Source organism: Hyphomonas sp. NPDC076881, assembly GCF_050269995.1.
Taxonomy (GTDB): domain Bacteria; phylum Pseudomonadota; class Alphaproteobacteria; order Caulobacterales; family Hyphomonadaceae; genus Hyphomonas.
Genome location: NZ_JBNNJJ010000008.1, coordinates 140,346 through 193,404 on the forward strand (window position 1 = coordinate 140,346; position 53,059 = coordinate 193,404).

Below are 53,059 nucleotides of genomic sequence, written 5' to 3' on the forward strand. Positions count from 1 at the left end.
AGCCGTAATGCGAGTGTTCGCCGGACGCCCCCTGCCCCTGACCCGGGCTCCGGCCTCAGCCTCCCGGCGCTGCAAACCTCCCCGGCTTGAGATCAGGCCTTGGTGACGAAGGTGGCGATCACCTTCTTGCGGCCGGTCTTGTCGAAATCCACCGTCAGCTTGTTGCCCTCGGTGAAGGCGACGCGGCCATAGCCGAACTTGTCATGGAAGACGCGGGCGCCGGTGGTGAAGCCGGAGGTGCCCGACGCCGTGGCGGTGAGTCCGGCGGCGTCGCGTGGGGGCGTGCCTGTGGGTTTGCCGGCGTTTTCCTTCAGGCGTTTCCAGCCGGGGCTCTGATAGTCTGAGCGTTCGCCCAGATCCTCAATCGTGCCGGTGAAGGCGTCTGCGCCCGCCGGGAGGCCGGAATAGCCGGTTTCGGAGACGGCATCGACATGTTCGGGCGGCAGCTCGTCAATGAACCGGCTGGGCATGACGGCCTGCCAGCGGCCATAGATCTGCCGGTTGGCGACGAAGGAGATGTAGCAGCGCTGCCGGGCGCGCGTGATGCCGACATAGGCGAGGCGGCGCTCCTCCTCGAGGCCTTTCAGGCCGCTTTCATCCAGGCTGCGGCGGGAGGGGAAGACCTCCTCCTCCCAGCCGGGCAGGAACACCATCGGCCATTCGAGGCCCTTGGCGCCGTGGAGGGTGAGGATCTGCACCTGATCTTCGCCGCTGCCGCCGGCGGCAGCATCCATCACCAGTTCGATGTGTTCGAGAAAGCCTGCGAGCGAGTCGAACTCGCCCATGGCGCGGACGAGTTCCTTGAGGTTGTCGAGCCTGCCTTGCGCCTGCGGGCTGCGGTCTTTCTGCAGCATGTCGGTATAGCCGGACTCTTCCAGGATCATCTCGGCGAGCTCGGTATGAGGCATGCCGCCGGCGAGCTTGCCGCGCCACATGTTGATCTGGTCGATGAACTGGGTGAGGCCGCGCTTGGCGGCGCCTTTGATCTCGTCGGTCTGCAGGACCATGGGCGTCAGAACGAAGAGGCTGCGGCCGTCGGCGCGGGCATAGGATTGCAGCTTGGCGAGGCTGGCGTCCCCCACCCCGCGCTTGGGCTCATTCACCACGCGCTCGAAGGCAAGGTCGTCATCGGGCGAGCGGATGAGGCGCAGATAGGCGAGCGCGTCGCGGATCTCGGCGCGCTCGAAGAAGCGCGGGCCGCCGATCACGCGGTAAGGAATGCCCAGAAGGATGAAGCGTTCCTCGAAGGCGCGCATCTGCCAGGAGGCGCGCACCAGCACGGCGCAGTCATCATGCTTGCCGCCAGCGCGGACCCAGCTTTCGATATCGTCGGCGATCAGGCGGCTTTCCGCCTCCCCGTCCCAGAGGCCGCGCACCTTAACCTTGGGCGCGTCGGCGTCCTCGTTCACCGCGCTGTCATTGCCGACATAGAGCGCCTTGCCGAGGCGGCCCTTGTTATGGGCGATGATGCTGGAGGCGGCGGCCAGGATATGCCGGGTGGAGCGGTAGTTACGTTCCAGCCGGACCACCTTGGCGCCGGGAAAATCCTTCTCGAAGCGCAGGATGTTATCCACCTCCGCCCCGCGCCAGCCATAGATCGACTGGTCGTCATCGCCCACGCAGCAGATGTTGCGGGAGCCCTGCGCCAAGAGGCGCAGCCAGAGATACTGGGCGACGTTGGTATCCTGATACTCGTCCACCAGAATGTAGCGGAAGCGCTGGTGGTATTCCCGCAGGATGTCCGGATTTTGCTGGAAGATCGTGATGTTGTGGATCAGCAGGTCGCCGAAATCGCAGGCGTTCAGCACTTTCAGACGCGCCTGGTAGATCTCGTAGCATTTGATGGCCTTGCCATTGCCAAACAGCTCCGCCTCTTCGGGCGGCACACGGTCCGGTGTCAGCGCGCGGTTTTTCCAGCCATCGATGAGGCCAGCCAGATAGCGCGGTGTCCAGCGTTTTGGATCGAGGTTTTCGGCCTGGACGATCTGTTTGCAGAGGCGGATCTGATCGTCGGTATCGAGGATGGTGAAGCTGGATTTGAGGCCCACCAGCTCGGCATGTTTGCGCAGGATCTGCGCGGAGATGGAGTGGAACGTTCCGAGCCATCTCAGCCCCTCGCCGGCGTCTCCCAGGAGGTGCAGCGCCCGCTCGCGCATTTCGCGGGCGGCCTTGTTGGTGAAGGTCACCGTCAGCGTCTGCGAGGGAAAGGCAAGCCGGGTGGCGATGATATGGGCCAGGCGGGTGGTCAGCACGCGCGTCTTGCCAGTGCCCGCGCCCGCCAGCACGAGCAGGGGGCCATCGGTGTGCAGCACGGCCTCGCGCTGCTCCGGGTTCAGCCCTTTCAGATAGGGGGCGCCCTCCCCCGCTGCGGCAGGCGGACGGGCGGCGGCCATCTGGCTGATCGAAAGACGATTCGGATTGGAACTCATCAGGAACATATAGCAGGCCCTGACATAATGGGCAGGCCGGACTGCATTTTGTGAACCCGATTGTATGTAATGCGTTAGGTGAGAATGCCGGACCTGAAGCTCCCCCGCGCCGTGACCGCAGCGTTTTCCGTGATCGTTACCCTGATGGGGGCGCTGGTGCTGCTGCTGGTCTTGATGACCTTTCCGGCCATCGGAACGCCGGTGACCAATCTGGCGCTGGGCATGACCGGGCCGGACGGCGCCTCAGTCAGCCGCGCCCATACGCGGTTTCCGGCGCTTAATACGGTTGTCTTTCAGGGGCTTGAGGCGGACCGGGCCGAGATTTCTTCGGGGTCTGTACGCCTGAATTTCTTCGGGTTTCTGCCCGCTGTGGCGTGGATTTCCCGCGCCGAAGCGCGCGAGGGGTTCATTGCGATCGAGCGGGGACAGGACCGCGATGAAGGCATCACAATCCCGCAGGTACGGCGGCTGATCGACGAGGTGGCGCTGACTGATATTGACGTGCGCTATACCCGGCGCGGCGAAACCAGCGTGATCGGCATCAGCGAGGCGGCAGGCTCCCTTCGCGCGGGCTCTGTGCAGCTGAAAGCGGCCGGGGGGCGCTCGGAGCTTGAATTTGCAGGCAGCGCCGAAGCCTCCACCCTGAACGCCCTGGCTGGCCGGTTGCGGCTGCGGGGCGAGAATTTTGCCGACTTCGCCTGGGTGGCCGGCTTTGCCGCGCCGAACACGCCGCCCTATGACGCGGTGGCCGATATCCGCATCGCGCCGAACCTCTGGACCATCGATTTCCTGCCCGACACCCGGATCGGGGATAGCGACCTTGCCGGGCCGCTGACCCTGCGAACGGGCCGGGACACGCCGGTGATCGAGGCGAACCTGCGCTCTGCCAATCTCGACTTTGACGATCTGGGCATCCTCTTCGGCATCCCGATCGGCGTGGGCGCCGGCGAGACCGTGAATGAAGAGCAGGCCGAAGCCCGCGCGGCGCTGGATGCGAGTGGGCGGCTGATCCCCAACGCGACCATCGATTTCACACGGCTGGATGCCGTAGATGGCACGATCCGTTTCACGGCCGATGAGGTGAGCGATGCGATCTTTGATATCCGGGGCCTGAAGCTGGAATTCGAGATCGAAGGCCGGGTGGTGCGCGCGCCGGTGCTGGAGCTGAGCTTCGCGGAAGGGCAACTGGCCGCCTATGTGACGCTGGACGGGTCGCAATCGCCGGCCATGACAACCGCCGAGGGCGAGCTTACCGGTGTGCCGTTCAGCAATCTTGCCGCCGATCCCTATGTGCGCGGCACCGCCTATGGGGAGTTCAAGCTGGAGGGGCGCGGCGATGGCTTCCGCGATACGGCGGCCAGCCTGGACGGACGCATATCGCTCTGGTCGCAGAACGCGGAGCTGCTGGCGCTGGTGGCCGAGGCTTCCGCGCTCGACATTCCCAACACGCTTGCGCTGCTGGATGAAAACGAGGGCGAGAAGACCTATGCGCCGACAAGCTGCGCAGTGGCCTCCCTTGCCCTTCAGGAGGGTGTCGGGCGGGCCGATCCCGTTCTCTTTGATACCGAGAAGCGGCTGGTGGTGGTGACGGGGGACGTCAATCTCGGCAATGAAACCATTGATCTCAGCGTGCAGTCTGACTCCAAGAATCCGTCCTTCGCGACCCTTGCGGTGGATGTGAAGGTGGGGGGCACGTTCCGGTCGCCGGAGCTGTCTGCCCTCGGCCCGGAAACGGTTCTGCAGATCGGGGCGGCGGCTGTGCTTGGCAGTATCACCGGCGGCCTGGCTGCCCTGCCCTTCATCGAACTGGGCGAGGCCTCCGATGCGCCGTGCGCGGATATTGTCGCCCGCGCGGAACAGACGCGGGAATAAGTGTTCCGCGTGCCGGTCCACCCCCTCGTTCGGGGGAATTGACCTGTTTGCGGCAATTGTGACGCCTGTAGAGGTAACAGACCCAGGCGGCGCCATGCACTCTTCCCCTTCCAGGACAGACTTCCGCTTCAGCCTGGCCGGCCGGCTGGGCATTGCCGTTGCCACGGCGCTGATCTGGCTGATGCTGGCGGGAATGGCGTGGGCCGCAACGATCCTCCTGCTCAGCGGCGAAGGGGTGGGCGCGCTCAGCCTGGGCGCGGCGGCGATCCTGTTCGTGCTGCTCGGCAATATCATTCTGCGGGACTGCCGGATGCGGTGGCGCTGGCGGATCCTGCTGGGCGAGGCGCAGGCGACGCTGTTTCTGCCGGCTGGACGCCTGCTGTTCGGCCCGGCCCCGCCCGTGGCGGAGACGCTGAGCTATGCCGCCATCCGCCGGATCGAATGGCGCGAGGAAATTACCTCCAGCCTGGGGCTGACGACGATCAACCGCGTCTACGGTGTACGGATGAAGGAGGGCGGTGTGATCCTGCTGGGCGAAGACCGGCCCATCCCGAAGACCACCCGCTATACGGCCCTGACGGGAGACGCCGCCCGCGCGCTGGCCAAGGCGGCGGGCGTGCCGGTGCGCCAGCTGGAGACTGCCCAGGGAGCGGGCGGCTTCCTGACGCTGTGGGGCACGCGCCGGCCGGACTGGCCAGCCGGGAAAATCTCAATGTAGATCAGAGAGAATGCAATTTAGGGCCGCAGCCAGCTAAGAACATTCTCAGTTGAACCGCGCTTGGGAGCTATCTGTTAGAATCTCAAGGAGACTGCGAGCGATCCGTATTCTGAACCCACTCGTCCCTGGAGTGCCCATCGGTTGCTAAAGTTATATCTCAAGGAGCCAAACCCGGCCTCCTGATCACCAAAGAGATACCCGCCTCCGGCGCTCACGTTTGGACCGAGATTTAATTCGCCCGTGACTAAGCCCCGCCAGGCAACGTCTGGCGCGCAACGAGCATCATCTGCAAACTGTCCATTTGTAGTATCGCGGCAGACCTCTCCTCCATTCGAAAATGTTTCCCGCTGATAGTGATCATCTTCATTTTCATAGAAGATCAAATTCGCAGGAGACGCACCAAACTCAATCCAAGAAACAGGCCGGTATTTAACACCAGCTTCAATTTCTACGCCGGTTCGTCCTTCAAATGAGTACCCAAGGTTGCCATAGGCGTCCCATTTATCCTCAGACCGTTCGGCGGATCCAGGTTGGGCGAAGGCGTTCTCTGCGCTAAACAACACCATAGAAAGCAAGGCAATTTCGAAATTTTTCATGTCAACCCCTCGAAAAGTCGACATGATTCTTTGATTCACCCAAAAATTGAACTGTGAAAATCTAAATCCCACAAGAAGCGGTTGAAGACTTCAGCCCTTCCTGAACGCGATGGTTACCTGGCCGATCTCGATGCCGTAACGGGTGACATAGGCGCGGTTGAGAAGCACGTCGTCCTGCATCAGGAACATCCAGTCATTGAAGCCGACATTCCAGATGCTGCCGCCGACCTTCAGATCGACCTTGTATTTCCAGTTGAAGGCGTTGCCGGAGACCTGCCCTTCGGCGATGCCGGTGACGTCGCCGGCCGTGCCGCGATAGCGGCCGTTGCCGAGGACATCGATTTCCCAGACGCGGGTTTCCCGCGCGCCATCATCATAGAAAAACTCTTCAGTGAGCGTCAGGCGGTCGCCTTCCAGCTCGCCTACGATGTCTACCTTGAACTGGCGGCGGACCTTACCGAACCTGTCCTCGAACAGGCCATAGGCGGTCGTCTCGCCGAGGAAATATTCCTCCAGCACGAGCTGGCGCGGGGCCGCCTGGAATTGTTCGAGGGAGGAAGAAGACGCGCAGGCTGTGGCCGTTGCCGAAGCAACGCCGGCAGCCAGCACATTCGCAACGCGGCGGGCATTTGGCATGGGTCAGGTCCGGTCTGCGGGGTTGAACTCGTTCCCCGTTACGCAGGCCGGACCTGATTGGATTTCACGACAGAGGCATCGCCTCAGTAAAGCGTGGCGAGCGCCTTGCCGTTATAGTCGGCAATCTCGGTGAAGCGGCCTTCCTTGATCTTCTTGGCCCATTCGGGGTCTTGAAGGATGGCGCGGCCGACGGCGACGAGATCGAATTCGCCCCGGTCGAGGCGTTCTTCGAGGTCGCCCAGCGAACGCTGTGACGCGCCCTCGCCGGCGAAGGCCTTCTCGAAATCGCCATTGAGGCCGACCGAGCCGACCGTGATTGTGGGCAGGCCGGTCAGCTTCTTCGCCCAGCCGGCGCCATTGAGGCCGTTTTCGCCGTCAACGTCCGGGAATTCCGGTTCCCAGTAGCGGCGCTGGGACACGTGGAGACAGTCAACGCCCGCGTCCACGAACACTTTCAGGAAGGCTTCCAGCTCCTGCGGCGTGGGGGCGAGGCGCGCGGTGTAATCCTGCTGCTTCCATTGCGAATAGCGCAGGATGATCGGGTAATCCGGGCCGACCTTCTTGCGGATCTCACGGATGATGTCGCCGCCAAAGCTCGCGCGGTCGGCCAGGCTGCCGCCGTATTTGTCGGAGCGCTTGTTCATCGCATCCCAGAAGAACTGGTCGATCAGATAGCCGTGGGCGCCGTGGATTTCGAGCGTGTCAAAGCCCAGACGCTTGGCGTCTGCTGCGGCATCGGCATAGGCCATCACCATGTCTTCGACTTCGGCGGTCGTCGGCTCGGGCAGGATCTGCTTACCGGTATGGGTGATGCCGGAGGGGCTGTCGGTCGGCGCGTCCGGCTCCGGCCCTGTGCCGGCCTTGCGCACCATGCCCTGGTGCCAGATCTGGGGGGCGATCTTGCCGCCTTCGGCATGCACCCTGGAGACGACGCGGGCCCAGCCATCAAGGGCGTCGGCCTTGTAAAAGTTGGGAACATTGGGGTCGTTGGAGGAGCCGCCGCGGCGCACAGTGGTACCCTCGGTGACGATCAGTCCGACATCGGCCGCCGCCCGGCGCGCATAATAATCCGCCACATTTTCCCCCGGCACACCGCCCGGCGAGAAGGAGCGCGTCATCGGCGCCATCACAATACGGTTGGGCAGTTCCAGGTTTTTCAGCCGGAAGGGCGTGAACAGGGTGCGGGTCATCAGCTATTTCCTTGCGCTTTTGCAGGCGATGAGTTGGGCAAGTGTCCGGTCGGCGTCAACCATTGACGTTAAGGGAATGCAGGGGCACCCCTGAAGGGACGCTTTAGTGGGGATAATAATGCGCCATCTGTTTGTTCTGCTCGGCGTTCTGAGCGCTGCGGCCGCCTGTCAGACGCCGGGATATGATTATGCCGCCCGCGCCGCGCCAAACTATGCCGAAGCGCTGAACTATACCGATGTCGGCGTGGGCCGGTTCCGGGGGCCGGCGGGCGATGTGGCCGAGGCCGAGTTCCAGGCGCTGATCGACAATACCCGGCTGGAGGGCGCGCCCTGGTTTGCCGTGATCGACCCCGGCCGCCCCCAGGGCATCTATGAAGGCGAAGTGCTGATCGCCGGCTTCAACCGCGAGACCAGCTTCAAGCGGGAGCGGCGCTGCGACAAATACAAGGGCCTGTTCGACTGCGAACGGCATGTCGTGATCGAAATGCGCTGCCCGAAAGACATCGTGGATGTGACCGTGAGCGCCACGCTGGTTGATTTCGGCACGGGCCGGGCCGTTTTCACCTCAACCCAGGGCGGCGCCTCCGAGCGGGAAGACTGTTATGACGTGGCCGAATATCCCGATACGGATCAATCCACAGGCCCGTTCGGAGAGATCATTCGGGAAACCCTGCCCCAATGGGACGCGCCGATCGGCATGATCGCCGACGCTGTGGCCGCGGCCATCCCCGGCTTCCGCCCGGACATTGCCCCTTACATGACAACATTGCGGGCAGAGATCGTGGAGAAGCCGCTGGTGCCTGAGGAGGCCGGCGATCCGCGCTTTGCCGCTGCCGTGAAGGCCACGCGCCGCGGCGAATATATCGGCGCCTGCGCGCAGTGGCAGGAACTGGCCAGGGCTTATCCCAAGGCACCCGGTATCCTGCATAACCTTGCCGCCTGCACCGAAGCGCGCGGCGATCTGGCCGAGGCGCACCTGCTTTACGCGCAGGCCGCCGAAATCGCGCGCGGCATTCCCCTGCTCAAGGACAAGGATGCCCAGCCGATCTTCGACGCGCTCGGACGCATCTCTCAGGGACGGTATGAAAACAGCCTGATTGATCAGGTTCAGAACCCGCGCAGGTATTGATTTGTCCCGGAGGGGATCAGCCCTGGAAGAGGCCGATCAGAGGGATGCCAGCGGCGCTTGCTTCAGCCGCGATGCCCCAGACGATGCCTGAGCCGAAAGCGGTAAGGGCAAAGACCGTCTTGAGCATGACACGCTTGAACATGGACGGCCCTCCCGCACTGATACAGCCGGTGATTTCAGTGCAAGTTCCGGGCCTGTCAACGCTTTTTTAACCTTCCTTGCCAGGATCTTGACGGCGGTGCGCGTCCGTTAACTTTTTGAGCTTCTCGGCGCGGGCCTGGTCCAGCGTTTTCTCAGCCTTGGTGCGGCCGAATTTGGCGCGGTTTTCCTTCGCGCGCTGTTCCTTGCCGGCCTTTTCTTTCGCCTTGCGGAACTTGTTGAGATTGACCGGATCGCTCATGCGCGCGCCGCCTCGGCGGCGAGGAGGCGCGCGTCCAGCCTGGCTTTCACCTCTGGCCATTCCGTATCCAGAATGGAGAAGAAAGCCGTATCGCGCACAAATCCGTCGGGCAGCGTCTTGTGCTTGCGCAGTACGCCTTCCAGCTTTGCGCCAAGTTTCAGCACAGCCGCCTTGGAGCGCTCATTCCGGTTATCGACCTGATACTGAACCCGCCGCGCGCCCCAATCCTCGAAGGCATGGGCCATCAACAGCCGCTTGCAGGCGGGGTTGATCACCGTACCCTGAGCTTCCGGAGCATAGCAGGTCATGCCGACCTCGAGGCTCTTGTTCCCCTCGCTGGGGTCCAGAAAGCTGGTGATGCCGAGGAAGGCGCCGTCTTCTGGCCGCGTCACGGTGAAGGGGATCATGGTGCCCGATTCCGTCCGCCTGCGGATTACCTCAATCCACGCGCCCACCCAGTCCCCAGGGCCCCGGTGCGACCACAGCCGGAAGATTTCGGGCGCGCGTTCAGCCAGCGCGTAAAGTTCCGGCCCATCCGGCCCGGCCGCAAAAGGCCGCAGGCGGACAAAGCGGTTTTCCAGCGTCAGCGCGCCAAGATTCATTCCTTGTGGCTTTCCCGCCATTGTTCCATCGCCAGCGAGATGGCGAAGGTTTCCCGGTACTTCGGGCTGGAGGCCGGGCGCGGCGGGCGCACCGCTGTCATCGCCATGATTTCGGCCAGCTTGTTGTGCGCCGCGCCGGACTGCCCTGCCCCGATATAGGCGTGCAGTTCCACCAGCGCGGACGAGAGGGGGTCATGCGCGCGGATGACGAAATAGGGCTCATCCTCTGCCAGCTTGCCCAGCACATCGAACTGAGAGGGATTGGACTTCGAGCCGACGGGCGACTTGGACATGGGGCCTGACCTTTCTGGACGCAGGTGATTCTCTTGCTGCATCCTACTCCCGGCCCGGCGCCCCGTCAGCCCGGACATACCGCCGCCTCAGCGGCCAGACCGGTCCACGTGCACGACGGCGCCCGTCATGCCGTCCACTTCGACAGTCATTTTCTGTCCCTCGGCGGTGCGGCCTTCAACGCGCCAGACGCCCCGGCGGGCTTCCACGCGCAGCACCTCCTGAACGCCCTGTGCCCGGGCGATGTCCACCGCCGTCGCGCGGGAGACCTGAAATCCGGCAAAGGAGCGGTCATCCCCTCCCCGCTGGGCAATCGCCGGCGCGGCCGAACCGGACGCAATGAGAAGGGCTGCGAGAAGTATCCGGAGCCTGGACATGACAAAGTCCTCCCGAGTTTCACCCCCCTCTTATCATCACGGGCCCAAACGGCGGATGAACAAAGGGCAGCAGGGCTGCAAGAAGTCAGATGCCGAAGAAGAGGCGATTGATGGCGTTGGCGATGGGGTATTCATGCGCCTCAAGCGAGGTGACCTGCTGGCCCAGCTCCTTCAAGGGAATTGCCGCGAGTTGCTCGGTCGCCAGCGCGACCTGCCTGCTGCCGAAGTCGAAGACGGGATTCAGCGTCGACGCAACCGCGAACTTGGCCGTATCCAGCAAGGGCGCGGCGACGACAGAGCCGGCCTTCCGCGATCAGGGGATGGCTCAGGACCAGCACCAACTGCTCGGGCCGGTTCTTAAGGGTGAACACCGCCAGGTAATCCATGCGTCAGAACAGCCGGAGGCCATCTGACCAGAGGCCCTCTTCTTCCACCAAACGGGCTTTCGCCTGCAGCGCAGCCCTGTTCTCCTCGGCCCAGCGCCGCATTTCCTCGGCGCGCGTCTCGAAGCGGATGGCTTCTTCGGCCACAGCCGACAGGTTTATGCCCGCCGCCTTGGCCTTGGCGACGAGCGCTTCATCAATGGTCACACTGACGCGGGTTTTACGGGTCATGGTGGGCCTCTGCGCAAAGCTATGCGCATAATATACGCGCATTTCCCATGCGCAGATAGCCCGCCCGTCTCCGCCCCCTTATGCCGGGTCGGGCCCGATCATTTTTTCCGGGCGCACGATGGCGTCAAAGTCTTCTTCCGAGATGCCGAGGGCGAGGGCTTCGATTTTCAGGGTGGTGCCGTTCTTGTGCGCTGTCTTGGCGACCTTGGCGGCCAGATCGTAGCCGTATTTCTCCTTCAGCGGGGTCACCAGCATCAGCGAGTTTTCAAGGCCGCGCTGGATATTGTCGAGGCGCGGTTCGATGCCGACGACGCAGTTCTCGGTGAAGGACACCGCCGCATCGGCCAAGAGGCGGACGGATTGGAGGAAGTTGTAGGCCATCATCGGGTTGAACACGTTGAGTTCGAAATGGCCCTGGCTGCCGGCGAAGGCGATGGCGGTGTTGTTGCCGGCGATATGCGCGGCCACCTGGGTGATCGCTTCGCACTGGGTTGGGTTCACCTTGCCCGGCATGATCGAGGAGCCCGGCTCATTCTCCGGCAGCGCCAGCTCGCCAAGGCCCGAGCGCGGGCCCGAGCCGAGGAAGCGGATGTCGTTGGCGATCTTGAAGCAGCTCATCGCAACCGTCGTGATCGCGCCATGGGTGAACACCATCGCGTCATGGGCGGCCAGCGCCTCAAACTTGTTGGGCGCGGAGGTGAATTTCAGGCCCGTGATCTGCGCGATCTTCTGCGCAACTGCTTCGGCAAAGCCGGCGGGCGAGGCAAGGCCCGTGCCGACCGCCGTGCCGCCCTGGGCGAGTTCCATCAGCATCGGCAGCGTCATCTCAATGCGCTTGATGCCATTCTCGATCTGCTGGGCGTAGCCGGAGAATTCCTGGCCGAGGGTGACCGGGGTGGCGTCCTGCGTATGCGTGCGGCCGATCTTGATGATGTCTTTCCAGGCGTTTGCCTTGTCGTTCAGCGCATTGCGCAGCACCTGCAGCGCCGGGATCAGCCGGTGGACGACCTCTTCGGCGCAGGCGATGTGCATCGCCGTCGGGAAGGTGTCGTTGGACGACTGGGACATGTTCACATGGTCGTTCGGGTGAACCGGCTTTTTCGAGCCCATCTCTCCGCCCAGCATCTCGATGGCGCGGTTGGAGATCACCTCATTGGCGTTCATGTTCGACTGCGTGCCCGAGCCCGTCTGCCAGACGACGAGGGGGAAATGCGCGTCGAGCTTGCCCTCGATCACTTCCTCTGCGGCCTTGATGATGACCTTGCCCAGTTCGGGGTCCATCTTGCCGAGCGCCATGTTGGCCTCGGCGGCGGCCTTCTTGACGATGCCGAGGGCGCGGATGATCGGGGCGGGCTGCTTCTCCCAGCCGATCTTGAAGTTCCCCAGCGACCGCTGCGCCTGCGCGCCCCAATACTTGTCCGCCTCGACCTCGATGGGGCCGAAAGTGTCTGTCTCGGTGCGGGTATTGGTCATGGGGTGGCTCCTGAAGCTCAGCTGAAGCAATGTCGCCGGGCGGTTTAGCCCCCCAATCTCCTGCCATCAAGCGGTGAGCCCGCCTCTTTCCCCTCGGAGAACGGACGAGGCACGGCAGGTCTAGGCATAGCCGCCGTTCAAAGCTATCTTTGGCATATGGCCGACACCGCTTCTCCGTCGAATGATCCACTGGATGCCTTCCGGGCGCTGGAAGCAGATTTCACCGTCACGCCCGAGCATGATGCCTGGATGCAGGCCGAGATCCGCAAGACATTGAAGGCCAAGGCAGATGGCCAGATGACGTACCGGCCTCTGGAAGCGGTGGCGCGCAGGTTCCTCCCCGATGCACATTAGGTTTTCGGCTGATGCCGAAGCCGATCTGGAACAACTTGCTGAATGGCTCCAACCCCGCAGCGCGCAAGGCCTGGACCGCCTTTTAACCGCCGTCTTTACAACAATTGCGCAACTGGAGGGGTTTCCGCTGCTTGGCAAAGAAGGGCGCGTTGAAGGTACTCGCGAACTTGTGGTGCCGCGAACCTCGCTGATCGTGATCTATACCCTGCCTGACGCCTACCACCTGGACATCGAGCGCATTCCGACGCCCGCCGGAAATATCCTCCGGAAGAGGATGGTTCTTTAAAATGATCTCAGACTGGATTTCCTCCGGCAAAGTCCGCGCGCGCATCACTGAGGATGGAGCGCTCGAAGTTTCCTGTACGGGGCTCACCACCCAGACGAAATACTACAAGACCCTGCTCAAGGAGTTCTTCCGCAAGGACTTCCCGCGCCTGCGGCCGGGGTATGGCGATTACAGCGTGCATATCGTGATGGAATATGCCGGCACGGCGCCCTGGATGGACCTCGACAATCTGGCCAAGGCCCTGCTCGACAGCCTCTGCGGCAATGTGTTCGAGGACGACCATCAGGTTGCCCGCCTGCTGGTCGAGCGGCGGCAGGCGGAGCGCGACGGGATCTGGATGCTGGCCGAAGCGATGGACGGCTAGAGCGCCCTCACGCCTCCACGATCAGCGTCTCCAGACCCCGGAAGAAGGGCAGCGGCCGCCACACCAGATCCTGCTCCGGCAGGCGCAGGTTAGGATACCGCGTCAGCAGTTTCAAATACACCTGCCTTGCCTCGATCCGCGCCAGCGGCGCCCCGATGCAGATATGCGACCCGCCACCGAAGGCGACATGGCCCGTGCGCTTGACGGCAATGTCAAACACTTCCGGCGCCTCGAAGATTTCCGGATCGCGATTGGCCGCCGGCAGCATCATCCAGACCGGCTGCCCCTGGCTCATCGGGCAGCCGCCCACCGTGCGTGCATCCGGCACAATGCGGGACGACATGGTGACCGGCGCCTCATAGCGCAGCACCTCTTCCACCGCCTGCGAGGCAAGCTGGGGCTGCGCCCGCAGCAGAGCCGCCTGTTCCGGATGGGTGAGGAACAGCCAGATGCCATTGCCGATCAGGTCTGTGGTCGTCAGGTTTCCGCCAACGAGCAGCCCCAACAGATTGGAGCGGAGTTCCTCGTCGCGCAGGTCTGCTTCGCCGCTCGCCTGCATCTGGACAAGATCCGTAACCAGATCATCCTTCGGCGCGGCGCGGCGGGCTTCCATCAATTCGGTGAAGTAAGCCATCAGTGCCATGCCGCCGGAGAACAGGTGCATGTCTTCTTCCGGTGTGCGCGCCGGTTTCAGGCCGAGGATCACCTGTTCAGACCATTTGCGGAATTCAACCAGCCGGTCTTCATCCACGCCCAGAATGCGCGCAATGACGAGAATGGGGATCGGCACCGCGATCAGCTCCATCAGATCAAACCGGCCGGACAAAGGCGCCGCATCGATCACCGAATCGATCATCGCCTCGATGTCCGGACGCATGCGGTGAATGCGGGCATAAAACGCTTTGGCAATCGGCAGGCGGACGCGGGAATGATCTGGATCGTCCAGGAACAACATGCTCAACGGGGCTTCCTGGGGAGGTTCCTGATCCTCGCGGGCGGCGCCCCCACCCGCCAGCGTGCCCCGCTCCGCCTTTGAGGGATGGCGCACAAAACTACGATCGTTCGATGTCTCGCGGATGTCGCGATACCGCGTCAGCAACCAGGTCTTGATCGTCTCATCCCGCATCACGGGGCAGCTTTCCCGCAGCGCCTTCAGCAGAAGGTGCGGATTGTCCCGCGCTGCCGGATTATCCGGCATCAGTTCCAGAATGGTTTGTGTCACGCCTTCCGGCGGCCGGTTCCCGTCAGCCATGGCCGGTTTCCTCCCAATGACTCTATGGGACTAGTGTAACCGATATCTGGAAGGTTGGCGCCCCATCACGCGGGGGCAGGCCCTATGGCTGCTGTTTCCCGGCGTCTGCATCGGCCAGCGGCACCGCGCGCGGGATACAGCTGGCGGTGGCCTGAGCCAGCAGCGTGCCATCCTCAAAACGCAACCAGCCTTCGGTGAAGATCGCCTGACGCCCGCGGCGGATGACCTCTCCCCGGCCGAGAATGCGCCGCCCGACGGGAACCGGGCGGATGAAGCTGATCGTCATCTGCAGCGTCGGCGCCATGGCTGGTCCATCCTGCACCATGGAGCCGGCAAGGCTCATCACCTCATCCAGCGCGGCGGCGACCATACCGCCCTGCGCGTCGCCTGCCGGATTGGAGGCTTCACGCGGCAGGAGGAAGGCGGCCTCACACCATCCGGCATCACCATCCCAGCCAATCGGCTCAAAGCCGAGAAACTGCGTTGCCGGCGGCATGTGGGCGGGATTGGAAAAAATCGCCTGCCAGTAGGCTGCCTTGTCGAAAGTCATGGACACTCAGAGCCGCTTGAAGGCCATCGGGATGGCCGTTGCCGTGGCGCGCGCCACCAGTTCGCCGTCTGCATCGAAACAGTCCGCTTCCAGGAAGGCGGCGGATTTGCCGAGCTTCAGGATACGCGCCTCGACGCTCGCCTTGCCGGGCATCAGGCGCTTCAGATAGCTGGTTTTCATCTCCAGCGTCGGCGCTGTCATGGTGACGTTGGAGGCGATGATCACCGCCGTGCTCATGGCTTCGTCCAGCATTGCCGCGATGAAGCCGCCCTGTACCGCGCCGGTGGGATTGGCAAAGCCCGGCGAAACGTCAAACTCCATCTTCACCCACTGCCTGTCCTGGTTCAGGTCTGCCAGGCGCATGCCGAGGGTTTCCGAACAGGGCGGGCGTTTTTTGGAGTTCTGGAACCGCGCCAGCATTTCGGCGTCGGTGACGCGGGGTTTCTCTTCCGGGCTCAATGTGCCTGTCCGGGCTTACTTGCGCCGGAACGCATCGAGGCTGACCACCGTTTCGCCGGCGGCCTTCGGAGTTGGCGGCAGCTCTTCCGCCGGCGCGGCGGTGGCCGGGGCAATGACGCCGGCATCCTTGGCCTGGGCTTCAAACGCGATGCCGAAATTCACGGAAGGGTCCACAAAGCGCGTGATCGCCGCCAGCGGGATCGACAGGTGCTGGGGCACGCCGGAGAATTTCAGAACGACTTCGAAATGCCCGTCATGCACTTCCAGATCCCAATACTGGTGCTGGATCACGATGGTCATCTCTTCCGGGAAACGCTGCACGAGCTGGGGCGGAATTTTCACGCCGGGCGCCCGCGTGCGGAAGGAAATGTAGAAATGGTGCTCGCCCGGCAGGCCGCCATTGGTTTTCCCGCGGCGCAGCGCTTCGCGCACGACGCCGCGCATGGCTGCCTGGGAAAGCGCTTCGTAACCGATATAGTCCGTCATGCTGGCGCTCTGCATCCCCGTTAATTTTTCGTTTCAGGTACAAACTAAGGCGGTGGCTTTAGCCTCGCAACGGGCTTCGCACAACGGGCGAGGTTTTTCTTTTCCCCAGCGCTTTTCGGGTGACAAGAACAGGTAACCTGCAGCGGGTGGCCAGTTGGGGAGTTCGCCTCTACTCTCCTGCGCAAACAGAGCCTGAAAATGGAGGAGGACCGCCATGCAGATGCCCACAGAGGGCCGCCTCTGGGACGAGGTGCGCGCAGAGATGCTGAGCCGCGGCGCAGGCGATGTGGCCTGGCGGGAAGGCAAGACGGCGGTTTATGTCTTCAATGCGGGGGAGGATGTGCACGCCCTCCAGCATGAGGCTTATGGCCTGTTCATGGCGGAGAATGGCCTTGGCCCCCTCGCCTTCCCCTCGCTGGCGCAGATGGAGAAGGACGTGATCTCCATGGCGCTCGGGCTGCTGCACGGCCCGGAGGGAGCGGCGGGCGCCATCACCTCCGGCGGCACCGATTCGATCACCATGGCGATCAAGACCGCGCGGGATTATGCCCGCGCCAACGGCAAGCCCAAGGACCGCGCCAATATCGTCATTCCCCGTTCCGGCCACCTGGCCTTCCACAAGGCCGCGCTGCTGATGGACATCGAAATCCGCAGCGTGCCCCTGAAAACCGATGGCAGCTATGAAGCCGACCCTGCCGCGATGGCCGAGGCCATCGACGAGGCCACGATCATGATGGCCGGCTCGGCCCCGAACTTTCCCCATGGCATCATCGACCCCATCACAGAGCTGGGCAAAGTGGCCGAGGAGAAAGGCGTGTGGCTGCATGTGGATGCCTGCGTGGGCGGATACTTTGCCCCCTTCGCGCGGATGAACGGCGTGCCTGTGCCGGACTTCGACTTTGCCGTTCCGGCCGTGAAATCGATGAGCGCGGACCTGCACAAATATGGCTACTGCGCCAAGGGCGCCTCCACGGTCCTCTTCCGGTCAGCCGACCTCTACAAGCACATGCCGTTCACCCTGCATGACTGGTCCGGCGCGCCGATGAAGACGCCCACGCTGGCAGGCACGCGGCCGGGCGGCGCCATCTCGGCGGCCTGGGCGGTGATGAATGTGCTCGGCATTTCCGGATACCAGGAGAAACAGGGCCTCGTCTGCCAGACGCGGGAGCGAATCGAAGACGGCGTGCGCGCGCTTGGCTTTGAAGTGCTCGGGCGCCCGCTGCTCGGCCTTGTCGCCTTCCGCCATCCGGAAGCGGACACGCTCGCCCTCTACAGCGCCATGCGCCAGCGCGGCTGGTTCACCTCTTTCACCGTGGAGCCGCCAAGCCTGCACCTGATGCTCTCGCCCAAACATGCCGAAGTGGCCGATGATTACCTCACCGACCTCGGCGCGTGTCTGGAAGCGGTAAAGGCCGGCAATACGGCGCCGAAAGTGGAAGCGCGGTATTCCTGACCCTGCAAATGTCCGGATTTGGCCGGGAAACGGGTTAGAGAGGGTGCAAGCGGAATTCTGGCTTGCGGGCTTCTTGAGGGATACAAGGCCATGACACGCACCTTCCTAGCTGCCGCTCTTTTCGCGGCCACGCTTTCACTCCCTGGCTGTGGCGGAAAGACAGGCGAGACTGACGGCCAGAGCATCACCCGGGCGTCGTCAGGCAAGGATATGGCCTCTGCCTATGTCACGGAGATGACCCGCGTGGCCGACGCGCTGGACGGGGTGACTGATGAAGCCAGCGCGCGCGCCGCAGCCACAGAGATTCGCACCGCGGCGCTGGGCATAAAAAACCTGACGGAGGCCCTGGAAGGATCGGGCATGAAACAGGTGGAAGCCGCTGCGGCCCTCAGCGCCCGCGCGCAGGATATCGGCGCCGCGCAGATGCGGATCATGGCGCGGATGAATGAGCTGCAGCAGAACCATCCTGAACTGGCAGGCCTCGTTGGCGAGGAAATCGACCGCCTGTCGGACTGATACGCCCCTATCGCGCCGCCGGGCAGCGCCCGCCGGTTACCTGCTCCACCACCGCCGGGTCACCATCGGTCTCTGCCGGCTCGATACCGAGCGCGCAGGCGATCATCAGATAGACGTTCACATTCTCGAACGGGGCGGCCATCTCCCCTTCCGGGAAGATCGGGCCGGCGGCGATGAAAGTGGCCGCCATGGTGGGATGGAGGTTGTCATAGCCGTGCTGGCCGGGGATCGGAGCGCGCCAGCCGCCGAGATTCGCATTGCGCACCGACCAGCCCGGATCGGCCACGAGGAAGAGGTCCGGCCCGCGCGTCGGGTGGTCGAAATGATAGTGCGCGGGCATCTCGCCGCGCTTGTAGACATGGATATGCTCGTCAAAATTCCTGAGGCCCTGATAGGCTTTCTCCAGCGCTTCGCCCTCGCCATAGATGTGCAGGAAGGGATGGTTGGAGCCGCCATAGGGGCCGTTGAACTGCGGCACGTTCAGCGCGGTGAGGTCCAGGAACTGGCCGATATCCAGCACCTTGGCCGGATCCACCCACACCATGCCATGGTCTGACACCACGATCACGGTCGTGCGTTCCAGCAGGCCGCGCGCGCTCAGCCCCTCGACAAGCTGGCCAACATAGCCATCCACCTCGGCAACCGCTTCCTTTGCCTTGTCAGACCCCGGCCCGAAATAATGCGCCGCTGTGTCCACCCGGTCGAAATAGATCGCGGCGAAGCGGGGCAGCTCAGCTTCGGGCGCGTCATACCAGCCGAGTACTTCGTCCACCCGGTCCTGATAGGGCTTGTTGTGTTCGTAGGGTGTCCAGCGCGTGGGGCGCACGCCATCATGGGCCACTTCAGAACCCAGCCAGAACATGATGGAGGTGGGCAGGCCCTGCTTTTCGGCGGTGATCCAGATCGGCTCGCCCTGCCACCAGCGTTCTTCCTGCGGGCCGGTGGCGCGGTCGAACTGCTCATCGGCGGCTTTGTCATAGGGATAGTTCTCCACCATCCCGTGATGCTTGGGGTAAAGACCGGTCGCGAGCGAATAGAAGTTCACGAAGGTCACGCTCGGCATTACCGGGCGCATGGCTTCGGCCCGCACGCCGCGCGCGGCCAGCGCCTTGAGATTTGGCGCGTCCCACCGGTCGATCATCGGCGGGTTGAGCCCGTCCAGCCCGATCATCAGCACCAGAGGCGCCTCGGCCACGGGCAGCGCCGCCGTTTCTGCCTCGGTGATCTGCGGTGAGAGGAGCGATGCGGGCGGGGGCACGTCATTCTGCGCCGACTGGCATGCCGCCAACAAGGCCGCTGCCACTGCCGAAATCACCCTTGCCCCGAACCGTCCCATACCTTGCCCCTCCGTGCCATCGGCAAACATGTTTGCGCCCTTAGACCCCGAATGTAGCGGCGATGTGAAGCCCGGGAACTGAAAAAGGCGTGACGTTCGGGCTGAACGCACTAAACAAAACGTCATGAAAAACTTCTGATGGGGAAACCGCCATGAAACGACACAGCCTTCGCCTCGTGTCTATTGCAGCGCTTGCCGCTGCCCTTGCCGCCTGCGCCCAGACCGCTACGGCGCCTGCCGCCACACTGACTGAAGCTACCGCCCCCCCGGCCGCCGCCGAGCGCGTGACCCGGGGCAATCTCGTCCTCGAATCGATCCCGGAAATTCCCGCTGCCGTCTCCGAACGGCTCTCCGCCTATGAGAATGTCCGCAGCCATGGCTTCCTCGACTGGACCGGCGATGGCAGCATCCTGATCACCACCCGGTTTGGAGATACCAACCAGGTCCATGAGGTGAAGGCCCCCGGCGGGGCGCGCCGGCAGCTCACCTTCTTCAGCGAGACGGTCAGCAATGCCGCGATGAGCCCGAAAGGCGGCGCCTTCCTCTTCGCCCGCGACAAGGGCGGAGATGAATATTATCAGGGCTACCGCTTCGACCTGCAGACCGGCACAATCCTCAGTTTCACCGAACCGGGCACGCGCAACGGCTCTCCCCTCTGGGCCGATGACGGCCAGCTTGCCGCCTGGGCCCGCACCAATCCGGGCGACCCGAACAATGACATCATCATCGGCAACCCGGCCGACCCCGCCAGTGTGCGCGTGGCGCTGGAAGGCGAAGGCGCCATCGGCCCGGTCGACTGGTCCGATGACGGATCAAAGTTGCTGCTGCAACGCTATATCTCCATCGCCGAAAGCCGTCTCTTCGTTCTGGATTTGACGTCCGGCGGGCTGACGCAGATCAATCCCGGCGAAACGGTCTCCTATTCCGGCGGCGCGCTGCTGGCCGATGGCTCGATCCTCACGGCCACTGACAAGGACAGCGAGTTCACCAATCTCGTTCGTATCGCGCCCGATGGCACTTTCACCAATTATACCGGCGATATCGACTGGGGCGTGTCCGACTGGACGCTGTCGCCCGATGGCAACACGGTGGCCTTCACGCTGAATGAAGGCGGCCTTGGCACGATCCATCTGCTGGAGGTCGAAAGCGGCCATGTGCGTCCCGGCCCTACCCTGCCTGTAGGCATCGCTTCGGGCCTCGTCTTCTCCCGCAGCGGCAGCCATGTCGGCTTCACCTTCAACGCCGCCACCAGCCCGTCCGATGCCTGGTCGTTCGATGTGGCGACGCTGAACCTCACCCGCTGGACCGAAGCGGAAACCGGTGGCCTGAACCCCGAAACCTTCATTGAACCGGTTCTCTTCGATTATCCGAATGCGGACGGCATGGATATTCCCGCCTTCATCTACCGGCCGAAAGGCGAAGGCCCGCATCCGGTGATCATCTCCATCCATGGCGGGCCGGAAGGCCAGTCGCGCCCCGGCTTTGCCTCCTCCTACCAATATTGGGCCAATGAGCTTGGCATCGCGGTCGTTGTCCCCAATGTCCGCGGGTCCTCCGGCTATGGCAAAACCTATGTCTCGCTCGATAACGGCCTCAACCGGAAAAAATCTGTCGAAGACATCGGCGCTCTGCTGGACTGGATCGCGGCACAGCCTGACCTCAACAGTGACAAGGTGATCGTCCATGGAGGCTCCTATGGCGGCTACATGGTTCTCGCCTCGATGATCGACTATGCAGACCGGCTTGCCGGGGGCATCGACATTGTCGGCATTTCGGACTTCAAGACCTTCCTAGAGAACACCGAAGGCTACCGCGCAGACCTGCGCCGGGCCGAATATGGCGATGAGCGGGATCCTGTGATTGCGGCCTTCTTTGACGAGATTTCGCCGCTGAAGAATGCCTCGAAGATCACCAAGCCGCTCTTCGTCATCCAAGGCTATAACGATCCCCGCGTTCCGTATACGGAGGCTGAGCAGATCCTTGAAGCCGTCAAAGCCAATGGCGTGAAAGCCTGGTTCCTGATGGCGATGGATGAAGGCCACGGCTTCCGCAAGAAATCGAACCGCGAAGCCCAGCGCGAGGCAGAGACCCTGTTCCTCCAGGAAGTTCTGGCGGAAGAATAAGGCGCGTTCTGCCGCTCTTTCCCGGCGCTGCGCGGGAAAGAGCGGCCCTGGCCGCCGGAAACTGATTTTCCGCTCGACCAAGCGGAGCGGCGCGCTAAGTGTAGGCGGGCGCCAATCCGGCCGAGAGGATATGCCATGATCACCCTGCACCATCTTGAGAAATCCCAGTCCATCCGCATTCTCTGGCTGCTGGAAGAATTGGGCGTTCCCTATGAGATCAAGCTTTACGACCGCGACCCGCAGACACGCCTTGCCCCGGCGGCCTACAAGGCAATCTCCCCGCTCGGCACCGCGCCGGTGATCACCGATGGGCCTGTCACGCTGGCCGAAACCAACGCCATCGTCGATTATATCTGCGACAAGCATGACACCGGCCGCCTGCGCCCGGCGCCCGGCGCGCCGGAGCGCGTCAAATACCTCTTCTGGTTCCACACCTCGCAAGGCAGCCTGCAGCCCCTGCTGACCAACAAGTTCGTGATGATGGCAATGCAGACGCGCGCGCCCTTCCTCGTCCGCCCAGTTGCCAAATCCCTCGTCGGCGCGCTGGACCAGGCCTTCTTCGGCCCGCGCCTGGCCGCCCTCTTCCGCGAGATCGAGAAAGCCCTTGGGGAAAGCAAATGGTTTGCGGGCGATGAACTCACCGCCGCCGATATGGTGATGGGCTATTCGATGGAACTTTGCGTTCACCGCGCCGGCATGGACGAGAAAACCTATCCCAACGCCTACCGTTTCCTGAAACAGATGCGCGAATACCCCTCCTACATCCGCGCGATGGAAAAGGATGGCAAAGGCACCATCCTTCTCTGATCTGATCAGCCTGCGGATGGATGCCTAGTCGAGCACATCCTTCACGGCCGGGGCCCAGGGCGAATTGCCGAGCATTGCCAGTTGCGTCTCGCGGGAGACCGCGTTGATCGCTTCCTGCGGCTTGTTGCCGGGGTGAACCGGGCGGCGCAGCGGGCGGGTGCCGCGCGGCATGGCAATGATTTCGGCAATCGCGCGCGGAATATCCATCGGGTCGGTGGTTCCGCCCCCGCTGCTTGGCTGGCCCATGCCGGCGGTCATCTCCGGATAGGCATCCAGCAATTCCTGCGGCGTGCGCGCCTTGAGGGCGGCGGCGCGCGCGGTGCTCTTTTCCCAGATCTTCGTGGGATAGCCGCCCGGCTGGATGATCGTCACCTCGATCCCCTGCGCGGCCACCTCATAGGCAAGGCTCTCCGATAATGCCTCCAGCGCAAACTTCGTCGGCGAATAGTGGCCGATGCCCGGCACGATCACGCGGCCGAGTTGCGACGATAGCTGGAAAATCTGCCCCTTCCCCGCCGCGCGCATGGCCGGCAGCACGGCCCGCGCCATCCGGTGGGGCCCGAACACATTGGTTTCGAAGAGCAGCTTCGTGGCTTCCATGTCCTGCACTTCGGCAGGACCGCCAAGGCCAATCCCGGCATTGTTGATCAGCACATCCAGCGTGCCGCCCGTCTTCTCCAAGACCGCGGCCACGCCGCTAGCGACGCTCTCATCCGACATCACATCAATCTCGACCACCTCGATGGCGAGCCCTTCATCGCGGGCAAGCTGCGCCAGTTCCTCAGCTTCGGGCCGGGGGAGGTTTCGCATCGTGGCAAACACGCGGGCGCCAAGGCGGGCATAATGCTCCGCCCCAAGACGGCCAAAGCCGGAGGCTGCCCCGGTAATCAGGATGGTTTTGCCTTCCAGGGCGCCGGGCGGCGGGGCTTGCGGTCCCGTCTCGCCCAAGGCTTTGGGCGCCCCGCTCATCGCCCCCAGCACGCCGGCTGATCCGCCGATCATCTGCCGCCGCGTTGCGCCTGCCTTGCCCATGCCTTTTCTCCCTCTCTGCCTTCTGACAGGAACAATAGGCAGAAAATCCGGGGAGACAAACAAAACCGGTGGGCCAGCATGCCATCTCACCGGTCACATCTGCGTGGGGCGTTCAGCCCACCTCGGCCGAATAGTTGATGGCGAAGCAATGCGTCCCCGCCGCTTCCCGCTGGTCGCCCAGGTTTGGCAGCGCGTTTGGTGACCCGTATTGGACCGGCCCATCCAGCTTCCGCGGGGCCGCAAAATCCGCGCAGATCTGCGTGACGCGGCCCTCTTCGCGCACCAGAGTGAAGGGCGCCTCCGTGACCGGGTCAACGCGCAGATCGCCATGGAAACACTTGTCCTGCGCAGAGGAACGGTGCTGCTTCCATGCCGCCTCCAGCTGCTCTTGCGTTTCGGGGGTCTCCACCCCGGCCTTCTGCAGGCAGACGAGCGCATTGGCGGTCGACAGCAGCGCCGCTTCCCGCTGCTGGTCTTCTTTCAGGCGCCGCGCCTCGCCGGGCCCGCCGGTCACGAAAAGGCCGGCAATGATGGCCGCCAGGACCACCACGCCCAACCCGGTTCCCATGGCCATATCCCGGCTAAATGCCATTGGCTTCGTCCCGCTCTGCATTGGTGATGAAATAGCTGAAGATCGCTCCGGCGATTGCGGCCACCACCAGCGCCTTCAGGGCAAAGCGCAGGGTCAGCTCGCCGCTCAGGAAATTGTAGACCACAGAGATTGCATCGGCGACGAGGATCGTGCCGGCGATCACGAGACTGACATAGATCAGCCATTTGCGGATGCGCGAGCGCTGCAGGGCGGGGTTGCTCCGCCGGGCCTTCAGCAGGATCCGCGCCAGCCAGAAGAAAATCGGTGTGCCGACGATCAGCCCGGCAATCGCCGAACGTATCTGCGCGTCCGGCCCGCCCCAGTAACGGTAGGGCTGCTCGATCTTGTCCGGCACCGCCGTATCGATCAGCGCAAACAGCAGGGAGCCGAGATTATAGGCCACCACGCTGAGCACGATGAAGAAGAGCAGATAGAAGAAAGCCTCACGGGCTGAGAGATAGGATTGCGGCCGGGGCACGGCGATTGGGAAAGCCGTTTCGGCAAAGGCAGAGAGGGACTCGTCCACCTCCTCTGCCCGCCATCCCGCATCCAGCAGGGCCGCGCGGATTGCAGGCCGCGCCTGCCCCCTTTCGAGGGCTTCCTTGACGAAAGCTGTCAGTATGCTGTTGGCCATAGGTTCCCCCGGATCGCCATCGGTGCTGACACGCAGAGTGGACGCCAATCACGGCGTTCACAAGGCGAGTTTCAGGGAGGAGAAGGTGGAGGCTTCTGTTGCCAGGCGCCTCCGGGCCCCGCCTAGGGGTCTGAAACCCTAGGAGTTAAGGTCGGAAAACATCCGGCCGCTTACGCAGCCATCAGTTCGCCTTCAGCAAAGTTGTCGTTTGCAACTATTTGCTTGTGAGCTTCTAACGCAGCTCGTGCGAGCGAAAGCCTCGTCTTTACACGTCCGTCGACACTATTTCGGCCCCGTCAGAAACAGACCTGCGGGGAGGTCTGCTTGTGGTGGAGCCGCCGGGTACCGCCCCCGGGTCCGAGCCGCTTATTACACGCGCGTTTATCGCCATAGTCCGAAGACAGCGCCAATATAGGGGATCGCGGGCGCAAAGGTAAGCCCCCACAATCCCCTATAGGCCCCTCGGGCAGCCATCACCCGGCCTGCCCTGCCGCGCCGGCCGGGAGAGCCGGGCGGTATGCCTCCGCATTTGTTGTGAATTCAGCATGGCCATAGCGCTTGAGCAGGCTGTGGATTTTCGCCACCAGCCGCCGGTCTGCCATTTCCCGCAGGCCCGGCACCTTCGCCGCCGCGCCATAGAGCGCCATCTTCACCCCGATCATCGGCAACACCAGCCCGGCGACCAGATAATCGAGGAACCCCACCTCCACACCCATGTCGCGGGCGGCCTTGACGCTGCCGCCCAGGAAACTCTGGACCAGCACCATCCGCCCCACCCGGCGCTCCAGCGAATTGTGGATACGGTTGCCCAGCGATTTGTCGGGCGGCAGGTAGGCGGCCAGCGTTGCGCGCACCAGCTCCCCGCAGGTGGCGTCGTCAAAGCCTTCGCGGATCGAAGCGCTGCGCGCATTCATGATGTCGATGATGCCTTGAGGCGTATCCATCAGCAGGTCTTCGGGCAGGCCGAGAAGATAGCAGCGATAGCGGCTGAACTCGACACGGGCGCGCTCCTCCGGCGTGAACTCCGTGCGCCCCTGCTCCACCATTTTGAATGCCAAGAGGAACACATCGATCAGCCCGGCAGGCATCTGGTCCACCTGCGGGATCGGGATGCCGTAGACGGACTTGTCCCAGCTCTTGCTCATCCCGCGCAGCACATTGAAGCGCACCATCGAGTGCATCAGGCGCACCATTGCGGCCGCCTTGAACCCCTCCCCGCGCGGCTCCAGCGCGTTCGGCAGGGTCGTTACGGTGAAGAAGGTCGCCGTCTCGTTCACGCGCTTGGCCGCCGTGGTGTTGGACAGGGTGCCGGTCAGCGCCATCGGCAGGGCGGTATATTTGTTCATGAACGTTGCCAGGAATGCGCCCCGGATCGTCCAGGGCGCAAACACCGCCATCGGCAGACGGTTCAGCTCAGCGCCCCTGCGTACCAGGTCCATGTCCAGCCAGGCGGGTCTGACTTCCATCTCGGCGATCAGCGCGGCCAGTTCCGGCGGCGCGTCCGGCGCCGCCTCGATGCCCTCATCGCAGGCGGTCTGCAGCATGCTGACCAGCCGTTTGAACCCGTATTTCGGCATCAGCGCGGCATAGGCATCAGCCGTCACATCGCCCAGCATCGTATAGGCGCGCACGCGGGCCACCATATCGGCGGGCGGGGGCGGAAACTTGTCCGCATAAGCCGCCATTGAGCTGACGGAGATGTCATCGGTGTACCGCTCCGGCGTTGCCGAGAAATCCACGCCGCCATACATCACCGGCAAAACAGTCTTCTGAAGCTGGATGCGCTGGTGAACAGCGTCGAGGGATACGGTCATAGAGACAAGTCCTTGGCTACCTTCGGGAAATAATGTAAGTAATTCTCATATTTTCCACTCGCATCAGAAAATCAGCTGAGCGACGGAAAGTTGGGGGACGCAAATGACTGAAAAGACGCGGAGAAATCCGAAACAAGCGCGTGCGCAGGCCACTGTGGACGCAATTCTGGCGGCAACCTTTCAGCTTCTGGAGAGCGACGGGGAAAGCCGGCTGACCACAAATCGCATTGCCGAGCGGGCCGGTGTCAGCATCGGCACGCTCTATCAATACTTCAAGGACCGGGACGACATTCTCGCAGCCATGGGCGAACGCCAGGCCGAAGCGCTGCGCCAGAAGGTCACCGAGATTGTACTCGCCGCGCCGGAGCAGGACGCCACCCGCTCCATCATCCAGGCGATCATGGGCGGCATTGAGGGCTCGCCTGAAACGCGCATCGTGCTGATGGATGCCCTATTCAAGGCGCGCGGCGAAAGCATCATGAGCGAGCATCACCTCGCCTTTGTCGAGGCGATCAGCTCACGGAGCGATCTCAATCTTGTGCTGGGCCGGGAGTCTGCCTTTGTGCTGACCCATGCCGTGATCTGCCTGCTGAGGGCTGCGGCGGCCGAACCGGAACTGGAGCTCGATCCCAAGGCGCTGGAAGACGAGCTAGTGCTGCTGATCGAGAGCTATCTCACCGCCCTGGGCGCGCGCGCCGAGAAGGCAGCCGGCAAATCCTAGCCGCCGTGGAAATGGCCGTAGATGCGGATGGCAAGGGCTTCGTTGACGCCTTCGACTTCCATCAGGTCGGCCACCTTGGCGCGCGAGACGCCGCGGGCGGACCCGAAATGGTGCAGCAGCGCCTTCTTGCGGGCCGGGCCGATGCCTTCGATTTCGTCGAGCGGTGAGCGGGCCGCTTCGGCGGCACGTTTCTGGCGGTGCGCGCCGATGGCCCAGCGGTGGGCCTCATCCCGCAGGCGCTGAAGATAATAGAGCACCGGCGCATTCTCCGGCAGCTTGAACGGGGCTCTGCCAGGACGGAAGAATTGTTCGCGCCCGGCATTGCGGTCAACGCCCTTGGCGATGGACACAAGCGTCACATCCTCCGGGGTCAAACCAAGCTCCGCCAGTGTCTCCAGCGTGGCATTCAGCTGGCCAAGGCCGCCATCGATCAGCACCAGATCCGGCCAATCCTGGACATTTCCGGACTCTTTCTCCTTCAATGCGCGCGCAAAGCGGCGGCGCATGACTTCCCGCATCATGCCATAGTCATCGCCGGGAGTGAGGTCTGTGTCCTTGATGTTGAACTTCCGGTAGGCCTGCTTGCGGAAGCCTTCGGGGCCGGCGACGATCATGCCGCCGACGGCGTTGGTGCCCTGAATGTGGGAGTTGTCGTAAACCTCGATCCGCTCCGGCGGGCGGGGAAGATCAAACACCTTCTGCACTTCCGTCAGCAGCCGCTCCTGGCTCGCGCTTTCGGCCAGCTTGCGGGAGAGCGCTTCGCTGGCATTGCGCTCAGCCTGGGTCAGCAGGTCACGCTTGGCCCCGCGTTCAGGACGGCGCAGCTCGATCTTGCGGCCCGCCTTCAGCGCGAGGGCTTCCTCGATCAGCTCGGCCTGTTCGGGCAGCTCGTTGACAAGGAGCAAACGTGGCGGCGGGCGCTTGTCATAGAACTGGACTAGAAACGCGGCGAGGATCTCGCTCACAGACTGGTCGCGCTCGTGACGCGGGAAGTGGGCGCTCGCGCCCCAGTTCTGCCCGGCGCGGATGAAGAAGACCTGCACGCAGGAGACCCCGCCCTCCATCGAGATGGCGAAGACGTCCGCTTCCTCGATCCCGTCGGGGTTCACGTCCTGGGTGGAGCGGACATGGGCGATGGCGCGGATCCGGTCGCGCAGGCGCGCGGCGGTTTCGAACTCCATCGCCTCGGAGGCCGCTTCCATTTCTGCGGCGAGGCGCTTCTGAAGGTCAGCCCCCTTCCCGCGCAGGAAATCGGCTGCCTCATTGGCAAGCTCGGTATAGTCTTCCTTCGAGATGAGGCCGACGCAGGGCCCGGCGCAGCGCTTAATCTGGTGGAGCATGCAGGGCCGCGTGCGGGCCGAATACACGCTGTCCTCACAGGTGCGCAGGAGGAAAGCCTTTTGCAGCGTGTCGAGCGTGCGCATCACTGCGCCCGCATTGGCGAAGGGGCCGAAATAGTCCCCCTCATCCTGCTTGCTGCCGCGATACTTCTTGATCTGCGGCGCCTCATGATTGCGGCGGATCAGGATGTACGGGAACGACTTGTCATCGCGCAGCAGCACGTTGAAACGGGGTTTGAGCGATTTGACGAGGCTGGCTTCCAGCAGCAGCGCCTCTGTCTCGCTTTCGGTGACGACGAATTCCATCGCCCGCGTCATCGAGATCATCCGGGCGATGCGTTGGGTGTGGCCACCCATGCGGGTATAGTTGGAGACCCGCGCCTTCAGATCGCGCGCCTTGCCGACATACAACACCTCCCCCGCCTCACCGAACATGCGGTAGACGCCGGGCTTGGCCGGAAGGTGTTTCAAATTCTCTCTGATGACGTCCACCCCGCGGATTGGGGCGGCGCCGGCGCTCGTGTCGGTCATGGGGCAGAGATAGTCGAGACCGGCGGGCCGGGAAAGCTCGAGCGCTGCGCGTGAACTGTCAGAGGGAAATATCGCCCGACATCAGCAGCCCGGCAAACACGCCGGCGGCAACGAACAGCAGGAGGATGCCGGCGAAATATCTGCCGCTGGGATTGCCCACGCCCTCCCCCCGGCCTCCGGGCATGAACATGTAGCACAGCGTCAGCACCCCCAGGGCGCCCAGCAGGATTTTCTCGACCAGACTCAGCCCGCCGAGAAACTCTGCAAGGGCATCGGTCAGCCCCGAAAGCTCGGAGCTGGCGCGGGTAATGGCGGCGTCAAATTTCTGGGTCCAGCTATTCATGCTCATGGCACTGCTCGGGATGGGGTACTCTGCTTTCAGGCAGTTTTATCCGCAACAACGCCCATTATGGGCCAGTTGCGTTATCGGCTCGCGAAAAAGCCGGTAAAATTTCATCGATCTGGTTCACCGGCCGGGCATCCCTGCCCGCGCCGCGCGCCTGCCGGGACGCGGCAGCGCCAATTCAGCGCCTTGAAGGCCTGCCGGGCCTCCAGTAAGCGTGCGCCGCAACTGCCCCTCCAGAAAAAAGGACCGCCCCAATGGCCGCCGACCTCCGCCTGTCTGATGCAATCGACCGCGTGAAACCCTCCGCCACGATTGCCGTGACGACCAAGGCCAACGAGATGAAGCGCCAGGGGCTGGACGTGATTGGCCTGGGCGCCGGGGAACCCGATTTCGACACGCCGGAGAACATCAAGGAAGCGGCCATCCGCGCCATCCGCGAAGGCAAGACGAAATACACCCCTTCGGACGGCATTCCGGAACTGAAGGAAGCCATCGTGGCGAAGTTTGCCCGCGAGAATGGCCTCACCTATAAGACCTCCCAGGTGAACGTATCGCCCGGCGGCAAGGCGGTGCTGTTCAACGCCTTCATGGCCACGCTGAATGCGGGCGATGAAGTGGTCATTCCGGCGCCTTACTGGGTGAGCTATCCGGAGATGGTGCTGCTGTGCGGCGGCACGCCGGTGGCGGTGACCTGCGGCGCCGAGACAGCCTACAAGCTGACGCCGGCTGCCCTGGAAGCGGCGATCACGCCGAAGACCAAATGGCTGATCCTCAACTCGCCCTCCAACCCTACCGGCGCGGCCTATACCGGCTCCGAGCTGAAGGCACTTGCCGATGTGCTGCTGCGCCACCCGCAGGTCTGGGTGCTGACGGACGACATGTATGAGCACCTCGTTTATGACGGGTTCGAGTACAAGACGATCGCGCAGGTCGAGCCTTCGCTCTATGACCGTACGCTGACGATGAACGGGGTCTCCAAGGCGTATGCCATGACCGGCTGGCGCATCGGCTATGCTGCTGGCCCGGAAAAGCTGATCGGGGCGATGCGCAAGGTGATGGACCAGTCCACCTCCAACCCCTGTTCCATCAGCCAGTGGGCGAGCGTCGAGGCGCTTAACGGCCCTCAGGATTTCCTGCCCGGCTTCCGCGCCGCCTATGCCGGCCGCCGCAACCTGATGGTGGAAGGCCTGAACCAGGCCGCCGGGATCGTCTGCCCCAAGCCGGAAGGCGCGTTCTATGTCTATCCCTCCTGCGAGGGCCTGATCGGGAAGAAAACCGCCGCCGGCACGTTGATCGACAGCGACAAGACCTTCGCTGCCGAGCTGCTGGAAGCGGAAAAAGTGGCCCTCGTCTTCGGCGAAGCGTTCGGCCTTCCGGGCACGTTCCGGATTTCCTACGCCACCTCCGACGCGATCCTCAAGGAAGCGCTGGCGCGCATTCAGCGCTTCTGCGGCACTCTGTCCTGATCAGCCGCCATAGGCGGAACCTATAGCCGCAGCGCGGGTTTCGGATTGGAAAATCAGTCTCCCGGTCCCAATATGCATTGGGTAACGGGGGGCTGTTCCCTCATTCTGTTTCAAAAGGAGAATTTCATGTCCATCGACATCGGAATGTCTGACGAAGCCCGCAAAGCCTCAGCCGACGCCCTGAAGACGCTGCTGGGCGAGACCTATGCGCTCTATGTCAAAACCCATGGCTATCACTGGAACGTCACGGGGCCGCGCTTCAATTCGCTCCACACGCTGTTCATGACCCAGTATACCGAGCTGTGGGCGGCCCTCGACGAGATCGCCGAGCGGATCCGCGCGCTGGGCCATTTCGCGCCGGGCTCCTCGGGCGAAATGATGAAACATGCCACCATCAAGCCGGACAATGACGTGCCTGACGCCGAAACGATGGTGAAGAACCTGGCAGCGGGCCATGAAGCCGTCAGCCGCGCGGCCAAGTATGGCATCACCATCGCCGAGAAGAATGCCGACCCGGTGTCGGTCGACCTCTTCACCCAGCGCGCGCAGATTGCCGAGAAGACCGCCTGGATGCTGCGGGCTTCGGTTTAAGCAGGCTTCATCCGCTCATCCCCGCCTTCGCGGGGATGAGTGGGGGGCGGGGCCCCTACCCCTCAAACGCCACGCCCAGCCCGCGCGCCATGCCAGCGAGGGCATCCCGCATATAGGTGCGCGAGACCTTGGCCCGCATGTCGCGCATATAGGCGTGCGGCGCGCCGGGATAGACGTGCAGCTCCACCGGCACGCCCTCGGCCATCAGGCGGCGGGCATATTCCAGATTTTCCTCCGTGAAGAGATCAAGCGCGCCGGTTGAGAGGAAGGCGGGCGGCAGGCCCGCGAGGCTTTCCGCACGGGCGGCGGCTGCATAGGGCGAGACATCCGGGCTGCCCGGCGGCTGGCCCAGCAGCGAGGCCCAGCCGAAATGGTTTGACCCATTTGTCCAGATGAACTCGCCATACATCGGCGAGAGATCGGCGCGCACGGCCGTGCGATCGTCCAGCATCGGGAAGATCAGCTGCTGATGGCAGAAACGGTATTCGCCCCGGTCGCGAACCAGAAGGGCGAGGGCCGCGGCAAGGCCGCCGCCAGCGCTTTCGCCGGTCACCGCGATGCGGGCCGTGTCGAGGCCGAGACTGGCCGCTTCCCGGTTCATCCAGGCGGTGGCGGCATAGGCATCTTCCACATTGCCGGGATAGCTGGTCTCCGGCGCGAGACGGTAAGCCGGCGAGACGACGACCGCATCGAAAAGCTCTGCCCAGAGCGCGCATTGCGGGCCCATGAATTCCGGATTGCCAGAGATGTAACCTCCGCCATGCAGGTGGAGGATCGCCGGGCGCGGGCCCTTGCTGCCGTCTTTCTTGCGGTAGAGTTTCACGCGCACATCGGGGGCGCCCTTCGGGCCCGGGATGAAGCGCTCTTCCATGGCCACCGTCTCCGGCAGCGGCGGCAACAACGCCAGCCCCGCCCGGTTCATCTCCCGCACCGCGGGCAGGTTTTCGGCATTGATGTTGATCGTCGGGAAGCTCTCGAGAAAGGGCAGCAGTTCAGGATCAACAAGATGGCGGGATGACATGGATTTCCTCCGGATAGGTTCTCCCTGCCAGCATTCCCGATCCTGAAGGGAGCGTCGAGCCCTTGCGGTGGGGCAGCCAGAGAGAATCCCGTTGACAGAAACCGCTGACATGCGACCACTCAAACCGCATGACGATAACCTCTCTGACCGGACGCGAGCGTAGCGACGCCCTCGAAGGCGGCGTGATTGCTCATTACATCACGCGGCCTGATGATCCTCACCTCCTGCGCTTCTATGCGGCCTATGACGCCGCCTTCATCCTTCCCGACGAGAAGGAAGACCTGGATGGCTTCCGTGCCTGTCTCGCCCTGAATGAGGGCGAGGCGTATGAGCGCCTCTCCGCGCTTTACGGGCCCTACCGGGAGATGGCGATCCTGCTGACGGAAGGGGCCAATGGCCCGGTGCTGGGCGCGGCCAATTTCATCGCCTTTGGCGGCGACGGGACGGACCCGACAGTCTCCCTCTCTTACATTTTTGTGGACGCAAACCAGCGGCGGCGCGGCCTGTTCGGCCTGTTGATGCATCTCATCCGCGAGGAAACGCGCGAGACTTTTGCCTGGCCGGAAGGGGACATTCCAAATCCTCTGATCTTCATCGAGATAAACAATCCGGTGAAGATGAGCCCGGAAGACTACGCCCTCGACAGCCAGCATGCCGGGCTCGATCAGGTTGACCGGCTGAAGATATGGGAGCGGCGCGGGGCCCGGCTTGTCGGGATGGAGTATCGCCAGCCGCCGCTGTCAGACGATCAGGGATCGGAGGATGAGCTGCTGCTCGGCGTGCTCGGCTCGGGCGGCGCAGATGCGTTGCCCGCCTGCCGGCTGCTGGCGCATATGCGCCGCTTTTTCGGGGTGACGGTGCTGAAGGGGCGCGATCCTGCCTCCTCCCCGGTGGCCGCCGCCCAACTGGAAGTGCTGGAGGCAGCCTGCCAGCGCGGAGACCATATTCCCCTGATCGGGTTTGAGGCCGTCTTTGCCGCCGCCGCACAGGTGCCCCGGGACCGAAGCTAGCCGGCGGGGGGCCGGCGACCGATACTGCAGGAGAGGCCCGGATGACCGAGATGGCCAGCATCACGCACGGCTTTGAGGAATGCGAGGACAAGTCGGTTTATTTCACCCTCTCGCTTTATGTCAGTGAAAAGAAGGTCACCGCTGCGCTGGGAGGTTCTCTGGATGCTGAAACGGTGCGGGATTTCCAGCGCGGCTATCGCGGCAGCAAGCGCCTGCGCGACGCGGTGGAGCCCCTTTTCAATGACATTGCCGACCGCGAGCGCCTGGGCGCCGTGGATGATTTCCTGCTGGACACCCTCTGCCCGCAGAATGGTGAGTTCATCGAGATCACGGCGCCCGACGAGATTGCCTGGTCAACCGAGGGGCGCCGCTTCATTGCCACGCCGCCGGGCCTTGGCAAGACACGAACCCTCCGGGTACGGCGCTTCTGGTACACCCATGCCAATGGCGCCATCGGATATCATCTTTCCTTCCGCTACAATTACGACCACACGCCGGGGGAGTTCTACTTCCTCTCCCTGCTCCAGAAAGCGGCTGCGCCCAAGGAATTCGAAGCCGCGCCCCGCCCGCCCGGCGCCCCGCCCTTCCGCGCCACCGATGACCGCACCGGGATTGCCCCGCTGGACCTCCTGCGCGTCAAAAGCCCGCGCGGCGGCGATCTGAGCTTCTGGCAATATGTGCGCGCTTCCTTCGATCTGGATGCGGAGGATCTGTTTGGAAGGCTGCCGCGCGATCCCGGCAAGGGCCAGGCCCCGCTGCTGGCGCCGACCTTCGACGCGCTGGTGGCCGAAGCGCCCTTCATCGAAGTGCCCGGCCTGATGATGCCGGTCTCCCGTCTTCTCTTCTTCTTCGAGGACGCCACCTTCTTCCGCCGCTTGCTGCCGGAGCCCGATCCGGTGACCGGGCTGCCCCCGCCTCGCACGCTGATGGTTCAGGAGGAATGCTACCTGCCCTACCAGCGGAAGCTGGACGGGCTGAACCCGCGCGGGCTGGTGGATGTGCCTGAAATCCGCATGGGACCGGACTATTGGCATTGGGTGATCAACCGGCCGGACTATGACCAGTTCACCGACGCGCAGATCGAAGAGGCCCGCAAGACCCGGCCCGGCATGGATGACCGCCGGCGGCAGGACTGTCTGCAATACCTGTTCATGGCCGGCTTCAACCAGAACATCATCGATTTCATGAACCAGGACCCGTCAGAGATCCTGGATTCGACCGACCCGATCTATCCGGCCACCGAGGAACAGGCGACCGAGCGGAAATTCGTGCGCTTCGCCAATCCGCGCGCGCTGACCACCTATGTCGAGAAGGCCCGCAGCCTGGAAGCGGCCAATGACTATATCGGCACCTGCCCCTATGCCTTCATGATCCATGTCGTCTCGATGCATAACGAGTTCATGACGCGGGAATATGAAGCCTCCGCCTTCGAGCTGATCGACGAGGTGGAAAAGCTCGGCAATAAGGGCCGGCTGAAACGCGCGGCGGAAGCCTTCTACGCCTTCCGCACCGGCCAGTATGCCAATTATTACCGCGACCGGTACATGAACGTCTTCCGCTATGACACCGAGAGCGAGGTGTTCGAGAAGATGACCCAGCTGCGCGGGATCGGCCGGCGGAATGATTATATCGAGCGGCTGATCTCCAACATGGAAAGCCAGACCCGCGACCGGGAAGCGCGCCTCGCCAAGAAGGACGAAACCTCGATGAGCCTGCTGCTGGGCGCGCTGGGCGTGTTCGGCTTCTTCCAGCTGGCGATGATGTGGGCCGACAAGTTGCGCGATCTTAGCCGGAATGATGAGGTGTCGGTCAGTCTCAGCTGGATGCCTCCCTTCCTGGACCTGTCCGGCGGGAATCTCGATCAACCCTGGAACGAGTTTTCGGTATTCGTGCTCTACGCCTCAATGACCTTCACGATTGCGCTCGTGCTGTTCCTGGTATGGCGCCTTATTCGTGGCTTCTTCCGGTAAAGTGTGTTTTGTAAATTCTGTAAACTCAGAAACCCGGCTTTTCAGACCTTACAAGTGGCGGCAGCAGGCCAGAAAAAAGAAAGCCCGGCAGCATCATAAGACGCGCCGGGCATAAAGTGGGGTCCTGAAGGGGGGAGGAAACGCCCAATCGGAGGAATGATCGGGTTATGCCCAGGACCCTTGGCATGACGCCTAGATAGGGCATTTTCGCTGCATTGCAACATGCGACACAGCAGCTCAATCATGCAATTTTGCATGTGTTACGCAGAATTCACGAACCTTGACGCATAGAAACCCGGCGCAGGGGCTCTGTCTCGGCCGTCAGGAACTCCCGGAAGGCAGCTACGCGCTTGGACCGGCGCAGGTCGCTGGGGTAAATGAAGTAAAGATCGAAAACCGGCCCAGTTACTTCAGGAAGGACCCGCACCAGACGGGGCAGCGTAGCGGCCATATAGTCAGGCACATCGGCAATCCCAAGCCCGGCATCAACCGCCCGAAGCATCGCGAACACATTGTTCACCTTCAGGGTCGCGTTGCGCGGGGGTGCGTCATCACGCCCTACCCGGCAGGCAAAGGCCATCTCGAACAGCGGCGTGGACTCGTCGCCATAGGCGATGATCCGGTGGTTATCGAGATCCTGAGGCTCCTTGGGCACGCCATGGGTCTTCAGATATTCGGGTGAGGCATAGAGGTTTGTGCCCAGCGTGCCGAGCTTGCGCTGGATCAGGTCTGCCTTGTCCGCCGGCCAGAGGCGCACGGCGCATTCGGCCTCCAGCTTGAGCAAATCATACTCAAACTGGTCATCCAGGCGCAGATCGAGCCGCAGATCCGGGTGGCGGCGAACGAAATTGCCCAGCCGCGGCACCATCCAGATGGACCCAAAGGCCACCGGGGCGGCCACGATCAGCTCCCCCTGCGGGGTTTCCTGCTGGTCGCGCAGGGCCGTGTTGGCTGATTGGGCGGCCGAGGCCATCTCCATCGTCGAGCGGTAGAGGGTGTGGCCGCTATCGGTCAGCACCAGGCCGCGGGCATGCCGCTGGAACAGAGAAACGCCAAGCTGTTCCTCCAGCGCCGCGATCTGGCGGGAGACGGCCGATTGGGAAATGCCAAGGCGCTCCCCCGCGAGGGTGAGGCTGCCGGATTCGGCGGCGGCGTGAAACGATCTGAGCTTACCCCAATCCATGGAAAGGGTTTGTGACGGGAGTTTGAACCTGCGGCAAGAGGAATGACGCGCCGGGTCGCTTTTTGGAACGCATTATCCTTGGCGCGGCGTCACCATTTGCAAGCCGCCCGCCCCTGCCTAAACAGGAATAAAGACAGCCAGACAGGGAAGGAAGCCATCCATGCAGATCACCAAAGAGACCGCCGCCGTCGTCACCGGGGGCGCCTCTGGCCTCGGCCAGGCCACCGCCCGCGCGCTCGCCAAGGCCGGCGCCAAGGTTGCCATCTTCGACATCAACGCCGAAGCGGGCGAAGCCACCGCCAAGGAAATCGGCGGCATCTTCTGCAATGTGAACATCATGGACGAAGCCTCGGTCGTCGCCGGCTTCGAGAAGGCCCGCGCCGCCCATGGCCAGGAGCGGATCACGGTGCACTGCGCCATGGCTTCCAAAGGCGGCAAGACGCTTTCCTGGGACAAGGAAAACGCCCGCTACAAACGCCTCTCCACCGAGGACTATGAGTTCGGCGCCAAGGGCGTGCTGGTGGCCTCCTACCGTATTGCCTCGCTCTCGGCCGAGGGCATGGCAAACCTTCCCGAGCTGGAAGATGGCGAGCGCGGCGTGATCACGCTGACCGCCTCTGTGGCCGCCCAGGATGGCCAGATCGGACAGGTCGTCTACGGATCATGCAAGGCGGGCGTCAATGGCCTCGTCCTGCCGATGGCGCGCGACCTGATGGATATCGGCATTCGCGTCAATTCGATCATGCCGGGTATCTTCGCCACCCCGCTGATGCTGCGCGCATCCGACAAGGTGCTCAATTCGCTCGCCTCGTCGGTCCCCTTCCCCAAACGCCTCGGCAAACCGGAAGAATATGGTTCGCTGGTTCTGGAACTGGTGCGCAACACCTATTTCAACGCCCAGTGCCTCCGTCTCGACGGCGGCATCCGCATGGCGCCCCGCTGACCGGATACTCCGCCCACCCCCGTTTTTGACGGAGGTGGGCTGGATACTCCGGTATACCTTGCTCAGCCAGCGAAGCCGCGCTGGGCCATGGCGTCATACCAGCGGCCGAGATTGGGAAGCTCCTTGTGCGGCGCCCATTTCATCACGCGGCAGAAGCCGCAGGTGATGAAGAGGGTGATGTCGGCAATCGAGAAGCGATCAGCGGCAACGAATTCGTTATTCGCCAGATGTTCGTTGAGGCGTTCGGCCATCTTGCGGGCGGCCTTCTCGCTTTTGGCGGCGGCTTCCGCGCTCTGGGGCACTTCGAGCGGGGCCATCATCGGATGGGCGTTGCGGAACCAGCCGGCGAACTGGATAAAGAACATCAGCTCGATGCGGCGATCCCACATCTCGATCAGGGCTTTTTCCTTGGGGTCTGCGCCCATCAGGTTCGGCTCTGGAAAGATGCCCTCGAAATAGGTGCAGATGGCGCGGCTCTCGGTGAGCTTGGTGCCGTCATCGAGAACGAGCGCGGGCACCTGCGAGAAAGGCGAGACCTCACGGTATTCGGGCTTTTTATGGTCCTGCTGCATGATCGAGACTTCCTGCAGGTCCACCGCGTCGAGCTTGCCCTTGGCGCGCAGGAAATAGACGACGCGGTCCGGATTGGGCGCCATCGGGCTGTGATAGAGTTTCATCGGGGGTTCCTCCTAGAATTTTTTGGTGATGCCGAAGGCCGCATTGACGGGCTCTCCGGGGAAATAACGCTCATTGCCGAAGCCGACATCGGCGCGGTCGGCATATTTTTTATCCGTCAGGTTACGGACGATGATGTAGCCCTCAAGACCGTCCGTGAACACATAGCCGGCGCGGGCACCGAGGACCGTGTGACCGGGATAGGTGACGGTGTTGGCCGGGTCCATAAAGTAGTCTCCGACATGATCGAGAGTGAGGGACAGTTTCAGGGCGGAGCTTGCCTTCCAGTCGAGCCGCGCATTGCCGAGCCATTCGGGGGCAGTGTCGATCAGGTTTCCGTCCACGATGCGTTCCTGGGCAGCGACCACCGGGCGGTTGAAGGTGTAGGTCTGCTCGCTCCAGGCAAGGTTACCGGTGGCGGAGAGGGTGTCCGTAAACCGGAAGGTGGCTTCGGCGTCGATACCGAAATGACGGGTGGCGCCATCGGTGACATTGAGACCATCGGAATCGCGGAAGAAGAAGTTTTCCTTCTCCATCCACCAGGCGGCAACATCGAAGGTGAGGTGGCCGTAGAGCAGCGCGCCGCGCGCGCCGATTTCGAGGCTGTCGAGCGTTTCGGTGTCGATCTCTCCGGGGAGCTGGAGGCTTTGCAGGCGATAAAGATCCGACACCTGCGGGGCACGGGCGCCGCGGGCATAGTTGGCATAGAGCGCCCCCCAGGACTGGTCCCAGACGAGGCCGAGCTTGGGCGTGAGGAAGGTGAAATCATCCGTGCGGTCCGGCGTGACATTGAAGCGGCCATTGATGCCGGTGGGCGCGCGGGTGGTGTAGTCGTAGCCATGGGTTTCGCCGCGCAGGCCGGCAAGGAGGCGGAGATTATCCGTAAGCTGCCAATCAGCTTCGCCCCAGAGAGCGAAGACGGCGGTATCGACCGTGTAGTCGTAATGGAGGCCCTGCGGGAAATTCGGGCTGGGGTTTGGATCGGGCTGGATTTCGCGCAGGTAGCCGGTGGCGAAGTCTGTGTCTGCGCCGAGGCGCCACTGGATGGGGCCGGTGGGGGTAAATTCGTAGCGGGCGAGGACGCCGCCGCCGGTATGGCCGTTCTTCTCTACGCCGCCATAGGGCAGGAAATGCTGGGAGAAGATCATCGCCTGGGTGTGGATATTTGGCAGCAGCGTCAGCGTGCCGGGGCCTACTTCGCGGGAGAGGCGCGCGCCGAGGCGGGCCGACCAGGCATCGCGAAAGGCTTCGGGGTTGGGATTGGTCTCCGAGAGATCGCGGTCCTTGTAAGCGTCCGGCCCCTGGATGAAGCTGGCCGTTTCCTGGTTGAGGCTGGAGGCAGCAAGCCAGAAGCTTGCGTCCCATCCGGCAAGGTCCGCGCTGGAGACGAGGGAGAGCTTCTGCTGCTGGCTGCCGGTGTCGTCGCGCCAGCCATCGTCTTCCATCAGGGAGAGGCTGAGGCGTGTGCTGGCAGAGAGATTGACCGAAGCATCGCCCCGCAGGCGGCCGAGGGTGGAGTAGCTGAAGCGCGCGCTCTGGGGGCTGCCGGCATCGGGCAGGATGAAGTTCAGGAGGCCGTGGACCGCGTTGGAGCCATATTTGGCGCTGGCCGGGCCGCGCACGATCTCGATCGCATCGGCCACTTCATGATGGGGCTCGATCAGCGCGTTGACGTTGCCGAAGGCCGGCGAGCGGATGGGCACGCCATTCTCAAGGATGAGGAAGCTGCCCTGCCCCGCCCCGCCGGTGAGGACGGGCGAGCGGATGGAGATCAGATGCTCCTGGCCGGAGTTCATCTGGATATTGACGGCGGGGGCCTGGTTCAGAATTTCGGCCGGGCGGTCTGCGGCGGTATCCGCGATCACGGTGGCATCGAGCAAAGTGCGCGCGCCAGGAGCCTGCTGCGAACGGTCCGCATAGACCTCCACCGGTTCGAGGCGCTGGGGCAGCTCTGCCAGGGCGGCGGGCACTATCAGCAGCGCGGTAAGGGCGGCAAGTCCGGTCCGATGATGCAAGCGGGGCCTCCTGTCAGCCGGGCCGCAGGAAGGGGCGGCCCGCGCACCATTTAGAGGCTTGGCGCGCCGATGGCGACCCCGGCGCGGTTCAGAAGCGCGATGCCGTGGCGTCAGCGGGGCCTAGCTGAAGGCGCGCCACAGATTGTAGGCGCTGACGAGGCAGATGGCGGCCCCGACGATGAGGGTGAGCGCCTTGCGGGGCACGCGGCTGGCTGTCCAGGCCGCGATGGGCGCTGCGGCGAGGCCGCCGATCAGCAGGGCGAGCGCCGCCTTGCCGAAGTTCGGACCGAGCGCGACGAGGAAAGCGGCGCTGGCCGAGACGGTGACGATGAACTCGGCGATGTTGACCGTGCCGACCATCTTTCGCGCTTCCCCGCCCCGCGCGATGAGGTTTGAGGTGACAACCGGTCCCCAGCCGCCCCCGCCGATGGCATCTGCGATGCCGCCGCAGAAGCCGAGGAGGCCGACCTTGCGTATCTGCGGCGGGGCGCTTGGCGGGCGCAGCGCCTTCCAGATGACGATGAGGCCCATCAGCAGCAGATAGGCGGCGATGAAAGGCCGGATGAAGCTGGTATCGGCATGGCTGAGGAAGGTGGCCCCGATGACGGCGCCGATGGAACCGAAGAGGGCAAGCCGCCAGAAGATGCTCCAGTCCACATTGCGGGCGATGGCGTGGGAGGTGCCTGAGGCAGCGGTGGTGAATATCTCTGCCGTGTGGACATTGGCACTGGCGATGGCGGGCGGAATGCCGAGGGCGAGCATGGCGGAAGTGGAGACCACGCCATAGGCCATGCCGAGGGCGCCATCGATCATCTGAGCGAGGAACCCCACCAGCACCAGCCAGAGAAACAGCTCATCAATTGCAAACGGCATCGGCGGCCCCGAGGAATACCCAACCTAGCCTACCTAATGACTAGAGTTTCGGATGCAGGGCCATGGGCATTTGCTCAAGGCAAATGTCAGGAAAGCTGTATCCGGAGGCGCCGGGCCTGCTGCGCGCAGCCCCTGACGGCCATCAGCCAGCGGCGAACAGGCCGTATGGCAAAGCGGCCACCACAGCGCCGGAGAGGCAGGTGGCCAGCGTGCCCGCCAGCAGTGTGCGCCAGGCGAGGGCCAGGAAATCTTCCCGGCGTTCCGGCTCAACGATGGAGAGGCCGCCGATCAGGATGCCCATCGAGCCGAAATTGGCAAAGCCGCAAATGGCGTGGGCGGTGATCATGCGCGTGCGCGGGTCCATCGCCTCAACCGGCACTTCGGCGAGTTGGAGGAAGGCGACGAATTCGGTGAGGACGGTTTTCACGCCCATCAGCGAGCCCGACTGGGAGGCTTCGCTCCACGGCACACCGATCATGTACATCAGGGGCGCGAAGATCCAGCCGAGGATACGCTCGATGGAGAGCGGGCTGCCGTTCACATCCGGGAAGAGGCCGAGGCCGGCATTGACCAGCCAGAGTAGCGCAAGCGCGGCGATCAGCATGGTCGCGATGTTGAAGACGATCTTCAGGCCATCGGTGGCGCCGGTGGAGAAGGCATCCATGGTGGAGGCGTATTTGAAATCGGGGTCTTTCATCCGCTCCGACACCGGGGTGGTTTCCGGGATCATGGCGAGAGCAACGCCGACGGCGGCAGGGGCAGCGATAATCGAAGCAGCCAGAAGCTGGGGCAGCGGATTGGCCATCTTCCCTTCCAGAAACGCGCCATAGACGACAAGGACCGAGCCGGCGATGGTGGCAAAACCGGCGGTCATCATGATGAGCAGCTCAGACCGGGTCATGCCTTTGATGTAAGGGCGGATTAGGACGGGAGCTTCGGTCATGCCCATGAAGACGTTGGCCGAGACGGCAAGCGAGGTGGCCCCGCCCAGGCCCATGCCGCGCCGGAAGACGAAGGCAAAGCCATTGGTGATCCAGCGCAGGATATGCCAGTGCCAGAGGATGGCCGAGAGGGCGGCCACGACAATAATGATGGGCAGGATCTGGAAGAAGAAAAGCGGCGGCGGAGCGCCTCCGATCAGCTCGCTCGCCGCAACGTTATCGCCGACATAGCCGAACACGAAACTGGTGCCCGCGCGGGTGGCGTTCTGCAGGCCATCGACGAGGGCATTGGCCTTGAGCAGGATTTCCTTGATGAAGGGAATACCGAAGAGGACGAGGGCGAAGGCAAACTGCATCGCCGTGGCGCCGAGCACGATCTTCCAGGGGAAGAGCTTGCGCTTTTCGGAGAGCAGCCAGCACAGACCGTAAATCAGAACAATCCCGATCAGCGCGCGGGCATTGTCCCAGCCCCATTCAAATCCTGCCGGCATGTTGCGATAGCCCTCCCGCAAATCAGACCCAAGCGCTCAGACTTAACGGGCGCGGAAAGGCTTGGAAAGCGCCAATGGCAATTGCGCGGCCTGCAGGGGCGTCGCTGCCGGGTTTGACGCCGCCTCTGGAGGGGCGTAGCTTTCGCCTTTGATATCAAGCCATTGGCCGCCAGAGGGCGGCCAGATATGCAAGCCGGGGCCACCAAGCATGAAGACGGAGATCAAGGCGCTGGCCGCAGCATTGGTGATGGCGGTGGCCCTGCCCGCCTTTGCTGCGCCCGAAGCGAGGCCCGAGACCAAGGAGGAAGCCGCCGTCAAACCGGTGCCCGAGCCGGTGATGTTTACCAGCACGCATACGGGCACGTTTGGCGGGCAGAAGATGACCTATCGCGTGGAGGCGGGCGAGACGCATATTCCCGGCAAGGACGGCGAGCCGGCAGCCAGCCTCTTCACCATTTCCTATATCCGCGAGAATGCGGGCGGGCCGCGGCCTGTTTCCTTCGTGTTCAATGGCGGGCCGGGCTCAGCTTCGGTATGGCTGCACCTTGGCCTGCTGGGCCCCAAGCGCGTGAAGGTGGCGAGCGACGCTGACAGCGATGATGGCGCGGCGCCCTATACGATGGTGGACAATCCGCTCTCCCTGCTGGACGTGACCGACCTTGTGTTCATTGATCCGGTCGGCACCGGCTATAGCCGCGCCGTGGGCAAGGGAGAGAACAAGGACTATTGGAGCGAGGAAGGCGATGGCAGCTCGATTGCCGAATTCATCCGCATATGGATCACCCAGCATCAGCGCTGGAACGCGCCGAAATACCTGATCGGGGAAAGCTTTGGCACGACGCGGGCAGCCTACCTTGCCCACCGGATGGCGACGGGCGAGGTGGACATTGCGCTCAATGGGCTCGTGCTGATCTCGCAGGCGCTGGACTATGAGGGCTCAACCTCCGCCCATGACAATGTCTATTCCTACATTACCTATCTGCCGAGCATGGCGGCGGCGGCGCAGTATCACGGCAAGGCGGGACAAGGCGTTCCGCAGGCGGAGTTTTTGGAGGATGCGCGCGCCTTTGCGCGCGATGAATACGGCCCGGCGCTGTGGAAGGGCGCGCGGCTGTCTGCGGAAGAACGCGCGCGTATCCGCGACCGGCTGGTGTATTTCACCGGGCTTTCGGCAGAGTATGTGGAGCGGTCTGACCTGCGCATCCTGATGCCGCGCTTCCAGAAGGAATTGCTGCGCGACAAGGGCCTTGCCATCGGGCGGCTGGACGGGCGCTATGCCGGGGACGAGGCCGATGATGTGGCCGAGGCGCCGGAAGCGGATGCCTCAAGCTATTTCATCGAGTCGGCGTATACGTCGCTGCTCAACGACTATCTCTACCGCGATCTCGGTGTACGGATGGACCGGCCTTATGTCGTTTCCAGCGAAGCGGCTGGTAATGCCTGGAACTTCCGGAATGCACCGGAAGGCGAATACTGGGAACCGAGCTATGTGAATGCGGGCCACCAGCTGGCCACGGCGATGCGCCGGAATACGGCGCTGCGGGCCTGGGTGGCGAACGGCTATTTCGACATGATCACGCCCTTCTTCGACGCGGAAATCACCTTTGGCCGCTATGGCATTCCGCAGGAGCGGGTGGCGATGACCTATTATCAGGCAGGACACATGATGTATCTGCACGAACCGGCGCTGGAGGCGCTGGCAGCGGATTTGCGGGCGTTTTATGCCGGGCGGCTGGAGGACCAGCAGCCGGATTAGGATTGAGCATGTGACGGCCGTCCAACGAACTGGGCGCTTAAGCGGACGACCGCCTTTGGCCCGAAGGCGACATAGACCTCAAACGCAGTTGGGGGTAAATTCCTCAAATGTTTGACCTCAACCAACTGCCGAGGGACGTCGAAAAATGGGTGAGCGTGGTCGTAGATTTTCCACGGCTTCCCGATGACTCCGCTAGCTCTTGTCCACTTAGCGAGGGGGACATTTTTGACTATGTTCGTGACGAGTCGGCCGATCAGGAAAACGCCGACATCAAGCGCTTTCGGTTCGTAAGAACCGCTTTAATACGAGCAGAACGCTTTTGGATTTGGGAGTATCTGGAACTCGACGATGAAGTCACCTACGTTTGGGTGCAACTAAGGGCTGGTGGCGGAACGCTTCTCAGCCTCAACAGCACATTAGGCCTTAATCGAGAACAGTTCTTGCTGGCCGCATACCACGACAAAATCAACTGGTCGTAGGTCGCCTTTCGGCGATTGGTTGCCATACAAAAAGCCCCCGGCCGCATGACCGGGGGTTTTCTTGTTGCAGTCCTGAAAGAAGCCTAGCCGAGCTTGCAGACGCAGATCTTGTTGCCGTCCGGATCGCGGAAATAGGCGCCGTAGAAGGTGGGCATGCGGTTGCCGGGCTCGCCTTCGCAGGCGGCGCCAAGCTCGCGGGCCTTGGCGTAGACGCGGTCGACAGTTTCCTTGTCGGCCACGGCGATGGCGGGCATCACACCGTTTCCGGCGGTGGCGGCGCCTTCATAGGGGGTGCCGATGGCGAACATCGGCTGGCCGGGGGCGACGCCGTAGAATTGCAGGCGGTCGTTGGCGAAGAAGCGCTTGGCGCCCATTTCGCCCAGCACGGCGTCATAAAAGGCGAAGGCCTTTTCCTTGTCATTGGTTCCGAGGGTCAGGTAAGCGAGCATGGTGTCCTCCCTATTCGCGCCGCGTCAGCAATCATGCCGCAGCCCCTGCGGCAAGGGGTGACGCAGCGGAGATGCTTGACGTTGACGTGAACGTCTGATGTGACACCGGCCATATGAATCCACCGTTTGAGGGAGATACCCATGTCCGACATCCGTTTTGACGGCCGCGTAGCCATCGTGACCGGCGCTGGCGGCGGCCTTGGCCGCGAACACGCGCTTGAACTCGCCCGCCGCGGCGCAAAGGTCGTGGTTAACGATCTCGGCGGCTCTCGCGATGGCTCGGGCGGCAGCTCGGATGCGGCGCAGGCCGTGGTCAAGGAAATCGAAGCTCTCGGCGGCGAAGCCATCGCCAACGGCTCGTCGGTGTCCGACGTTGACGGCGTGAAACGCATGATCGACGACACGATGGCCAAATGGGGCCGGATCGACATCATCATCGCGAACGCCGGCATCCTGCGCGACCGCTCCTTCTCCAAGATGAGCGTTGAGGACATCGACCTCGTTCTGGCCGTTCACCTGCGCGGCACCTTCCTGCCCGTGCACGCTGCCTGGGACATCATGAAGGCGCAGAATTACGGCCGGATCGTCGTCACCACCTCCTCCACCGGCCTTTATGGCAACTTCGGCCAAGCCAACTACGGCGCCGCCAAGCTGGGCGTGGTCGGCATGATGAACACGCTGAAGATCGAAGGCGCGAAAAACGACATCAAGATCAACGCCGTCTGCCCGATCGCCGCGACACGGATGACCGAGGACATCATGTCCGAGCAGATGCTGGCTGCGCTGAAGCCGGAATTCGTGACGCCGGGCGTCATCAACCTCGTCAAGGAAGATGCCCCCACCGGCATGATCCTGTCGGCGGGCGCGGGCGCTTTCTCGATGGCGCGTATCGTGGAAACCGCCGGCGTGTTCGTGGGCCAGGGCGACGCGCTGACCGCCGAAGCCGTTGCCGCCAAATGGGACCAGATCACGGACGTGAACACCACCCGACCGGCCTTCAAGGCTGGCGGTGAGCATGGCCAGAACATCTTCTCCGCTGTGGCCGCTGCCGCCGCGAAATAAGCCTGCAAGGCTTGCCAAACAGAATGATTGAGGCGCAGGCTGGCCTCCGGAAACGGAGATTCAGCCATGCGCCTCTTTCTTTTTGCCGCCGCCTTTGTCCTGCTGGCCGCCTGCGCGGCGCCGGGAACGACAGACACTCCTGACATGAGCGCTCCGGAGCCTGCCCCCGTGAGCCGGCCGTTGGCCGAGGCGGGCGGCATGTGTGGCGGGATTGCCGGCATCCAGTGCGCGGGCGGCCTTAGCTGCTTCTATGAAGATGGCGCCTGCCGGACGGTTGCCGACGCAGCCGGCATCTGCCTGCCCCGCCCACAGATGTGTACGTATGAATATGCCCCGGTCTGCGGCTGCGACGGGCAGACCTACGGCAACAAATGCGCGGCGCAGGCTGCCGGTGTCAGCGTCGATACGCCCGGCGAATGCGCGCCGGCCGAAGAAGGCTGAGGCCGGGCCTCAGCCGCCTTTGAAGTCATCGTCTGCGCCGGCCGTCTCGCGCGGGCGGGATGCATTATCCGTGCCCGGACTTCTCTCTTGCGGCAGGCTGAGACGGCGACCGGGCGGGCCGCCTGGCCGATCATCATCGTCATCATCCCGCCGCCAGTCGCCCGGTGGGCGGCGGTTTACCCAGTTGAAGAAGTAGATGACGGCCAGCAGAAGCGCCGCGAGAACGAGGAGTTTCAGCATGGCCGCCCTTTCACGCTATTCTTCGGTCTTGCGGAGATACATCGAGTTCTTCGGCCTTGAGAAGACGCGCTCAACCATTGGCACGAAGAAGTCCAACGGCTCGCTCTGATAGTCTGGATCGAAGGCAGACTGGTCATAAAGGTGGCAGAACTGGGCGCAGTATTCAAAGTGCGGATGATCGCGGAACTGGTCGCGCATGTTCCGGTCGAGCCCCAGATGGTGGAAGAAATAATAGCCCTGGAACATGCCGTGATTGGCGACCATCCAGTGATTGGCTTCCGACACGAAGGGCTTGAGGATCGCGGCGGCAACATCGGGATGGTTGAAGCTGCCCAGCGTATCGCCGATGTCGTGCAGCAGGGCGCAGACGACATATTCCTCATCCCGGCCATCGCGGTGGGCGCGGGTGGCGGTCTGCAGGGAATGGGTCAGCCGGTCGACCGGGAAGCCGCCAAAATCGCCATCCAGCAGTTTCAGATGGTCGATGACGCGCTTGGCCAGCCCCTTGTTGAAGTGGCGCGAATGCTCCGCGATGATGTCCCAATCATCTTTCGAGCCTTCCAGCATCTCGCGGAATTTTGCGCGGGTTTCTACTTCCTGTCCGTCGGCCATGATGTTTCCTCCTTTTCCCGGCAGGCAGCCTAACCCGGAAAGCGCCTGCTGCAAAGCAAGGCGCCCCCGGACGCAGGGTCAGGGGGCGCCCGAGATTTTTCCGCAGCCTAATCCCAGAGATAGCCGAGATAGAGCCGTTGGCGCGTGCTAGCTGCCGGGCTTGCCGCCCCCGGCAGATCTTCGGCATTGGCGGCCTGATCGGCCAGCCAGTTGCGCAGCATGTGCCAGGGCTCACCCGCGCGGATACCCGCCAGCTTCAGAGCCGGGAGGATCTCGTGGAGAACCGCATCAGGTACTTCGGCATTGTCCTGGCCGAGCGCTTCAGCAAGACGCCAACCGCCCGCATCCCGCCAGAGCGCGACGGCCACCGGACCACCTGCCCCCTGCCAGATCCAGAGCGCCATACGGCCGGAGGCAAGGACGGGCGCGTAATCCCTGAGGCAGTTACGCATTTCAAGCGCCACTGCCTGGAGATGCTCCGTCCGCCGGACCGGTGAGAACGGCGCCGGAAGGGCCGGCGGCGCGTTCACTTCACCGAACGCCGGGGGCTGGATGGCCGAGAGCGCCATTTCGAACAGGGCGCGGGCATCCTTCGCCCGGCCGAACTGGCGGGCGATGTCTGCGCCTGCCACCTCACCGCGGATATGCAGAGCCATGTTCCAGGCTGCGACGAGGCAGCGCGCCGCTTCCATATCCGCTCCAAGGGCCGCAACGATGGACGGGCGGCGGAGCAGCGGCGGGAGGGTGGCAACCACTGAAAGAACCGCAGGCTGAATATCCGCCATATGACGGATAAGCTGGCGCGCGGCCTCATCGCGGAACAGGCCGAAGAATTGGGCATAAGCCGCCTCCGTCCAGAGCGCCTCGCCCATGCGGCCAAGCGCTTTCATCACGCCGCCGGGCGGATGATCGCCGAAAAGCTCGGCCGCCAGTTCACCATCCCGCGCGCGGCCCGCGAGCCATTGAACGCGCTGCGCCGTGTAGCCATCCCGCAAGGCGAGGATGGCGGCGGCATGACGGCGCGCAGACGGCAGCATGAGGAAATCCTCATGCGGCGCGGGCCAGATGCGCGCGATTGTCTCCGCATGCGGACCGGCAAGGAAAGCCACAAGCGGCGTGACCGGCAACGCCCGGCTATCGGCCAGGAGCACCGGCAGGGTCATAGGCGTGCCCATGATCACCTCCTTCTGAAATTGCCACCGGGCGCACCTTTGGCGCGCAGGGCAAGGGTCAGTTCAATTATGTGAGGGTCAGCCAGCCACCGGCAAATGCGCGAGGGCCGCAGACGGCGCTCCCCGGCGAGGCAAGGAGCAGGTATGAAATTCAATACGCTGCTTCATGGGTATTTCCATTTCTGAGGCGGCGCAATCAAATCCTTTGACGGATCATTTCATGCGCCGGGATATGCGTCATGCCAATGGCGCGACGATCTGTCAATGGGATTTCTTGAAAAAATAAATTCCGTCTAGAGATTATTTTTCCGTAGAAACAGCAGAAGGCTGAAGCGCTGGCGCGCCTCAGCCTTTTACGCAGACGATCTGTTTGAGCGTGTGGACCACTTCCACCAGATCAGACTGCGCCGCCATAACGGCGTCGATGTCCTTGTAGGCCATCGGCGTTTCGTCGATCACGCCGGCATCCTTGCGGCATTCCACGCCGGCGGTTGCGGCAAGGTGGTCCTCAAGGGTGAAGCGGCGCTTGGCTTCGGCGCGGCTCATCGTGCGCCCTGCCCCATGCGAGCAGGAGCAGAATGCCTCCGCATTGCCTTTGCCGCGCACGATGAAGGATTTCGCCCCCATCGAGCCCGGAATAATGCCCAGCTCATCCTTGCGGGCGCGCACGGCGCCCTTGCGGGCAACCCAGACATCGGCGCCGAAATGGTGTTCCCGCTCCACATAATTGTGGTGGCAGTTCACCGCCGATTTTTCCAGCGTGAAAGCCGGAAGCACCTCCCGCACGGCCATCAGTATACGGTCCATCATCACTTCGCGGTTGAGGCGCGCATAGTCCTGCGCCCAACCGACGGCTTCGATATAGTCGTCGAACAGGGGCTCTCCTTCCATGAAGAAGGCGAGATCCTTGTCCGGCACATGATAGCCGAGCACCCGTTTCTCCAGGGCTTCGCGAGCCTCCTGGATGAAGTAGGTGCCGAGAATGTTGCCCGTTCCGCGCGAGCCCGAATGCAGCATCACCCACATGCGGGCCTCTTCATCGAGGCAAAGCTCGATGAAATGGTTGCCGCCGCCGAGCGTTCCGAGCTGCTTGGCAAACATCGTGCGCTGGATGCGCCGGTGTTTGGCCAGCACCTTATCGAGCCGCTCGGGCAGCCCCGAATTGCGCAGGGCCGTCGCCGCGCGCGCCGGAGCATCCTTGTGATTGCCGCCAGGACCATTGCCCACAGGGATCTTGCGTTCGATCTGACTACGGACGGCCGCAAGGCTATCGGGCAGGTCATTCGCAGTGAGGCTGGTGCGGATCGCCATCATGCCGCAGCCGATGTCGACGCCCACCGCCGCCGGAATGATGGCGCCTTTGGTCGGGATGACGGAGCCAACGGTCGCGCCGCGCCCGAAATGCACGTCCGGCATCACGGCGAGATGCGAATGCACGAAGGGCAGACCGGCTACATTTTCCAGCTGCTCGCGCGCTTCAGGCTCCACCTCAACACCTTTCACCCAGGCCTTGATGCGGCCCGCAGCATAGGTTTCGAAGACTTCAAACTCACTCATCGTCTTTGCAGCTTCCTCCCGGAAGCGCCTCCTTTTCAAGCCCTCCGCGCGGCCCCTTCCTGGATTTTCGCGCCGTTTTTCCGAAAACCGGTTCCCACTTTTCGGAACGGCGCTTGCTGATTCCAGACAAGAAAAAACCCTCCGGGCGAAACGCGCGGAGGGCGGGCATAAGACCCTTTCGGGCCTTCGGGACTGATCGTCAGCCCCTATCCAGCAACCTCCATGCGGAAACGCGCGACGCCCCGTTCCAGGGCGGCGTCCTTCCTTGGCTGAGTTAAGGGCCGATACGTCATCGGGCACTCCGTTGCTGAATGGAGGCGCCCTATGATGGAGGCGGACGAAACCGTCAAGCAGAAAATGAAAGGCTCCGGACGGAATTGTCCGGAGCCTTTTGATCTTCTTTGGAAAAATAATATCCGGATAATCAGTTTACAGCGCGGCCTGACCGGTCAAACCGTACACGGAAATCTTCCAGCGTGATGGTGTAATCATCCGCGTCGTGGAATTCCGCATCCGTCATTTCCGGCTGCTCATGGCCGCGATACCAGGCGGCGTATTCGGGCATTTCGCGGCTGAACTTCTTGTAGTGCGTGGAGTAGCTGGAGACCTTCACGCTGGGTACATCGGTGCTGAAATCGAAGGTCATCAGGCGCAGCCAGCCATCGCCGATACCGATGGGCCAGGCAGACCGGAGGCCAGCATCCTTGGCGGTCTGGCCGCGATCCTGGAAATCGGCAAGGATCTGCCAGACCTTCTGGCCCGAAGCGTTGTCATCCACGCGCATCGACTGGCCATGCTGGTGACCGGCCAGAACAAGGAAGATCTGGTCGTTCTGGCTGATGAACTTGTCCCATACCATCTGGGGCGTGTTGTGGGCGCCGGGATCGGCAGCGTGGCTATCGACAACGGGGCTCGGCACACGCTCGCCCTTGCGGTTGAGGAAGTCGTGGGTGGTGATGATGGTGGGCAGGCCCTCATACTGATCGATCACCGACGACGCCCAGACGAGGGAGGTATCCGGCGGATCGAACTGCAGGCCGATATGCAGGAAGCGATAGCCGCCCGCCTCGAAGATCTGGGCGCTGTCGGTGCCGCCATCATGGGAAGCAACATACCAAGGCTGGTCCTTGAAGAAGGCTGAGTCCGGATTGAACACATCGCGGAAATTATCGAGCCCGCCGGCATGCAGCATGCCGAGCGAGGTGAGGTCGTTGGGATCGACTTCAGCGGGGCTGGTAACGCGCGGGGGGAATTTGGAATCGGTCCAGGTGGCGTCATAGTCGTGATTGCCGGGAACGACGGAGAATGGCGTCTTGCCGGCGATCAGCGCGAAGCCTTCCCGGGCCTTGGGCATCTCGACGGTCTTCACCTTGTCGCTGGGCGAGAGATGGGCATCGAAGATCGGATTGGGGACGGCCTTGAAGCCGCGCGCCTCATGCTCGGGATCGATCTTGACGGTTCCATGCTGCCAGACATCACCGACATGCGTGACGAAGGCGATATCCCCGCCCTGGCTTTCGAGATTGTCGGCAATCCAGCGCATCTGCTCGATGAAGAGATCGGCCGCATCAAACGGGAAGCCTTCGGCGGTCTGGTGCGTGTAGTCGGTATAGTTCTGCGTGTCGGGGATCATCGCGATGGTGAAGCGGGCATCCGCCGTGGTGGCTGCGGCGGGCGCTTCTGGGGTGAGGGCAGCGGGCTGCGCCGGCGTGGCGGCGCAGGCGGCGAACAGGCCAAGCGCGGCAAGCATTGCCGTGGCTGACAAGAGGTGGGGGCGTTTCATCGGGCTGTCTCCAGAAGGGTGGCCCTCTGCGCCTAACGCGCATGGATGACAGTTTTTACAGGGGCCGCCTCCCTTCCCCGGCCTGAAGACGGCAAAAAGCAAAACGCCCCGGAGCGAGGCTCCAGGGCGTCATGAAATCAATCTGGAAAGATCCAGCGAAAGACTAGTCTTCTGCAGCTTCCAGCTCAGCGGCGTGGCGAGCCTTGTCGGCGGCGCCTTTTGCCGATTCGTCACGGTCGACCAGTTCGAGCACAGCAATCGGGGCGTTGTCGCCCGGACGGAAGCCGGCTTTCAGAACGCGGGTGTAGCCGCCGTTACGGTCCTTGTAACGCTCACCGAAGACTTCGAAAAGCTTGCGGACAGCCGTTTCATTGCGGACTTGCGACAGCGCGGCGCGGCGGGCAGCAAGATCGCCCTTCTTTGCGAGGCTGACGAGCTTGTCCATGATCGGGGCCATTTCCTTGGCCTTCGGCAGGGTGGTGATGATCTGCTCGTGCTCGATCAGGCTGGCAGCCATATTGGCGAACATCGCCTTGCGGTGCGAGGTCGTCTTGTTGAGCTTGCGGTGGGCAATCTGGTGGCGCATGGCTACATTCCTTCCGAGGTGGTCAGGCCCCGGTCATTCCTGGGCTAGATGTGATCGTCGTATTTCTTGGCGAGACCTTCGATGTCCTCCGGCGGCCAATCCGGCACTTCCATGCCAAGATGCAGGCCCATGCCGGCGAGAACTTCCTTGATCTCGTTGAGCGACTTGCGGCCGAAGTTCGGCGTGCGGAGCATTTCCGCCTCGGACTTCTGGATCAGGTCGCCGATGTAAACGATATTGTCGTTCTTCAGGCAGTTGGCCGAGCGAACGGAGAGTTCGAGCTCATCGACTTTCTTGAGCAGGACCGGGTTGAAGCCCAGATCCGTTTCGTCTGCCGAACCGCCGGTTTCCAGCGTGGGCTCTTCGAAGTTGATGAAGAGCTGGAGCTGGTCCTGAAGGATGCGGGCGGCATAAGCGACC

Annotated in this window: 57 protein-coding genes and 1 other RNA gene (1 of these 58 running past the window's edge); 20 read left to right on the top strand and 38 right to left on the bottom strand. The window is 63.1% G+C overall.

The window, feature by feature from the left end; translation table 11 throughout:
• Positions 1-92 precede the first annotated feature (92 nt).
• Positions 93-2,438, bottom strand: coding sequence for an ATP-dependent helicase (locus ACQKI2_RS10565; protein ID WP_427379664.1), 2,346 nt, complete (start codon positions 2,436-2,438; stop codon positions 93-95).
• Positions 2,439-2,513: 75 nt separating this feature from the next.
• On the opposite strand from ACQKI2_RS10565, the gene ACQKI2_RS10570 reads away from it, so the two are divergent.
• Positions 2,514-4,301: an AsmA family protein gene (locus tag ACQKI2_RS10570; protein ID WP_427379665.1), complete on the top strand. Its 1,788-nt coding sequence runs from the start codon at positions 2,514-2,516 to the stop codon at positions 4,299-4,301.
• A 94-nt stretch (positions 4,302-4,395) separates the two neighbouring features.
• Positions 4,396-5,019: a hypothetical protein gene (locus ACQKI2_RS10575; RefSeq protein WP_427379666.1), complete on the top strand. Its 624-nt coding sequence runs from the start codon at positions 4,396-4,398 to the stop codon at positions 5,017-5,019.
• A gap of 74 nt (positions 5,020-5,093) precedes the next feature.
• Here ACQKI2_RS10575 and ACQKI2_RS10580 read toward each other — a convergent pair whose 3' ends face one another.
• From ACQKI2_RS10580 to ACQKI2_RS10590, 3 genes are all read right to left on the bottom strand, one after another.
• On the bottom strand, positions 5,094-5,615 hold the full coding sequence (locus tag ACQKI2_RS10580; RefSeq protein WP_427379667.1) for a hypothetical protein: 522 nt from the start codon (positions 5,613-5,615) through the stop codon (positions 5,094-5,096).
• A 90-nt stretch (positions 5,616-5,705) separates the two neighbouring features.
• Positions 5,706-6,251: a DUF3833 domain-containing protein gene (locus tag ACQKI2_RS10585; RefSeq protein WP_427379668.1), complete on the bottom strand. Its 546-nt coding sequence runs from the start codon at positions 6,249-6,251 to the stop codon at positions 5,706-5,708.
• Positions 6,252-6,334: 83 nt separating this feature from the next.
• Positions 6,335-7,441, bottom strand: a complete 1,107-nt coding sequence (locus ACQKI2_RS10590) for an NADH:flavin oxidoreductase (RefSeq protein WP_427379669.1) — start codon at positions 7,439-7,441, stop codon at positions 6,335-6,337.
• A 118-nt stretch (positions 7,442-7,559) separates the two neighbouring features.
• On the opposite strand from ACQKI2_RS10590, the gene ACQKI2_RS10595 reads away from it, so the two are divergent.
• Complete coding sequence (locus ACQKI2_RS10595) at positions 7,560-8,570, top strand: hypothetical protein (protein WP_427379670.1); 1,011 nt, start codon at positions 7,560-7,562, stop codon at positions 8,568-8,570.
• Between the two features lie 16 nt (positions 8,571-8,586).
• Here the strand turns inward: ACQKI2_RS10595 and ACQKI2_RS10600 are convergent, their stop codons facing one another.
• The 8 genes from ACQKI2_RS10600 to fumC form a co-directional block, all read right to left on the bottom strand.
• Entirely contained in the window at positions 8,587-8,712 is a 126-nt protein-coding gene (locus ACQKI2_RS10600) for a hypothetical protein (protein ID WP_427379671.1), read from the bottom strand.
• A gap of 66 nt (positions 8,713-8,778) precedes the next feature.
• On the bottom strand, positions 8,779-8,970 hold the full coding sequence (locus ACQKI2_RS10605) for a DUF4169 family protein (protein WP_427379672.1): 192 nt from the start codon (positions 8,968-8,970) through the stop codon (positions 8,779-8,781).
• Positions 8,967-9,572 carry a GNAT family N-acetyltransferase gene (locus ACQKI2_RS10610; protein WP_427379673.1) on the bottom strand — a complete coding sequence of 202 codons (606 nt, stop codon included), beginning with the start codon at positions 9,570-9,572 and terminating at the stop codon, positions 8,967-8,969. Before ACQKI2_RS10610 ends, ACQKI2_RS10605 begins: the two co-directional genes overlap by 4 nt.
• Entirely contained in the window at positions 9,569-9,865 is a 297-nt protein-coding gene (locus ACQKI2_RS10615; RefSeq protein WP_035593107.1) for a hypothetical protein, read from the bottom strand. Before ACQKI2_RS10615 ends, ACQKI2_RS10610 begins: the two co-directional genes overlap by 4 nt.
• Before the next feature lie 87 nt (positions 9,866-9,952).
• Positions 9,953-10,240: a PepSY domain-containing protein gene (locus ACQKI2_RS10620; RefSeq protein WP_427379674.1), complete on the bottom strand. Its 288-nt coding sequence runs from the start codon at positions 10,238-10,240 to the stop codon at positions 9,953-9,955.
• A gap of 85 nt (positions 10,241-10,325) precedes the next feature.
• A complete protein-coding gene (locus ACQKI2_RS10625; RefSeq protein WP_427379675.1) occupies positions 10,326-10,520 on the bottom strand; it encodes a CcdB family protein in 195 nt (64 codons plus the stop codon).
• A 109-nt stretch (positions 10,521-10,629) separates the two neighbouring features.
• A complete protein-coding gene (locus tag ACQKI2_RS10630; RefSeq protein ID WP_427379676.1) occupies positions 10,630-10,854 on the bottom strand; it encodes a type II toxin-antitoxin system CcdA family antitoxin in 225 nt (74 codons plus the stop codon).
• A gap of 78 nt (positions 10,855-10,932) precedes the next feature.
• Positions 10,933-12,327, bottom strand: coding sequence for a class II fumarate hydratase (gene fumC, locus ACQKI2_RS10635; protein WP_427379677.1), 1,395 nt, complete (start codon positions 12,325-12,327; stop codon positions 10,933-10,935).
• Between the two features lie 156 nt (positions 12,328-12,483).
• On the opposite strand from fumC, the gene ACQKI2_RS10640 reads away from it, so the two are divergent.
• The 3 genes from ACQKI2_RS10640 to ACQKI2_RS10650 are packed head-to-tail and all read left to right on the top strand — an operon-like array spanning position 12,484 to position 13,331.
• A complete protein-coding gene (locus ACQKI2_RS10640) occupies positions 12,484-12,681 on the top strand; it encodes a hypothetical protein (RefSeq protein ID WP_427379678.1) in 198 nt (65 codons plus the stop codon).
• Complete coding sequence (locus tag ACQKI2_RS10645) at positions 12,671-12,967, top strand: type II toxin-antitoxin system RelE/ParE family toxin (protein ID WP_427379679.1); 297 nt, start codon at positions 12,671-12,673, stop codon at positions 12,965-12,967. Before ACQKI2_RS10640 ends, ACQKI2_RS10645 begins: the two co-directional genes overlap by 11 nt.
• A gap of 1 nt (position 12,968) precedes the next feature.
• On the top strand, positions 12,969-13,331 hold the full coding sequence (locus ACQKI2_RS10650) for a RusA family crossover junction endodeoxyribonuclease (RefSeq protein ID WP_035593094.1): 363 nt from the start codon (positions 12,969-12,971) through the stop codon (positions 13,329-13,331).
• Positions 13,332-13,338: 7 nt separating this feature from the next.
• Here ACQKI2_RS10650 and ACQKI2_RS10655 read toward each other — a convergent pair whose 3' ends face one another.
• The 4 genes from ACQKI2_RS10655 to ACQKI2_RS10670 form a co-directional block, all read right to left on the bottom strand.
• Entirely contained in the window at positions 13,339-14,583 is a 1,245-nt protein-coding gene (locus tag ACQKI2_RS10655) for a cytochrome P450 (protein WP_427379680.1), read from the bottom strand.
• An 82-nt stretch (positions 14,584-14,665) separates the two neighbouring features.
• Complete coding sequence (locus tag ACQKI2_RS10660; RefSeq protein ID WP_427379681.1) at positions 14,666-15,133, bottom strand: PaaI family thioesterase; 468 nt, start codon at positions 15,131-15,133, stop codon at positions 14,666-14,668.
• A 6-nt stretch (positions 15,134-15,139) separates the two neighbouring features.
• On the bottom strand, positions 15,140-15,592 hold the full coding sequence (locus tag ACQKI2_RS10665) for a PaaI family thioesterase (protein ID WP_427379682.1): 453 nt from the start codon (positions 15,590-15,592) through the stop codon (positions 15,140-15,142).
• 15 nt (positions 15,593-15,607) lie between these two features.
• Positions 15,608-16,078, bottom strand: a complete 471-nt coding sequence (locus ACQKI2_RS10670) for an SspB family protein (RefSeq protein ID WP_427379683.1) — start codon at positions 16,076-16,078, stop codon at positions 15,608-15,610.
• 214 nt (positions 16,079-16,292) lie between these two features.
• Here ACQKI2_RS10670 and ACQKI2_RS10675 point away from each other — a divergent pair, with 214 nt between their 5' ends.
• Both ACQKI2_RS10675 and ACQKI2_RS10680 read left to right on the top strand, forming a co-directional pair.
• Positions 16,293-17,531 carry a pyridoxal phosphate-dependent decarboxylase family protein gene (locus ACQKI2_RS10675; RefSeq protein WP_427379684.1) on the top strand — a complete coding sequence of 413 codons (1,239 nt, stop codon included), beginning with the start codon at positions 16,293-16,295 and terminating at the stop codon, positions 17,529-17,531.
• A 90-nt stretch (positions 17,532-17,621) separates the two neighbouring features.
• A complete protein-coding gene (locus ACQKI2_RS10680) occupies positions 17,622-18,047 on the top strand; it encodes a hypothetical protein (protein WP_427379685.1) in 426 nt (141 codons plus the stop codon).
• A gap of 7 nt (positions 18,048-18,054) precedes the next feature.
• Here the strand turns inward: ACQKI2_RS10680 and ACQKI2_RS10685 are convergent, their stop codons facing one another.
• On the bottom strand, positions 18,055-19,383 hold the full coding sequence (locus ACQKI2_RS10685; protein WP_427379686.1) for an ectonucleotide pyrophosphatase/phosphodiesterase: 1,329 nt from the start codon (positions 19,381-19,383) through the stop codon (positions 18,055-18,057).
• Between the two features lie 152 nt (positions 19,384-19,535).
• Here ACQKI2_RS10685 and ACQKI2_RS10690 point away from each other — a divergent pair, with 152 nt between their 5' ends.
• Positions 19,536-21,506 carry a prolyl oligopeptidase family serine peptidase gene (locus ACQKI2_RS10690; RefSeq protein WP_427379687.1) on the top strand — a complete coding sequence of 657 codons (1,971 nt, stop codon included), beginning with the start codon at positions 19,536-19,538 and terminating at the stop codon, positions 21,504-21,506.
• Between the two features lie 135 nt (positions 21,507-21,641).
• On the top strand, positions 21,642-22,313 hold the full coding sequence (locus ACQKI2_RS10695) for a glutathione S-transferase family protein (protein WP_427379688.1): 672 nt from the start codon (positions 21,642-21,644) through the stop codon (positions 22,311-22,313).
• Positions 22,314-22,337: 24 nt separating this feature from the next.
• On the opposite strand, the gene ACQKI2_RS10700 is transcribed toward ACQKI2_RS10695, so the two are convergent.
• The 5 genes from ACQKI2_RS10700 to ACQKI2_RS10720 all read right to left on the bottom strand — a co-directional run bounded on the left by ACQKI2_RS10700 (position 22,338) and on the right by ACQKI2_RS10720 (position 26,385).
• The gene (locus ACQKI2_RS10700; RefSeq protein WP_427379689.1) at positions 22,338-23,345 is read right to left on the bottom strand and encodes an SDR family oxidoreductase; all 1,008 of its coding nucleotides are present in this window, start codon (positions 23,343-23,345) and stop codon (positions 22,338-22,340) included.
• Between the two features lie 112 nt (positions 23,346-23,457).
• On the bottom strand, positions 23,458-23,913 hold the full coding sequence (locus tag ACQKI2_RS10705) for a hypothetical protein (protein WP_427379690.1): 456 nt from the start codon (positions 23,911-23,913) through the stop codon (positions 23,458-23,460).
• A 13-nt stretch (positions 23,914-23,926) separates the two neighbouring features.
• The gene (locus ACQKI2_RS10710; protein ID WP_427379691.1) at positions 23,927-24,571 is read right to left on the bottom strand and encodes a DUF5671 domain-containing protein; all 645 of its coding nucleotides are present in this window, start codon (positions 24,569-24,571) and stop codon (positions 23,927-23,929) included.
• 84 nt (positions 24,572-24,655) lie between these two features.
• Positions 24,656-25,012, bottom strand: a transfer-messenger RNA (tmRNA) gene (ssrA, locus tag ACQKI2_RS10715).
• A 32-nt stretch (positions 25,013-25,044) separates the two neighbouring features.
• Entirely contained in the window at positions 25,045-26,385 is a 1,341-nt protein-coding gene (locus ACQKI2_RS10720) for an oxygenase MpaB family protein (RefSeq protein ID WP_427379692.1), read from the bottom strand.
• A gap of 103 nt (positions 26,386-26,488) precedes the next feature.
• On the opposite strand from ACQKI2_RS10720, the gene ACQKI2_RS10725 reads away from it, so the two are divergent.
• Positions 26,489-27,106 carry a TetR/AcrR family transcriptional regulator gene (locus ACQKI2_RS10725; RefSeq protein WP_427379693.1) on the top strand — a complete coding sequence of 206 codons (618 nt, stop codon included), beginning with the start codon at positions 26,489-26,491 and terminating at the stop codon, positions 27,104-27,106.
• Here ACQKI2_RS10725 and uvrC read toward each other — a convergent pair.
• Positions 27,103-28,977 (bottom strand): excinuclease ABC subunit UvrC, encoded by a 1,875-nt coding sequence (gene uvrC, locus ACQKI2_RS10730; RefSeq protein WP_427379694.1) that lies wholly within the window; start codon positions 28,975-28,977, stop codon positions 27,103-27,105. The genes ACQKI2_RS10725 and uvrC overlap by 4 nt on opposite strands.
• A gap of 58 nt (positions 28,978-29,035) precedes the next feature.
• A complete protein-coding gene (locus ACQKI2_RS10735) occupies positions 29,036-29,326 on the bottom strand; it encodes a hypothetical protein (RefSeq protein ID WP_427379695.1) in 291 nt (96 codons plus the stop codon).
• 251 nt (positions 29,327-29,577) lie between these two features.
• Between ACQKI2_RS10735 and ACQKI2_RS10740 the strand changes: the two genes are divergently transcribed.
• Positions 29,578-30,789 carry a pyridoxal phosphate-dependent aminotransferase gene (locus tag ACQKI2_RS10740; RefSeq protein WP_427379696.1) on the top strand — a complete coding sequence of 404 codons (1,212 nt, stop codon included), beginning with the start codon at positions 29,578-29,580 and terminating at the stop codon, positions 30,787-30,789.
• A 126-nt stretch (positions 30,790-30,915) separates the two neighbouring features.
• Positions 30,916-31,380, top strand: a complete 465-nt coding sequence (locus tag ACQKI2_RS10745) for a Dps family protein (protein ID WP_427379697.1) — start codon at positions 30,916-30,918, stop codon at positions 31,378-31,380.
• A 55-nt stretch (positions 31,381-31,435) separates the two neighbouring features.
• Here ACQKI2_RS10745 and ACQKI2_RS10750 read toward each other — a convergent pair whose 3' ends face one another.
• Entirely contained in the window at positions 31,436-32,401 is a 966-nt protein-coding gene (locus tag ACQKI2_RS10750) for an alpha/beta hydrolase (RefSeq protein ID WP_427379698.1), read from the bottom strand.
• A 128-nt stretch (positions 32,402-32,529) separates the two neighbouring features.
• On the opposite strand from ACQKI2_RS10750, the gene ACQKI2_RS10755 reads away from it, so the two are divergent.
• Together ACQKI2_RS10755 and ACQKI2_RS10760 are read left to right on the top strand one after the other, a co-directional pair.
• Positions 32,530-33,411 carry a hypothetical protein gene (locus ACQKI2_RS10755; RefSeq protein WP_427379699.1) on the top strand — a complete coding sequence of 294 codons (882 nt, stop codon included), beginning with the start codon at positions 32,530-32,532 and terminating at the stop codon, positions 33,409-33,411.
• A gap of 41 nt (positions 33,412-33,452) precedes the next feature.
• Positions 33,453-35,381 carry a hypothetical protein gene (locus tag ACQKI2_RS10760; protein ID WP_427379700.1) on the top strand — a complete coding sequence of 643 codons (1,929 nt, stop codon included), beginning with the start codon at positions 33,453-33,455 and terminating at the stop codon, positions 35,379-35,381.
• A gap of 271 nt (positions 35,382-35,652) precedes the next feature.
• On the opposite strand, the gene ACQKI2_RS10765 is transcribed toward ACQKI2_RS10760, so the two are convergent.
• Positions 35,653-36,564, bottom strand: coding sequence for a LysR family transcriptional regulator (locus ACQKI2_RS10765; protein WP_035593060.1), 912 nt, complete (start codon positions 36,562-36,564; stop codon positions 35,653-35,655).
• A gap of 160 nt (positions 36,565-36,724) precedes the next feature.
• Between ACQKI2_RS10765 and ACQKI2_RS10770 the strand changes: the two genes are divergently transcribed.
• A complete protein-coding gene (locus ACQKI2_RS10770; RefSeq protein ID WP_427379701.1) occupies positions 36,725-37,507 on the top strand; it encodes an SDR family NAD(P)-dependent oxidoreductase in 783 nt (260 codons plus the stop codon).
• Positions 37,508-37,569: 62 nt separating this feature from the next.
• Here ACQKI2_RS10770 and ACQKI2_RS10775 read toward each other — a convergent pair whose 3' ends face one another.
• The 4 genes from ACQKI2_RS10775 to ACQKI2_RS10790 form a co-directional block, all read right to left on the bottom strand.
• Entirely contained in the window at positions 37,570-38,184 is a 615-nt protein-coding gene (locus ACQKI2_RS10775; RefSeq protein ID WP_114104847.1) for a glutathione S-transferase family protein, read from the bottom strand.
• 12 nt (positions 38,185-38,196) lie between these two features.
• A complete protein-coding gene (locus ACQKI2_RS10780; protein ID WP_427379702.1) occupies positions 38,197-40,197 on the bottom strand; it encodes a TonB-dependent receptor in 2,001 nt (666 codons plus the stop codon).
• A 120-nt stretch (positions 40,198-40,317) separates the two neighbouring features.
• Positions 40,318-41,070 carry a sulfite exporter TauE/SafE family protein gene (locus tag ACQKI2_RS10785; protein ID WP_427379703.1) on the bottom strand — a complete coding sequence of 251 codons (753 nt, stop codon included), beginning with the start codon at positions 41,068-41,070 and terminating at the stop codon, positions 40,318-40,320.
• Between the two features lie 142 nt (positions 41,071-41,212).
• Entirely contained in the window at positions 41,213-42,502 is a 1,290-nt protein-coding gene (locus tag ACQKI2_RS10790; protein WP_427379704.1) for a NupC/NupG family nucleoside CNT transporter, read from the bottom strand.
• Between the two features lie 208 nt (positions 42,503-42,710).
• Here ACQKI2_RS10790 and ACQKI2_RS10795 point away from each other — a divergent pair, with 208 nt between their 5' ends.
• Complete coding sequence (locus ACQKI2_RS10795; protein WP_427379705.1) at positions 42,711-44,258, top strand: S10 family peptidase; 1,548 nt, start codon at positions 42,711-42,713, stop codon at positions 44,256-44,258.
• Positions 44,259-44,365: 107 nt separating this feature from the next.
• Entirely contained in the window at positions 44,366-44,737 is a 372-nt protein-coding gene (locus ACQKI2_RS10800; RefSeq protein WP_427379658.1) for a hypothetical protein, read from the top strand.
• 83 nt (positions 44,738-44,820) lie between these two features.
• Here ACQKI2_RS10800 and ACQKI2_RS10805 read toward each other — a convergent pair whose 3' ends face one another.
• Entirely contained in the window at positions 44,821-45,186 is a 366-nt protein-coding gene (locus tag ACQKI2_RS10805) for a VOC family protein (RefSeq protein WP_427379706.1), read from the bottom strand.
• 141 nt (positions 45,187-45,327) lie between these two features.
• Between ACQKI2_RS10805 and ACQKI2_RS10810 the strand changes: the two genes are divergently transcribed.
• Together ACQKI2_RS10810 and ACQKI2_RS10815 are read left to right on the top strand one after the other, a co-directional pair.
• The gene (locus ACQKI2_RS10810) at positions 45,328-46,248 is read left to right on the top strand and encodes an SDR family NAD(P)-dependent oxidoreductase (protein WP_427379707.1); all 921 of its coding nucleotides are present in this window, start codon (positions 45,328-45,330) and stop codon (positions 46,246-46,248) included.
• 66 nt (positions 46,249-46,314) lie between these two features.
• Complete coding sequence (locus tag ACQKI2_RS10815) at positions 46,315-46,689, top strand: Kazal-type serine protease inhibitor family protein (RefSeq protein ID WP_114104844.1); 375 nt, start codon at positions 46,315-46,317, stop codon at positions 46,687-46,689.
• Positions 46,690-46,698: 9 nt separating this feature from the next.
• On the opposite strand, the gene ACQKI2_RS10820 is transcribed toward ACQKI2_RS10815, so the two are convergent.
• The 7 genes from ACQKI2_RS10820 to ACQKI2_RS10850 all read right to left on the bottom strand — a co-directional run.
• Positions 46,699-46,929 (bottom strand): hypothetical protein, encoded by a 231-nt coding sequence (locus ACQKI2_RS10820; RefSeq protein ID WP_427379708.1) that lies wholly within the window; start codon positions 46,927-46,929, stop codon positions 46,699-46,701.
• 15 nt (positions 46,930-46,944) lie between these two features.
• On the bottom strand, positions 46,945-47,541 hold the full coding sequence (locus ACQKI2_RS10825) for an HD domain-containing protein (protein WP_427379709.1): 597 nt from the start codon (positions 47,539-47,541) through the stop codon (positions 46,945-46,947).
• Positions 47,542-47,648: 107 nt separating this feature from the next.
• A complete protein-coding gene (locus ACQKI2_RS10830; protein ID WP_427379710.1) occupies positions 47,649-48,716 on the bottom strand; it encodes a hypothetical protein in 1,068 nt (355 codons plus the stop codon).
• A 342-nt stretch (positions 48,717-49,058) separates the two neighbouring features.
• A complete protein-coding gene (locus tag ACQKI2_RS10835) occupies positions 49,059-50,270 on the bottom strand; it encodes an RtcB family protein (protein ID WP_427379711.1) in 1,212 nt (403 codons plus the stop codon).
• A gap of 424 nt (positions 50,271-50,694) precedes the next feature.
• Complete coding sequence (locus ACQKI2_RS10840; protein WP_427379712.1) at positions 50,695-52,053, bottom strand: metallophosphoesterase; 1,359 nt, start codon at positions 52,051-52,053, stop codon at positions 50,695-50,697.
• A gap of 163 nt (positions 52,054-52,216) precedes the next feature.
• On the bottom strand, positions 52,217-52,639 hold the full coding sequence (gene rplQ, locus ACQKI2_RS10845) for a 50S ribosomal protein L17 (RefSeq protein WP_035593036.1): 423 nt from the start codon (positions 52,637-52,639) through the stop codon (positions 52,217-52,219).
• Positions 52,640-52,683: 44 nt separating this feature from the next.
• On the bottom strand, positions 52,684-53,059 hold the final stretch of the coding sequence (locus tag ACQKI2_RS10850; RefSeq protein WP_035593568.1) for a DNA-directed RNA polymerase subunit alpha. 644 nt of this gene lie beyond the right edge of the window; the window shows 376 of its 1,020 coding nt (coding positions 645-1,020); its start codon lies off the right edge, out of view; its stop codon occupies positions 52,684-52,686.

What these genes read in the sequence shown, in the direction of transcription:
- ACQKI2_RS10565 (WP_427379664.1), bottom strand. Translation starts at nt 2,438, where the DNA reads ATGTTCCTGATGAGTTCCAATCCGAATCGTCTTTCGATCAGCCAGATG.
- ACQKI2_RS10570 (WP_427379665.1), top strand. Translation starts at nt 2,514, where the DNA reads ATGCCGGACCTGAAGCTCCCCCGCGCCGTGACCGCAGCGTTTTCCGTG.
- ACQKI2_RS10575 (WP_427379666.1), top strand. Translation starts at nt 4,396, where the DNA reads ATGCACTCTTCCCCTTCCAGGACAGACTTCCGCTTCAGCCTGGCCGGC.
- ACQKI2_RS10580 (WP_427379667.1), bottom strand. Translation starts at nt 5,615, where the DNA reads ATGAAAAATTTCGAAATTGCCTTGCTTTCTATGGTGTTGTTTAGCGCA.
- ACQKI2_RS10585 (WP_427379668.1), bottom strand. Translation starts at nt 6,251, where the DNA reads ATGCCAAATGCCCGCCGCGTTGCGAATGTGCTGGCTGCCGGCGTTGCT.
- ACQKI2_RS10590 (WP_427379669.1), bottom strand. Translation starts at nt 7,441, where the DNA reads ATGACCCGCACCCTGTTCACGCCCTTCCGGCTGAAAAACCTGGAACTG.
- ACQKI2_RS10595 (WP_427379670.1), top strand. Translation starts at nt 7,560, where the DNA reads ATGCGCCATCTGTTTGTTCTGCTCGGCGTTCTGAGCGCTGCGGCCGCC.
- ACQKI2_RS10600 (WP_427379671.1), bottom strand. Translation starts at nt 8,712, where the DNA reads ATGTTCAAGCGTGTCATGCTCAAGACGGTCTTTGCCCTTACCGCTTTC.
- ACQKI2_RS10605 (WP_427379672.1), bottom strand. Translation starts at nt 8,970, where the DNA reads ATGAGCGATCCGGTCAATCTCAACAAGTTCCGCAAGGCGAAAGAAAAG.
- ACQKI2_RS10610 (WP_427379673.1), bottom strand. Translation starts at nt 9,572, where the DNA reads ATGAATCTTGGCGCGCTGACGCTGGAAAACCGCTTTGTCCGCCTGCGG.
- ACQKI2_RS10615 (WP_035593107.1), bottom strand. Translation starts at nt 9,865, where the DNA reads ATGTCCAAGTCGCCCGTCGGCTCGAAGTCCAATCCCTCTCAGTTCGAT.
- ACQKI2_RS10620 (WP_427379674.1), bottom strand. Translation starts at nt 10,240, where the DNA reads ATGTCCAGGCTCCGGATACTTCTCGCAGCCCTTCTCATTGCGTCCGGT.
- ACQKI2_RS10630 (WP_427379676.1), bottom strand. Translation starts at nt 10,854, where the DNA reads ATGACCCGTAAAACCCGCGTCAGTGTGACCATTGATGAAGCGCTCGTC.
- fumC (WP_427379677.1), bottom strand. Translation starts at nt 12,327, where the DNA reads ATGACCAATACCCGCACCGAGACAGACACTTTCGGCCCCATCGAGGTC.
- ACQKI2_RS10640 (WP_427379678.1), top strand. Translation starts at nt 12,484, where the DNA reads ATGGCCGACACCGCTTCTCCGTCGAATGATCCACTGGATGCCTTCCGG.
- ACQKI2_RS10645 (WP_427379679.1), top strand. Translation starts at nt 12,671, where the DNA reads ATGCACATTAGGTTTTCGGCTGATGCCGAAGCCGATCTGGAACAACTT.
- ACQKI2_RS10650 (WP_035593094.1), top strand. Translation starts at nt 12,969, where the DNA reads ATGATCTCAGACTGGATTTCCTCCGGCAAAGTCCGCGCGCGCATCACT.
- ACQKI2_RS10655 (WP_427379680.1), bottom strand. Translation starts at nt 14,583, where the DNA reads ATGGCTGACGGGAACCGGCCGCCGGAAGGCGTGACACAAACCATTCTG.
- ACQKI2_RS10660 (WP_427379681.1), bottom strand. Translation starts at nt 15,133, where the DNA reads ATGACTTTCGACAAGGCAGCCTACTGGCAGGCGATTTTTTCCAATCCC.
- ACQKI2_RS10670 (WP_427379683.1), bottom strand. Translation starts at nt 16,078, where the DNA reads ATGACGGACTATATCGGTTACGAAGCGCTTTCCCAGGCAGCCATGCGC.
- ACQKI2_RS10675 (WP_427379684.1), top strand. Translation starts at nt 16,293, where the DNA reads ATGCAGATGCCCACAGAGGGCCGCCTCTGGGACGAGGTGCGCGCAGAG.
- ACQKI2_RS10680 (WP_427379685.1), top strand. Translation starts at nt 17,622, where the DNA reads ATGACACGCACCTTCCTAGCTGCCGCTCTTTTCGCGGCCACGCTTTCA.
- ACQKI2_RS10685 (WP_427379686.1), bottom strand. Translation starts at nt 19,383, where the DNA reads ATGGGACGGTTCGGGGCAAGGGTGATTTCGGCAGTGGCAGCGGCCTTG.
- ACQKI2_RS10690 (WP_427379687.1), top strand. Translation starts at nt 19,536, where the DNA reads ATGAAACGACACAGCCTTCGCCTCGTGTCTATTGCAGCGCTTGCCGCT.
- ACQKI2_RS10695 (WP_427379688.1), top strand. Translation starts at nt 21,642, where the DNA reads ATGATCACCCTGCACCATCTTGAGAAATCCCAGTCCATCCGCATTCTC.
- ACQKI2_RS10700 (WP_427379689.1), bottom strand. Translation starts at nt 23,345, where the DNA reads ATGGGCAAGGCAGGCGCAACGCGGCGGCAGATGATCGGCGGATCAGCC.
- ACQKI2_RS10705 (WP_427379690.1), bottom strand. Translation starts at nt 23,913, where the DNA reads ATGGGAACCGGGTTGGGCGTGGTGGTCCTGGCGGCCATCATTGCCGGC.
- ACQKI2_RS10710 (WP_427379691.1), bottom strand. Translation starts at nt 24,571, where the DNA reads ATGGCCAACAGCATACTGACAGCTTTCGTCAAGGAAGCCCTCGAAAGG.
- ACQKI2_RS10720 (WP_427379692.1), bottom strand. Translation starts at nt 26,385, where the DNA reads ATGACCGTATCCCTCGACGCTGTTCACCAGCGCATCCAGCTTCAGAAG.
- ACQKI2_RS10725 (WP_427379693.1), top strand. Translation starts at nt 26,489, where the DNA reads ATGACTGAAAAGACGCGGAGAAATCCGAAACAAGCGCGTGCGCAGGCC.
- uvrC (WP_427379694.1), bottom strand. Translation starts at nt 28,977, where the DNA reads ATGACCGACACGAGCGCCGGCGCCGCCCCAATCCGCGGGGTGGACGTC.
- ACQKI2_RS10735 (WP_427379695.1), bottom strand. Translation starts at nt 29,326, where the DNA reads ATGAGCATGAATAGCTGGACCCAGAAATTTGACGCCGCCATTACCCGC.
- ACQKI2_RS10740 (WP_427379696.1), top strand. Translation starts at nt 29,578, where the DNA reads ATGGCCGCCGACCTCCGCCTGTCTGATGCAATCGACCGCGTGAAACCC.
- ACQKI2_RS10745 (WP_427379697.1), top strand. Translation starts at nt 30,916, where the DNA reads ATGTCCATCGACATCGGAATGTCTGACGAAGCCCGCAAAGCCTCAGCC.
- ACQKI2_RS10750 (WP_427379698.1), bottom strand. Translation starts at nt 32,401, where the DNA reads ATGTCATCCCGCCATCTTGTTGATCCTGAACTGCTGCCCTTTCTCGAG.
- ACQKI2_RS10755 (WP_427379699.1), top strand. Translation starts at nt 32,530, where the DNA reads ATGACGATAACCTCTCTGACCGGACGCGAGCGTAGCGACGCCCTCGAA.
- ACQKI2_RS10760 (WP_427379700.1), top strand. Translation starts at nt 33,453, where the DNA reads ATGACCGAGATGGCCAGCATCACGCACGGCTTTGAGGAATGCGAGGAC.
- ACQKI2_RS10765 (WP_035593060.1), bottom strand. Translation starts at nt 36,564, where the DNA reads ATGGATTGGGGTAAGCTCAGATCGTTTCACGCCGCCGCCGAATCCGGC.
- ACQKI2_RS10770 (WP_427379701.1), top strand. Translation starts at nt 36,725, where the DNA reads ATGCAGATCACCAAAGAGACCGCCGCCGTCGTCACCGGGGGCGCCTCT.
- ACQKI2_RS10775 (WP_114104847.1), bottom strand. Translation starts at nt 38,184, where the DNA reads ATGAAACTCTATCACAGCCCGATGGCGCCCAATCCGGACCGCGTCGTC.
- ACQKI2_RS10785 (WP_427379703.1), bottom strand. Translation starts at nt 41,070, where the DNA reads ATGCCGTTTGCAATTGATGAGCTGTTTCTCTGGCTGGTGCTGGTGGGG.
- ACQKI2_RS10790 (WP_427379704.1), bottom strand. Translation starts at nt 42,502, where the DNA reads ATGCCGGCAGGATTTGAATGGGGCTGGGACAATGCCCGCGCGCTGATC.
- ACQKI2_RS10795 (WP_427379705.1), top strand. Translation starts at nt 42,711, where the DNA reads ATGAAGACGGAGATCAAGGCGCTGGCCGCAGCATTGGTGATGGCGGTG.
- ACQKI2_RS10800 (WP_427379658.1), top strand. Translation starts at nt 44,366, where the DNA reads ATGTTTGACCTCAACCAACTGCCGAGGGACGTCGAAAAATGGGTGAGC.
- ACQKI2_RS10805 (WP_427379706.1), bottom strand. Translation starts at nt 45,186, where the DNA reads ATGCTCGCTTACCTGACCCTCGGAACCAATGACAAGGAAAAGGCCTTC.
- ACQKI2_RS10810 (WP_427379707.1), top strand. Translation starts at nt 45,328, where the DNA reads ATGTCCGACATCCGTTTTGACGGCCGCGTAGCCATCGTGACCGGCGCT.
- ACQKI2_RS10815 (WP_114104844.1), top strand. Translation starts at nt 46,315, where the DNA reads ATGCGCCTCTTTCTTTTTGCCGCCGCCTTTGTCCTGCTGGCCGCCTGC.
- ACQKI2_RS10820 (WP_427379708.1), bottom strand. Translation starts at nt 46,929, where the DNA reads ATGCTGAAACTCCTCGTTCTCGCGGCGCTTCTGCTGGCCGTCATCTAC.
- ACQKI2_RS10825 (WP_427379709.1), bottom strand. Translation starts at nt 47,541, where the DNA reads ATGGCCGACGGACAGGAAGTAGAAACCCGCGCAAAATTCCGCGAGATG.
- ACQKI2_RS10830 (WP_427379710.1), bottom strand. Translation starts at nt 48,716, where the DNA reads ATGGGCACGCCTATGACCCTGCCGGTGCTCCTGGCCGATAGCCGGGCG.
- ACQKI2_RS10835 (WP_427379711.1), bottom strand. Translation starts at nt 50,270, where the DNA reads ATGAGTGAGTTTGAAGTCTTCGAAACCTATGCTGCGGGCCGCATCAAG.
- ACQKI2_RS10840 (WP_427379712.1), bottom strand. Translation starts at nt 52,053, where the DNA reads ATGAAACGCCCCCACCTCTTGTCAGCCACGGCAATGCTTGCCGCGCTT.
- rplQ (WP_035593036.1), bottom strand. Translation starts at nt 52,639, where the DNA reads ATGCGCCACCAGATTGCCCACCGCAAGCTCAACAAGACGACCTCGCAC.